At 65.7% G+C, this 55,250-nt stretch carries 54 protein-coding genes and 1 tRNA gene (1 of these 55 running past the window's edge); 34 read left to right on the top strand and 21 right to left on the bottom strand.

Features of this window, described 5'->3' with window-relative positions; all coding sequences use genetic code 11:
- A protein-coding gene (alr, locus tag CLI93_RS07250) for an alanine racemase (RefSeq protein ID WP_095541466.1) crosses the window boundary here: on the top strand, nt 1-705 show its 3' portion. Its footprint begins 423 nt before the window's first position; only the last 705 of its 1,128 coding nucleotides appear in the window; the start codon falls outside the window, past its left edge; its stop codon occupies nt 703-705.
- A gap of 316 nt (nt 706-1,021) precedes the next feature.
- On the opposite strand, the gene pbpC is transcribed toward alr, so the two are convergent.
- From pbpC to ruvA, 4 genes are all read right to left on the bottom strand, one after another.
- Nucleotides 1,022-3,355 (bottom strand): penicillin-binding protein 1C, encoded by a 2,334-nt coding sequence (gene pbpC / locus CLI93_RS07245; RefSeq protein ID WP_172424210.1) that lies wholly within the window; start codon nt 3,353-3,355, stop codon nt 1,022-1,024.
- Nucleotides 3,318-9,416, bottom strand: a complete 6,099-nt coding sequence (locus CLI93_RS07240; RefSeq protein WP_143326325.1) for an alpha-2-macroglobulin family protein — start codon at nt 9,414-9,416, stop codon at nt 3,318-3,320. Before CLI93_RS07240 ends, pbpC begins: the two co-directional genes overlap by 38 nt.
- Before the next feature lie 196 nt (nt 9,417-9,612).
- On the bottom strand, nt 9,613-11,565 hold the full coding sequence (locus tag CLI93_RS07235; protein ID WP_095541464.1) for a trypsin-like peptidase domain-containing protein: 1,953 nt from the start codon (nt 11,563-11,565) through the stop codon (nt 9,613-9,615).
- A gap of 77 nt (nt 11,566-11,642) precedes the next feature.
- Nucleotides 11,643-12,230: a Holliday junction branch migration protein RuvA gene (ruvA, locus tag CLI93_RS07230; RefSeq protein WP_095541463.1), complete on the bottom strand. Its 588-nt coding sequence runs from the start codon at nt 12,228-12,230 to the stop codon at nt 11,643-11,645.
- A gap of 196 nt (nt 12,231-12,426) precedes the next feature.
- Between ruvA and CLI93_RS07225 the strand changes: the two genes are divergently transcribed.
- The 4 genes from CLI93_RS07225 to CLI93_RS07210 are packed head-to-tail and all read left to right on the top strand — an operon-like array spanning nt 12,427 to nt 15,354.
- A complete protein-coding gene (locus CLI93_RS07225) occupies nt 12,427-13,413 on the top strand; it encodes a PhoH family protein (RefSeq protein ID WP_238946618.1) in 987 nt (328 codons plus the stop codon).
- A complete protein-coding gene (locus CLI93_RS07220; RefSeq protein ID WP_143326993.1) occupies nt 13,406-13,957 on the top strand; it encodes a lysozyme inhibitor in 552 nt (183 codons plus the stop codon). Before CLI93_RS07225 ends, CLI93_RS07220 begins: the two co-directional genes overlap by 8 nt.
- A gap of 4 nt (nt 13,958-13,961) precedes the next feature.
- A complete protein-coding gene (gene ybeY, locus CLI93_RS07215) occupies nt 13,962-14,420 on the top strand; it encodes an rRNA maturation RNase YbeY (RefSeq protein ID WP_095995733.1) in 459 nt (152 codons plus the stop codon).
- Nucleotides 14,398-15,354, top strand: a complete 957-nt coding sequence (locus CLI93_RS07210; RefSeq protein ID WP_095995732.1) for a PHP domain-containing protein — start codon at nt 14,398-14,400, stop codon at nt 15,352-15,354. The genes ybeY and CLI93_RS07210 overlap by 23 nt, the downstream gene beginning before the upstream one ends.
- 39 nt (nt 15,355-15,393) lie before the next feature.
- Here the strand turns inward: CLI93_RS07210 and CLI93_RS07205 are convergent, their stop codons facing one another.
- The 13 genes from CLI93_RS07205 to CLI93_RS07145 form a co-directional block, all read right to left on the bottom strand.
- Nucleotides 15,394-15,849, bottom strand: a complete 456-nt coding sequence (locus CLI93_RS07205; protein WP_095995731.1) for a hypothetical protein — start codon at nt 15,847-15,849, stop codon at nt 15,394-15,396.
- The gene (gene pyk / locus CLI93_RS07200) at nt 15,846-17,339 is read right to left on the bottom strand and encodes a pyruvate kinase (protein ID WP_095995730.1); all 1,494 of its coding nucleotides are present in this window, start codon (nt 17,337-17,339) and stop codon (nt 15,846-15,848) included. The genes CLI93_RS07205 and pyk overlap by 4 nt, the downstream gene beginning before the upstream one ends.
- On the bottom strand, nt 17,336-18,652 hold the full coding sequence (locus CLI93_RS07195) for a glycerate kinase type-2 family protein (RefSeq protein ID WP_095995729.1): 1,317 nt from the start codon (nt 18,650-18,652) through the stop codon (nt 17,336-17,338). The genes pyk and CLI93_RS07195 overlap by 4 nt, the downstream gene beginning before the upstream one ends.
- A 55-nt stretch (nt 18,653-18,707) precedes the next feature.
- The gene (locus CLI93_RS07190; RefSeq protein WP_095539518.1) at nt 18,708-19,001 is read right to left on the bottom strand and encodes a septum formation initiator family protein; all 294 of its coding nucleotides are present in this window, start codon (nt 18,999-19,001) and stop codon (nt 18,708-18,710) included.
- Nucleotides 19,002-19,048: 47 nt separating this feature from the next.
- The gene (gene eno / locus CLI93_RS07185) at nt 19,049-20,335 is read right to left on the bottom strand and encodes a phosphopyruvate hydratase (protein WP_095541455.1); all 1,287 of its coding nucleotides are present in this window, start codon (nt 20,333-20,335) and stop codon (nt 19,049-19,051) included.
- 86 nt (nt 20,336-20,421) lie between these two features.
- Entirely contained in the window at nt 20,422-20,709 is a 288-nt protein-coding gene (locus tag CLI93_RS07180; RefSeq protein WP_095541454.1) for a DUF1330 domain-containing protein, read from the bottom strand.
- A gap of 21 nt (nt 20,710-20,730) precedes the next feature.
- Nucleotides 20,731-21,588, bottom strand: a complete 858-nt coding sequence (gene kdsA / locus CLI93_RS07175; protein WP_095541453.1) for a 3-deoxy-8-phosphooctulonate synthase — start codon at nt 21,586-21,588, stop codon at nt 20,731-20,733.
- A complete protein-coding gene (locus CLI93_RS07170) occupies nt 21,585-22,031 on the bottom strand; it encodes a TA system VapC family ribonuclease toxin (protein WP_095541452.1) in 447 nt (148 codons plus the stop codon). The genes kdsA and CLI93_RS07170 overlap by 4 nt, the downstream gene beginning before the upstream one ends.
- Nucleotides 22,031-22,276, bottom strand: a complete 246-nt coding sequence (locus tag CLI93_RS07165) for a hypothetical protein (RefSeq protein ID WP_095541451.1) — start codon at nt 22,274-22,276, stop codon at nt 22,031-22,033. The genes CLI93_RS07170 and CLI93_RS07165 overlap by 1 nt, the downstream gene beginning before the upstream one ends.
- Before the next feature lie 83 nt (nt 22,277-22,359).
- The gene (locus CLI93_RS07160; protein WP_095995728.1) at nt 22,360-24,036 is read right to left on the bottom strand and encodes a CTP synthase; all 1,677 of its coding nucleotides are present in this window, start codon (nt 24,034-24,036) and stop codon (nt 22,360-22,362) included.
- A gap of 92 nt (nt 24,037-24,128) precedes the next feature.
- Nucleotides 24,129-25,316 carry a pyridoxal phosphate-dependent aminotransferase gene (locus CLI93_RS07155; protein ID WP_095541449.1) on the bottom strand — a complete coding sequence of 396 codons (1,188 nt, stop codon included), beginning with the start codon at nt 25,314-25,316 and terminating at the stop codon, nt 24,129-24,131.
- A gap of 223 nt (nt 25,317-25,539) precedes the next feature.
- A complete protein-coding gene (locus CLI93_RS07150; RefSeq protein WP_095541448.1) occupies nt 25,540-26,793 on the bottom strand; it encodes an ABC transporter substrate-binding protein in 1,254 nt (417 codons plus the stop codon).
- Nucleotides 26,794-26,990: 197 nt separating this feature from the next.
- Entirely contained in the window at nt 26,991-27,881 is an 891-nt protein-coding gene (locus CLI93_RS07145) for an SMP-30/gluconolactonase/LRE family protein (RefSeq protein ID WP_095541447.1), read from the bottom strand.
- Between the two features lie 172 nt (nt 27,882-28,053).
- Here CLI93_RS07145 and CLI93_RS07140 point away from each other — a divergent pair, with 172 nt between their 5' ends.
- The 25 genes from CLI93_RS07140 to CLI93_RS07025 all read left to right on the top strand — a co-directional run bounded on the left by CLI93_RS07140 (nt 28,054) and on the right by CLI93_RS07025 (nt 46,344).
- Nucleotides 28,054-29,721, top strand: a complete 1,668-nt coding sequence (locus CLI93_RS07140) for a cobyrinic acid a,c-diamide synthase CobB (protein ID WP_238945712.1) — start codon at nt 28,054-28,056, stop codon at nt 29,719-29,721.
- A complete protein-coding gene (cobU, locus tag CLI93_RS07135; RefSeq protein WP_095541623.1) occupies nt 29,711-30,397 on the top strand; it encodes a bifunctional adenosylcobinamide kinase/adenosylcobinamide-phosphate guanylyltransferase in 687 nt (228 codons plus the stop codon). Before CLI93_RS07140 ends, cobU begins: the two co-directional genes overlap by 11 nt.
- A 30-nt stretch (nt 30,398-30,427) precedes the next feature.
- On the top strand, nt 30,428-30,997 hold the full coding sequence (gene cobO / locus CLI93_RS07130) for a cob(I)yrinic acid a,c-diamide adenosyltransferase (RefSeq protein WP_420823117.1): 570 nt from the start codon (nt 30,428-30,430) through the stop codon (nt 30,995-30,997).
- Nucleotides 30,998-31,075: 78 nt separating this feature from the next.
- A complete protein-coding gene (gene cbiB / locus CLI93_RS07125) occupies nt 31,076-32,143 on the top strand; it encodes an adenosylcobinamide-phosphate synthase CbiB (protein ID WP_095541445.1) in 1,068 nt (355 codons plus the stop codon).
- Nucleotides 32,143-33,309, top strand: a complete 1,167-nt coding sequence (locus tag CLI93_RS07120) for an aminotransferase class I/II-fold pyridoxal phosphate-dependent enzyme (protein ID WP_095541444.1) — start codon at nt 32,143-32,145, stop codon at nt 33,307-33,309. The genes cbiB and CLI93_RS07120 overlap by 1 nt, the downstream gene beginning before the upstream one ends.
- An 88-nt stretch (nt 33,310-33,397) precedes the next feature.
- Nucleotides 33,398-34,960, top strand: a complete 1,563-nt coding sequence (locus CLI93_RS07115) for a cobyric acid synthase (RefSeq protein WP_095541443.1) — start codon at nt 33,398-33,400, stop codon at nt 34,958-34,960.
- 51 nt (nt 34,961-35,011) lie between these two features.
- Nucleotides 35,012-36,655, top strand: a complete 1,644-nt coding sequence (locus CLI93_RS07110) for a glycerol-3-phosphate dehydrogenase/oxidase (protein WP_095541442.1) — start codon at nt 35,012-35,014, stop codon at nt 36,653-36,655.
- Nucleotides 36,656-37,056: 401 nt separating this feature from the next.
- Entirely contained in the window at nt 37,057-37,425 is a 369-nt protein-coding gene (gene rplN, locus CLI93_RS07105; protein ID WP_095539506.1) for a 50S ribosomal protein L14, read from the top strand.
- Nucleotides 37,426-37,433: 8 nt separating this feature from the next.
- Nucleotides 37,434-37,766 carry a 50S ribosomal protein L24 gene (gene rplX, locus CLI93_RS15140; RefSeq protein WP_172424209.1) on the top strand — a complete coding sequence of 111 codons (333 nt, stop codon included), beginning with the start codon at nt 37,434-37,436 and terminating at the stop codon, nt 37,764-37,766.
- Nucleotides 37,767-38,306, top strand: a complete 540-nt coding sequence (rplE, locus tag CLI93_RS15135) for a 50S ribosomal protein L5 (RefSeq protein ID WP_172424208.1) — start codon at nt 37,767-37,769, stop codon at nt 38,304-38,306.
- Nucleotides 38,307-38,314: 8 nt separating this feature from the next.
- On the top strand, nt 38,315-38,620 hold the full coding sequence (gene rpsN / locus CLI93_RS07095) for a 30S ribosomal protein S14 (RefSeq protein WP_095539505.1): 306 nt from the start codon (nt 38,315-38,317) through the stop codon (nt 38,618-38,620).
- 20 nt (nt 38,621-38,640) lie between these two features.
- Complete coding sequence (gene rpsH / locus CLI93_RS07090) at nt 38,641-39,036, top strand: 30S ribosomal protein S8 (protein WP_095539504.1); 396 nt, start codon at nt 38,641-38,643, stop codon at nt 39,034-39,036.
- A gap of 23 nt (nt 39,037-39,059) precedes the next feature.
- Nucleotides 39,060-39,593, top strand: coding sequence for a 50S ribosomal protein L6 (gene rplF / locus CLI93_RS07085; protein ID WP_095541441.1), 534 nt, complete (start codon nt 39,060-39,062; stop codon nt 39,591-39,593).
- An 11-nt stretch (nt 39,594-39,604) separates the two neighbouring features.
- On the top strand, nt 39,605-39,958 hold the full coding sequence (gene rplR / locus CLI93_RS07080; protein WP_095541440.1) for a 50S ribosomal protein L18: 354 nt from the start codon (nt 39,605-39,607) through the stop codon (nt 39,956-39,958).
- A gap of 15 nt (nt 39,959-39,973) precedes the next feature.
- Nucleotides 39,974-40,495 (top strand): 30S ribosomal protein S5, encoded by a 522-nt coding sequence (gene rpsE, locus CLI93_RS07075; RefSeq protein ID WP_095541439.1) that lies wholly within the window; start codon nt 39,974-39,976, stop codon nt 40,493-40,495.
- 14 nt (nt 40,496-40,509) lie between these two features.
- Complete coding sequence (rpmD, locus tag CLI93_RS07070; RefSeq protein ID WP_095539500.1) at nt 40,510-40,692, top strand: 50S ribosomal protein L30; 183 nt, start codon at nt 40,510-40,512, stop codon at nt 40,690-40,692.
- Between the two features lie 10 nt (nt 40,693-40,702).
- Nucleotides 40,703-41,134, top strand: coding sequence for a 50S ribosomal protein L15 (gene rplO / locus CLI93_RS07065; protein ID WP_095541622.1), 432 nt, complete (start codon nt 40,703-40,705; stop codon nt 41,132-41,134).
- A 156-nt stretch (nt 41,135-41,290) separates the two neighbouring features.
- Nucleotides 41,291-42,616, top strand: coding sequence for a preprotein translocase subunit SecY (secY, locus tag CLI93_RS07060; protein WP_095541621.1), 1,326 nt, complete (start codon nt 41,291-41,293; stop codon nt 42,614-42,616).
- 77 nt (nt 42,617-42,693) lie between these two features.
- Nucleotides 42,694-42,807, top strand: coding sequence for a 50S ribosomal protein L36 (gene rpmJ, locus CLI93_RS07055; protein WP_084824836.1), 114 nt, complete (start codon nt 42,694-42,696; stop codon nt 42,805-42,807).
- 17 nt (nt 42,808-42,824) lie between these two features.
- Nucleotides 42,825-43,178 carry a 30S ribosomal protein S13 gene (gene rpsM, locus CLI93_RS07050; RefSeq protein WP_095539499.1) on the top strand — a complete coding sequence of 118 codons (354 nt, stop codon included), beginning with the start codon at nt 42,825-42,827 and terminating at the stop codon, nt 43,176-43,178.
- Between the two features lie 162 nt (nt 43,179-43,340).
- Nucleotides 43,341-43,739 carry a 30S ribosomal protein S11 gene (rpsK, locus tag CLI93_RS07045; protein ID WP_095539498.1) on the top strand — a complete coding sequence of 133 codons (399 nt, stop codon included), beginning with the start codon at nt 43,341-43,343 and terminating at the stop codon, nt 43,737-43,739.
- 97 nt (nt 43,740-43,836) lie between these two features.
- A complete protein-coding gene (rpsD, locus tag CLI93_RS07040) occupies nt 43,837-44,460 on the top strand; it encodes a 30S ribosomal protein S4 (RefSeq protein WP_095541438.1) in 624 nt (207 codons plus the stop codon).
- 207 nt (nt 44,461-44,667) lie between these two features.
- Complete coding sequence (locus tag CLI93_RS07035) at nt 44,668-45,654, top strand: DNA-directed RNA polymerase subunit alpha (protein WP_095541437.1); 987 nt, start codon at nt 44,668-44,670, stop codon at nt 45,652-45,654.
- Between the two features lie 187 nt (nt 45,655-45,841).
- Nucleotides 45,842-46,243 carry a 50S ribosomal protein L17 gene (gene rplQ / locus CLI93_RS07030; protein ID WP_095539495.1) on the top strand — a complete coding sequence of 134 codons (402 nt, stop codon included), beginning with the start codon at nt 45,842-45,844 and terminating at the stop codon, nt 46,241-46,243.
- A gap of 24 nt (nt 46,244-46,267) precedes the next feature.
- Nucleotides 46,268-46,344: transfer RNA gene (locus CLI93_RS07025), tRNA-Met, on the top strand.
- A gap of 303 nt (nt 46,345-46,647) precedes the next feature.
- Here CLI93_RS07025 and CLI93_RS07020 read toward each other — a convergent pair.
- Genes CLI93_RS07020 through CLI93_RS07005 form a run of 4 tightly spaced genes read right to left on the bottom strand, consistent with a single transcriptional unit; the run spans nt 46,648 to nt 52,474 of the window.
- Nucleotides 46,648-49,380 (bottom strand): DUF7657 domain-containing protein, encoded by a 2,733-nt coding sequence (locus tag CLI93_RS07020; RefSeq protein ID WP_143326323.1) that lies wholly within the window; start codon nt 49,378-49,380, stop codon nt 46,648-46,650.
- A gap of 42 nt (nt 49,381-49,422) precedes the next feature.
- Nucleotides 49,423-50,322 carry an SAM-dependent methyltransferase gene (locus tag CLI93_RS07015; RefSeq protein ID WP_238946617.1) on the bottom strand — a complete coding sequence of 300 codons (900 nt, stop codon included), beginning with the start codon at nt 50,320-50,322 and terminating at the stop codon, nt 49,423-49,425.
- 44 nt (nt 50,323-50,366) lie between these two features.
- Entirely contained in the window at nt 50,367-51,677 is a 1,311-nt protein-coding gene (locus CLI93_RS07010; protein WP_095541435.1) for an ABC transporter ATP-binding protein, read from the bottom strand.
- A complete protein-coding gene (locus CLI93_RS07005) occupies nt 51,674-52,474 on the bottom strand; it encodes an ABC transporter permease (protein ID WP_095541434.1) in 801 nt (266 codons plus the stop codon). The genes CLI93_RS07010 and CLI93_RS07005 overlap by 4 nt, the downstream gene beginning before the upstream one ends.
- A 180-nt stretch (nt 52,475-52,654) precedes the next feature.
- Between CLI93_RS07005 and CLI93_RS15130 the strand changes: the two genes are divergently transcribed.
- From CLI93_RS15130 to CLI93_RS14830, 4 genes are all read left to right on the top strand, one after another.
- Complete coding sequence (locus tag CLI93_RS15130) at nt 52,655-52,816, top strand: hypothetical protein (protein WP_172424207.1); 162 nt, start codon at nt 52,655-52,657, stop codon at nt 52,814-52,816.
- A 253-nt stretch (nt 52,817-53,069) separates the two neighbouring features.
- Nucleotides 53,070-53,921, top strand: a complete 852-nt coding sequence (locus CLI93_RS14840) for a hypothetical protein (protein WP_143326322.1) — start codon at nt 53,070-53,072, stop codon at nt 53,919-53,921.
- 63 nt (nt 53,922-53,984) lie between these two features.
- Nucleotides 53,985-54,530, top strand: coding sequence for a hypothetical protein (locus tag CLI93_RS14835; RefSeq protein WP_143326321.1), 546 nt, complete (start codon nt 53,985-53,987; stop codon nt 54,528-54,530).
- Nucleotides 54,531-54,835: 305 nt separating this feature from the next.
- On the top strand, nt 54,836-55,165 hold the full coding sequence (locus CLI93_RS14830; RefSeq protein WP_143326320.1) for a hypothetical protein: 330 nt from the start codon (nt 54,836-54,838) through the stop codon (nt 55,163-55,165).
- Nucleotides 55,166-55,250 lie beyond the last annotated feature (85 nt).

Genomic DNA, 55,250 nt, shown 5'->3' with positions numbered 1-55,250 from the left:
TGGGCGCGGCTGAATGCCTTGCCGCAGGTCGATGAAATCTCGCTGATGACGCACTTCAGCGATGCCGATGGCCCAGGCGGCATCGCTGCGCAGCAGGCGCTGTTCGAGCAGGCCGCGCAAGGCCTGCCGGGCGAGCGCACGATCAGCAACAGCGCCGCCGCGCTGCGCTTTGGCCGTGCGCCGCAAACCCATCTGGACTGGGTGCGCGCCGGCATTGCACTGTATGGCAGCGCGCCCGACTACCCGGCTGGCACGGCCGCCAGCTGGGGGCTGCAGCCGGCCATGAGCCTGCGCAGCCGCATCATCGCCACGCAGCAGCTGCAGGCTGGGGCCACGGTGGGCTATGGCTCATGCTTTACCGCGCCGCAGCCGATGACGCTGGGCATCGTGGCCTGCGGCTACGCCGATGGCTACCCGCGCCTGTGCGCCACCGGCACGCCGGTGCTGATCGACGGGGTGCGCAGCCGCACGCTGGGGCGCATCAGCATGGACATGCTGGCCGTTGATCTGAGCGCGCCGCTGGCGGCCGGGCGCGCCAGCGGCATTGGCAGCGAGGCCGTGCTCTGGGGCCAGGCCAGCGCCGAGCACGGCGGCGCGCTGCTATCCATCGACGAGGTGGCCGCCTGCGCGCAGACCGTAGGCTATGAGCTGATGTGCGCCGTGGCCCAGCGCGTGCCGTTTTCGGTGCAGCCCTTGGATGCGTGAGTGAACGGGGCGTGAGCGGACAGGCGCTTGCCGATTGGCCCGCCCTGCCAGAACCATGCGGCGCCATGCGCACGATGAACATCTCCCTGCCCGAAAGCCTGAATGCGCTACCCCTACTGTCTGGTGTTTTACGTTGCGCGATCGAATCGCATCGACGTCTGGCGCGTGCTGCATGAGCGGCGCGACATGCCGGCTGGGTTGCATCCGGATGAGCCGTCCGTTTCAGGTTTCAAGCCACAGGGCTGATGCGCGCGACAAGCGCCCCGTTGGCGTTCTCGCTGCCGGGGCTTTTCTTCTTTGGGGGCGTTTGAGGCGCTCAAGGCGCATCGGTCTTGAGGAAGGCGCCGCGCACTTCGATGTGAACCTGGTCGTACACGTTGCGGCCGTCGGCGCTGCGCAGTTCGATGTGGTGCCGGCCGGGCATGGGGGGCCAATACCAGCGGCGCGCATCGGCCAGGCCGGTGACGCGCTGGCCGTTGAACCACCATTGCGCCTGCGCGGCCTGGGTTTGCAGGCGCAGCATCTGGTTGGCCGGCGGGATGTCCGGATCCAGCGCGATGATGGTGCCCGGCTGCGGCTCGATGATGCGCGCGGCCGTGGCGTGGCCGGCGCTGTCGCTGGCGGCATGGCCTGAGGCCGTGGGCGCGGGCAGGGTGAAGATGGCCTGCTCGGTGCCGGGCAGAAACCATTCCTGGCGGCTGCTGTCGATCGGGGGCGGGGCATCGGGGCTTTCTGGCTGGTATTGCACGCCCAGGCGCACCAGGCCCGCAGGCGGCTGGGGCGCAGCGGCCGGGTGGCGGGCATGCAGGTAGGCGGCCACGCTGGCCCAGACCGGGGCCGCGCCGGAGATGCCGCTGACATCGTGCATGGGCGAGCCATCGGCATTGCCGACCCACACGCCGATGGCAAAGCGCGGCGTGTAGCCGATGGCCCAGTTGTCGCGCATGTCCTTGCTGGTGCCGGTCTTGACGGCGCTCCAAAAGCGCGTGGCCAGCGCACTGTCGGTGCCGAAGGTCAGCAGCCGGGCGTGGCGGTCCGAGAGCATGTCGCCGACGATGAAGGCCACGCGCTCGTCCCAGATGCGTGGCGCATCGTCGGCCGGGCGCGGCGTATTGGCTGGCGCGCGGGCGCTGCGCACGGCGCCGTGCAGGCCGCCATTGGCCAGGGTGCGGTAGGCGTTGGTCAGTTGCAGCAGGCTGACGTCCACCCCGCCCAGCGCCAGGCTGTGGCCGTAGAAGCCGGCGGGCTCGGGCAGGGCAAAGCCCAGCGCGCGCAGCTGCTGGGCGAAGGCATCGGGCGTGACCATGCCCAGCGTGCGCACGGCCGGGATGTTCAGCGAGCTGCCCAGCGCCTGGCGCACGGAGACCCAGCCGCGGTAGCGCAGGTCGTAGTTCTCTGGCGCGTACAGCCCGAAGGCGGTGGGGATGCGCGCGGGCGAGTCGTCCAGCAGCGAGGCGGCTGTCAGGCGGCGCTGTGCAATGGCCTGGGCGTAGAGGAAGGGTTTGAGCGTGGAGCCGGGCTGACGCAGCGCCTGCACGGCGTCCACTTCGGCGGCCTGGCTCAGCTGCGCTCCGGAGGAGCCGACCCAGGCCAGCACTTCGCCGCTGGCGTTGTCCAGCACCAGCACGGCGCCGTCGCGCACATTCTGGTGTTGCAGCTGCTGCAGTTGCCGGCGCAGCGTGTGCGCGGCGTGGCGTTGCAGCCCGGCGTCCAGCGAGCTGGGGAGCTCGGCTGGCAATGGCTGATCTTGCAGCCCTTGCTGCGTTTGCTGCTCGTGGTATTGCTGCAGCGCATAGCGGGCGAAGTGCGGCGCATCGCCTTGCTCGGGCTCGAAATGGCGGCGGCGCAGGGCCGCTTCGGTGTAGAAGGCCAGCGCCTTGCAGTCGCGCCCCCAGGGCGATTGGGCCGCTTGCAGCACCAGGCAGGCGCGCTCGGCCACGCGCGCCACGGGCGCGTTGGGCGCGCGCAGCAGCGCGGCGGCAATGGCGGCCTCGCGCTGGTCCAGGCCGTGCGGGGCCTTGTCGAACAGGCTGCGCGAGAGCGCGTCGATGCCCTGCAGCTCGCCGCGAAAGGGCACCAGGTTCAGATAGGCCTCCAGCACCTGGGCCTTGCTCCAGTCCTGCTCCAGATCGCGCGCGGACCACAGCTGGCGCCACTTCTGCCCCCAGCTGCGCCCGCCGGGGCGGCTGCGCAGCGCCTCGTTGAGCAGGCCGGCCAGCTGCATGGTGATGGTGGAGGCGCCGCGCGTGCGCTCGTTCCACAGATTGCCCCAGGCGGCCGCGCCCACGGCGGCCCAGTCCACGCCGCTGTGCTCGTAAAAGCGCTTGTCCTCGGTCAGCACGATGGCGTGCAGCAGCGCGGGGGAGACGGCCTGCAGCGCCACCCAGTCGCCCCGGCGCACGCTGAAATCGGTGCGCAGGCGCTGCAGGCGCTGGCCGTGGCGGTCCAGCAGCCAGGTTTCGGAGGAGTGAAATTCCTGCCGCACCTGCTCAAAGCTGGGCAGGCTATCGGCCAGCGCTGGCGCGCTCGCGCCCGCCAGCGCCAGGCCGGCCAGCAGCAGGCCGCTGGCCAGCAAGCGCCGCGCCGCGCCGCGCCAACTGCGCAGATAGCGCTTACTGCGCTGCGGACGCGGCCACGCTGAACTGGGCATTGGGGGTCTCGCCGAAGAACTGCGGCATGTACAGGGCTTCGGCGCGCGTGGGTGGCAGCTGGAACTGGCCGGGCTGGTTCAGGCGTACGGTGTAGCTGTAGCGGGTCTGCCCGGCGGGCAGGCCGTGGTAGTACACGCGCATGGCATCGTGCTTGCGCTCCACCCAGGCGATGCGCCACCAGCTGTCATCGTGGCCCTCGTCGCCTCCGGCCTGGCTGTCGATGGCCGAGTCGCGCCCCAGGCCGCTGCCCAGGATGGTGCTGCCGGCGGGGATGGGGTCGGTCAGCACGGTCATGTTCAGCTGCGCGGCGCTGTCGAGCAGCAGGTGCACGCGGTAGACGTCGCCGGGGCTCCAGCGCCCGGGCTGGGCCTGCACCACGGGGGTGATGCGCTTTTCCACGCGCAGGCCGCTGTGCACCGGGGCCGTCAGCGGCATGGCCGCCAGCGCCGAGATGGTCAGCCAGGGTCGGCCGGTGCCCAGCTGCGCCACTTTCAGCTGCGCGGCGGCCTGGCCATCGCCCAGGCGGGCGATGGCGTCGGGCCAGGCAAACTGCATTTGCAGGCGCGATATGCCCTTGCCTTCGCCGCGCGCTGCGCCTTGGCCTTCGCTGGTCGAGGGCGCGGGCCAGTCGCGCTGCTGCTGCTCGCCGCCCAGGCGGGCTTGCAGCGCGCCGCCCACGGGCTCGCTCTCGTGCAGGTTGGAGAAGCGCCGCAGTGCCAGCTGGCCCCACAGGTTGGCGGTGGTGGTGCGCCAGGCGCCGTTGTTCTGGCGCGCCAGCAGGGCGCTGGCCAGGGCGCCTGCGTCGTCCTTCCAGCCGGGCAAGTCGGCGGTGAGCAGCAGCAGGCGCGCGGCGTCGCTGTCGGGGTTTTGCATCAGCCACCAGCCATGGTGCGGCCCGTTTTGCTCCAGGATCAGCTGCGTGCCGGTGTGCTGCAGGCGGTTGCGCAGGGTTTGCTCGGCCTGGGCCTGCAGCTTGGCGCGCTGGGGCAGGCTGGGCAGGTTGCGCAGGATTTGCAGCCAGTCCAGCACGGCGTAGGTGGACCAGGCGCTGGGGGTGATTTCCAGGTTTTCGATCATGCTGGGCTGGGCCGCGCCGTGCATGCTGAGTGCGGCCAGGGCCATCAGGCGCTCGGCGCTGCGCTCATGCCGTGCATTCGGGTAGTAGGGCGGGGCCTTGAGATCGAGCCGGCCGACCACGAAGTCTTCCAGCGCCTTGAGCATGCGTTGGCGCGAGTCGGCGTCGATGCGCATGTGGTGCATGCCCAGCTGCTGCATGACGGAGTCCACCTGCAGCAAATGGGCCGTCAGGGGCACACTGCCCTGGTAGCGGCTGCTGGGCGGGAAGTAGCCAGCCAGGCCGTTGTCGTCCAGGAAGCTGGGCAGATCGGCCTGCACGGACTGGAACAGCTGCTCGTCCAGCAGGCCGATGGCCTTGCTGTGGCGCTGCTCCAGGCAGGCGTAGGGGTAGTGCTTCCACCAGCGCTGCAGGCCGGGCAGCAGGTCGCCGCCGAGCTGGCTCTGGGCCTGCAGCACGATGCCGCCGCGCCCCTCCAGCGCGCCCTCGGGCATGGCCACTTGCAGTTGCAAAGGCGCTTCGCTGGCCGCGCCCAGTTGGCGCAGGCTGGCCTGGCGAACCGTTACGGGCACGGCCGGCAGCAGGGTTTGCGTGATGCGCAGGCTGTCCTGAGGAGTGGTCTTGTCATTGCCCGGCGTTTGCTGGGCCTGTGCCTGCAGCTGCCAGTCCAGGCTGGCCTGGGCCAAGTCGCCCTCCAGCATGGGCGCGGTGACCTGCCATTGCACGGTTTGCGCTGCGCCGGCGGCCAGGCTGACGCTGCTGGCGGGCAGCTCCTGCTGGCCGTGGCGCGCCGAGACCTGCACGGTCAGCGGCTGGTCGGTGGTGTTGCGCAGCGTCAAGCGCGCGTCGTAGCGGTCGCCCTCGCGCACCACGGGCGGCAGGCCGCTGATGATTTGCAGATCGCGCGTGGCCAGCAGCTCGGCGCTGCCCTCGCCGAAGAACTGCACGCCCGCATCGGCCATGGCCTGGGCGTGGAAGGTGGTGACGCTGTCGTTGAGCGGCACCTGCACGCTGGCGCGGCCGTTGGCGTCCAGTGCGATGCGCGGCTGCCACAGCAGCAGGGTGTCGAACAGCTCGCGCGTGGCGTGCTGGCCTTCGCCCTCGCCGCCGCCGCCGCCTGCGGCCACGGCCTTGCGGCCGTAATGGCGCCGGCCGACCACTTCCATCTGCGCGGTGGCGGTTTGCACGCGCCAGGCGCGCTCGCCCATCATGGCTTTGAGCAGCGCCCAGCTGGGGTTGGGCGAGAGCTCCAGCAAGGCCTTGTCCACCACGGCCAGCGCCACCTCGGCATGGGCTGCGGGCTGGCCATCGGGCAGCTGGGCCTGCAGCGTCAGCGTGGCGGTCTCGCCGCTTTGATAGCGCGGCTTGTCGGGCGTGACCTGCACGCGCAGCCGGTGGCCGTCGTCGCCCACGCGCAGCATCGCCACGCCCAGGCGGTGGCTGGGCTTGCTCAAGTCCACCAGCGCAGTGGGCGGCACAGCCTCGCCAGTGTCGCTGCGCCAGGCGCGCCACCACAGGATGGGCGAGCGAAAGCCCCAGGTGAAGAAGCTGTACCAGGGCACCTCGCGCAGCCGCCCGCGCAGCGCCAGCACGCTGACGTAGACGTTGGGGCTCCAGCTCGGGTCGATGTGCAGAGAGAAGCTCGGGTCTTTGCCCGAGAGTTCGATGATCTGGCTGTGCAGCACGCCCTCGCGCTCGACGGTCAGCAGCGCCTGGGCCTGGCGGTAGGGCATGCGCACTTGGAAGCGTGCAGTCTCGCCGGGCTGGTAGCTGGGCTTTTCGGGCAGCACGTCCATGCGGTCGGAGGAGTCGGCATCGAACCACTGCTCGCCCTCGCGCGTGACCCAGATGCTGGTGGCGGCGCTGAAGGGGCGCGCTCGCGCATCCTGCACGCTGGCCACCAGTTCGATCTCGCCGGGCTGCGTCAGCTCGGCCGTGCAATCGAAGCGGCCCAGGGCATCGCTGCGGCCTTCGCAGACGGTGCCCAGATCCTGGGTTTCATGGTGGTGCTCGTACTTGTAGAAGCCGCCGACCATGCGCTTGCGCGTGCTCAGCGTGGTGTGGGCGCGGGCGCGCACGGCGATGGCCTGGCCGGCCAGCGGCTGGCCCTGGGGCGAGAGCGCGATGGCGCGCACCTTCAGCGGCTTTTTGACCGAGATCCACTCCTCGGTGGCGATGCCCACCAGCACGTCGCTGGGCCAGACGGGCTGCAGGCGGGTGATGGTCTGCGTCTCGCCGCTGGGGTCTTCGAAGTTGGCCTCGATGCGCAACTGGTGCGGCTGCGCCGCATACTGCGCGGGCGCGGCCGGCACGGTAAAGCGCCCCTGGCCCTGGGCGTCCAGCGTCAGCGGCTGCTTGTCCAGCAGCAGGCGGCGCGGCTCGCTGGGCGATGGCCCGTCCTGCTCGTGTGGGCCGTGGCCATCTGGCCGCTCGCTGGGCCGGGCCGGCGGCGTGAATTGGTAGTCGTGGTAGTCGTCGAATTGCAGCCAATGCGGCTCGAGCATGGCCGAGATCTTCACCGGCCAGTTCGAGGCATGGCCGCCGCTGAGGTAGGACAGCTGCAGGGCCATCTCCAGCGCCCCGCCCTCGGCCGTTTTGCCATCGGCCGCGGCCAGGGGCGTGATGCGCCCTTCCAGCACCGGCAGGCGGAACTCTTCGACCCGGAATTGGGCGGTGGTGGCACTCACCTGGTTCGGGCCCTGGCGTTGCAGGCTGATGCTGTAGCGGCCCAGCGGCGCCATGGCCGGCAGCTTCAGGCTGCTGGTGGCCACCATGCCGCCGCCGGCGGTGCGCTCCCATTGCAGCTTTTGCTCGAACTCGCGCTGGCTGCCGTGGTGGCGCACGAACAAGGTATCGGGCAGGGCACCGGTGGCCGGGGTGGCCAGGCCGCTGGGCACCTCGGCGCGGGCGTAGTGTTTCATGGACACGGTTTCGCCGGCGCGCAGCAGGTTGCGATCGAGCACCGTGTGCAGCTTGGTCTTGTTCTGGGGCTGGAGGTGGTCGCTGTAGCTGTGCTGGAAGCGCCAGGGCTCGATGCCGCGCTGCCAGTCGCTCCAGACCAGCGCCAGGTCCTTGCCGTCGGGCGAGCGCGCGCTGACCAGGTAGGCATTGCGGTGCCAGTAGCGGGCTTCGGCGCGTTCGCACTCGGGCATGCCGGCCACGTCGTCGAAACGCGCCAGGCCTTGCGCATCGGTGGTGGCCTGGGCGACCACGCTGCCATCGCATTGGTTGACCTGCACGCGCGCGCCGGCCACGGGCTTGCCCGTATCCAGCGAGGTGACCCAGGCCAGCGAGTTGTGCGCGCCGAGCTTGAAGTGCACGGCCAGGTTGGTCACCAGCACCGTGGTGCGCGCGTACAGCGTGCGTGGCGCATCGAACTTGGGGTCGAGCAGGGCGCCGCCCAGCAGCGGCGAGGCCACTTCAATGACCTGAAAGCCCGGCTCCAGCGGGATGCCGATGACCTCCGTGGCCTGGCGATCGGCATTGCCTGGGCTGGGGGCGATGCTGCGGCTTTGCGCCTGGGGCTGGTGCTCCAGCAGGCCGACCATGCGCGCCCGGATGAATTTGGGCTCGCGCGCATCCGGGTCGCTCGCTTTCGAGCGCGTGGGCAGGGGCGACAGGCCCAGGCTTTGTGCATAGTGGCGATGCACGTAGCCGTCCGGGCGCAGCTGCTCGGTGCGGTACATCCACTCGATGATCTCGGCATCGCTGTCCAGGCGCAGCACCCGCAGCGGCAGCTCCTGCTCGACCCTGCGCAGCGTCATGGGCAGCAGCGGTGCCTGGTGGTAGCCCTCGGCAAAGCGCTCGATGATGGCAAAGTCGCCGGTGGCGAACTTGGCCAGCGCTGGCGCGGCATCGGTGGCCACCTGCAGCGGGAAGGCGCTGGCATTGCTCAACGCGCGCTGGGAGTCGTCCTGCAGCCCGGCGGGCAGCACGAGCTCAAAGCGCGTGTTCTCAGGAAATGGCCCATCAAAGCGCAGCCAGCTCATGTGGCGGCCTTCGAGCTGCTTGGCCTGGGCCTGCCATTGCTCGGGCGTGAGCCTGCCCTCATCGAGCTCCACGCTGGGCAGCCATTGCCGATCGCCGGCGCGCAGCACGATGTGCGGCAGCCACTGCATGGGCACATCGTCATTGAATCGCAAATCCATGGGCAGCATGGGGATGCATTTCTTGCCGGCGTTCTCGCGCGCGCAGCTGAAGGTGGCGGCAAACGGCTGGCGCACGACGTAGTCGTAGTGCTCGCGTTTTTCGGTGGCGACGCCGTTGGGGGCGGCCATGCCCTTGTCCCAGACCAGCGTCAAGGTGGCGCCGGGGCTCATGCGCCGCTGGCAGGCCACGGCAAGGGTTGGGCCGGTGTGCTCATCGCGCCTGTGCCGGCTCTCGCGCAGCAACTCGCGCAGCTGCTGGTGCTCTTGATCGGGCAGCACGCGCAGCGCAACGCGCTCGCCCACGCCCTCGATCTGGCACCAGGCGTGCTTGGCCAGGCTGGCCGGATCGACGGGGCTGTTGAGCGTGAGCAGAAAGTACTGCTCCTCCTCGATCACGCCATCCCAGTGCGAGGGGTGGATGTCCACGATGCTGGGGCCACCGGTGTTGAAGTGGTGTTCGGCCAGCTCGGCCAGGGGCTGGCCGCCCAGGTCGCGGAACTGCGGGTTGCGCGCCACCTGGCAGCGCATGCCGCCGGGCAGCGGCTGCTCGAACTGGTAGGCCCATTGGCGCTCGTGCAGCCAGCGGCCCTGGCCCTTGGGCAGCGCGCCATCGCATTGCAGCGTCACCGGCGGCGTGGCCTGCGGCTGGCCGATGGGCACGACCGCCTCGCTCAGCGTCACCAGCACCTGCCTGGGGTGGTTGGCCACGTCTGCGGGGGTGATGGAGGTGATCTGCGCGGCCTGTGCGCCCAGCGCGGCCAATGCGCCCAGGGCCCCGGCCAGCCAGGCGCGGCTGCGGCGCAGGCGGGTGCGAATCGGTGAAAGCCTGTGTGCCATGTGGATTTGCCCCTCTTCGGTGTTGTTTGCAAAGGCTTGCGGCGCGCGCTGCAGCGCGCCTGAGCGCCTGTTCCAAATCATTGTAGGGCTGGGCAAGGGCCGCCATGCACAAGCTGCCAGCGCAAAAAAACAGGCCCCTTGTGGGGCCTGTGTGGGCAGTGGGGCGCTGGGCCGCACTGTCGTGCTTACTGGTCGGTCATTGGCTGGTCATGGGCCAGGCGTAGTAGGCCGCGCCATCCTTGCGGAAGTAGGGCATGATCATCTCGATGATGCGTTGCTGCTCGGGGATCATGGTGTAGAAGTAAGTGCCACGATGGGTGTTGAAGTAGCGCATCACCGGGCTGGTGCCATCGCCCGGGGTCGTGCGGGCGAACCAGGCCACGCCCTCGTAGACGTGGCTGTCGGCGAACTGGGTGCGCATGGTCTGGGCTTCGGCCTCATTGGCGGTGTAGAAGTGCGAGCCGACCACGTGGTTGTAGAAGCGGTGCACCGGCACTGTGCCTGGGGCCTGGTAGGTGTAGGCCATGAATTGCTCATGCTCGTAGGTGAAGCCGGGCATGTTGCGGATCACGATGTCGCGCTGCTCAGGGCTTTGGGTGTAGAAATGCGAATCGCTGGCGTGGTTGTAGAAGCGGTAGATCGGGCGCAGCGTGGCATAGGTGCTGTTTTTCTCGCCCAGGAAGTACTTCAGGCCATCGGCATAGGCCATGTCGAAGCGGCCATAGACGCTGGAGCCATCGCGCATGCTGCACGAGGCGCTGCCGGAGCTGAGCACGCCGATCAGGTAGTGGTTGCCGTCGGCATGGCGCGCGAACAGGCCCGAGCCGCTGCTGCCGGGCTCGGTGGTGCCGTAGCTGTAGTTGACGTTGAAGAAATCGCTGTAGTCGGCCGTGCCGGGGCGGCAGGAGGTCAGGCCGTCGGCATTGAAGGGCGTGCACACTGCGTAGCTGCTGATGCGGCCGTAGCTGACTTTTTGCAGGTCGCCCCTGGGGTGGCTGATGCCATAGACCGATTGGTTCAGCTCGCGGCTGGCCCACCAGCCGGAGAACAGCACGTTGCCGCGCGGCAGCGCGTTGAGCACCAGCAAGGTGGTGTCGAAGCGGCGCTCGGAATAGACCAGGCGCGCGCCGGCCTCAATGCCAAACAAGCGGTTGTGCTCCTTGGAGACGCCGCTGTCCGCGGTGCAGGTCTCGGTGTGGAAGCGCCAGTCGGTCTCCAGCGAGGAGGCCACGGGCTGGGTGCTGATGCAGTGCTCGGCCGTGATGAAGTAGGGCGTGCCCGAGCGCGCCTGATCGGCCACCAGAGTGCCGGTGCAGTAGCCGCTGTTGCCGTCCACGGTCATCAGCATGCGGCCTACGGATTTGCGCACTTCGCTGATTTCCGTGGCGCAGGTGGCGTCGTAGTTGCAGCCTTCGGACATGCCGATGCGTTCGAGCTTGCCCATCTCGGCCAGGGCCACTTCGGGCGACTCAAAGAAGTGCGACAGCGTGGGCATGGCCACCTGCACGCCGGCCGGATCCAGCCCGGCGGGCACTTCGATTTCAAGCACGGCCGCATCGCCAGCGACGGTGGGCAGCCAGTAGGTGTTGATTTGCTCGGGTGTCAGGCCAGCGGCGCCGACGCTGTTGCTGGCGTTCAGAGCCAGGGTTTCCTGAATGTGCGCGCCGCTGATTTCAATGGCGGCATCGGCCTGGCCGGGCGCGTAAACGCGCACGATGGCTGTGGCCGGCAGGGCATCGACCAGCAGGCCCAGGCGCAGCGCGAAGGCGTTGTCCGACTGGTATTGCAGCGCGGCGGCGTGCGCGCCGCTGGGCAGGGCCTGCCACTGCAGGTTTTGGGCCGTGGCCTTGGCGGTGCCGGTGGCGGCGCTGGCGCGGGCCGCGCCGACCTGGTGCGCGCCGGCCATGGGGGCGCTGGCCAGCTTGGTGAACAGGGCCTGCTCATCCATGGCGCCCAGCGCGATCAGCTTGGCGGCGGGGGCGATGCGGGCCTGCTTGGCAACGGCGGGCGTGAACTTGGCATTGGCCTGCGGGGCCTGCTCGTGGGCGTAATAGGACGGCGCAAACGCGGCCTCCTGGGCGCTGGCGCAGTGCGCGCCAGTCAGGCCGATGGCTGCAGCCAACGCGGCATGGATGTTCAGTTTCTTCATATGTGCCTCTCCAGTTGGAAAACGATGTATGCCTCTGCCCGCATGGCCAGAGCGGGGCGCCGTGGCCATGCGCAAACTCACTTCGAGAGCGATTTTAGGGCGAACCTGATACCTTCACTTACACTTATCGCGTTTGGTAGGTTTTTTAACGATTGTTGGGCCTCTTTGTCGGAATAACCCAACGCCAGCAGCGCTTGCAGGATGTCGGCATGTTCTGGCGAGGCCTGCTGGCCGGCCGCTGCAGGCAGGCTGGCATCGGCGGCATCGCCAATCTTGCCTTTGAGCTCCAGCAGCAGGCGCTCGGCGGTTTTCTTGCCAATGCCGGGGATGCGCGTGAGGCGGCCGAGTTCTTGCTGGGCAATGGCTGCGGCCAGCTCCTGCACCGTCAGGCCGCTGAGCACGGCCAGCGCCGTCTTGGGCCCCAGGCCGGAGACTTTGATGAGCTCGCGAAAGCAGCTGCGCTCCTGCGCGCTGCCAAAGCCGTAGAGCAGGTGGGCGTCCTCGCGCACGATCAGTTGCGTGGCCAGGCTGACGCGCTCACCCAGTGCGGGCAGGTGGTAGAAGGTGTTCATCGACACCAGCACCTCGTAGCCCACGCCTTGGCAGTCGATGAGGATGTGCGGCGGGTTTTTCTCCGCCAGGGTTCCAGTGAGTTTTCCGATCATGGCAAGCTTGTTTGAACTGGGCCGCAGCGGCTGCGGCCGCCGCGATAATGCAGGCGCAGTCTACTTTGCACGGCAGAGGGTGCCGCAGAGTCCGGCTGGAGTTTTTTTACTTTGGGAGAGTCCGCACTTGTCCACTGTCTTGCGCCATGCTTTCGTGCCGTCCAGCAATCAGCGCCTGGCCAATCTGGTGGGGCCGATGGAGTCCCACATCCGCACCATCGAGGCGGCCACGCAAACGGCCATCAGCCGCCGCGAGGGCGCCTTCAAGATCGAAGGGGCCAAGCGCAATGCCCAAAAGGCGCTGGAGGTATTGCAGGCGCTGTACGAGATGGCCGGCCGCGCCATCTCGGCCGAGCACGTGCAGCTGATGCTCGCCGGCGATGCGGCCAGCGTGCACGAGGGCGATGATGGCGTAGCCCGGCTGTCCACGCGGCGCAGCGATTTGCGCGCCCGCACGCCCAACCAGAGCGTCTATCTCAGCCACATTGCCGAGCATGACATCACCTTCGGCATTGGCCCGGCCGGCACCGGCAAGACCTATCTGGCCGTGGCCTGCGCGGTCGATGCGCTGGAACGCAATGCCGTGCAGCGCATCGTGCTCACGCGCCCGGCGGTGGAGGCCGGCGAGCGCCTGGGCTTTCTGCCCGGCGATCTGACGCAAAAGGTCGATCCCTATCTGCGCCCGTTGTACGACGCGCTGTATGAGCTGATGGGACTCGAGCGCGTGCAAAAGGCCTTCGAGCGCAACGCGCTGGAGATCGCGCCGCTGGCCTTCATGCGCGGGCGCACGCTCAACAATGCCTTCGTCATCCTCGACGAGGCGCAAAACACCACGCCAGAGCAGATGAAGATGTTCCTCACCCGCATCGGCTTTGGCGCCAAGGCGGTGATTACCGGCGACGCCAGCCAGATCGACCTGCCCAAGGGCGCGGTCAGCGGCCTGCTCGATGCGCGGCGCGTGCTCAAGAACGTCAAGGGCATTGCCTTCACGCAATTCGACAGCGGCGACGTAGTGCGCCACCCACTGGTGGCGCGCATCGTCGATGCCTACGACCGCGTGACCCCGCGTCCCGCTGTCGCTCCAACAGGAGGCAAGGCAGGGGCCAAGGCCGCCAGCCCGGCCCGCGCCGCAGCAGCGGCAGCAGGCAGTGACGACGCGCAGGAGCAGGCCGGCCATGCATGAGCCATCGCCTTCCACCCCAGCCATTGCCGCAGGCGCAACCATGCAGGCACATCGCGCTGCATGGCCTTGGGCAGGACTTTGGCTGAGCGCCGCGCTGCTGCTGGCCGCTTGCAGCGCGGCGCCGACAGGCCGGGCCGACCGCGCCTCGGCGCGCACGGCGGCTGCCGAGCTGGCCACCCCCCCCGCACGTTCGCAGCCGCAGCATCCCGCTCAGGTACGGCAAGTGCAGTACCGCTGCGACGATGGCCAGCAACTGCAGGTGCGCTATGAACACCAAGGCGGCCGCCCGGCAGGCCGCGCCATTGTGGAGTTTGCCGGGCAGCGCATCGCCATGCAGCACGTGGAGCAAGCGCTGCAACCGCACTACGTGGCCCAGGCCCAAAGCACGCAGCAGGCCAGCTACCGCTGGCACGCAGGGCAGGGCGATGGCGCTGGCGGCCTGAGCATCAGGGCTGCAGGCAGCGCCGCCATGGAAGTGCCGCTGCTGCAGGGCTGCCAGCGCGCCACAGGGGCGTCAGGCGCGCCAGGCGCGCCGCAGGAGTGACGCCATGGCCTTGCCGCAACTGTCGCTGTCATTGCAATTCGCATCCACCGAGCAGGTGCGCCAGCACCGCCAGGCCCTGCCGCGCCACCGCGTGGCACGCTGGATACGCCATGCGCTGGAGCGCGATGCCGAAATCACCGTGCGCATCGTCGATGCCGAAGAAGGGCGCGCGCTCAACCACAGCTACCGCCACAAGGACTACGCCACCAACGTGCTGACCTTTGACTACGCGCAGCAGCCGCTGGTCATGGCCGACTTGGTGCTGTGCGCCCCTGTCATCGCCCAAGAGGCGCTCCAGCAAGGCAAGACGCTGGAGGCGCACTACGCGCACATGGTGGTGCATGGTGTGCTGCACGCCCAGGGCTGGGACCACGAAACCAGCGAGGCCGATGCACAAGCCATGGAGGCGCAGGAAGTGTGCATCCTCGAGCGGCTGGGCTATGCCAACCCCTACGCAGACTGAGCGGCCGGCTGATGGGCCAGCACATTGGCCGGATCCTCGGCCAGGCGCGCCGGCGCAGGGCGCCGCCGCCGCGCTGGCGGCCGATCTGCACTGCCACTCCACCGCTTCGGACGGCACGCTGGCCCCGGCCGAGCTGGCCGCACGCGCGCATCGACAAGGTGTGGCGCTGTGGGCGCTGACCGACCACGACACCTTGGCCGGCCAGCGGCAGGCTGCGCAGGCCGCACGCGCGCTGGGCCTGGCCTGGGTCAGCGGGGTGGAAATCTCGGCGCTGTACCAGGGGCGCACCCTGCACATCGTCGGCCTGGGCATGGACATTGACCACGCCGCGCTGCAGCAGGCGCTGGCGGCCAACCAACAACTGCGCGTGCAGCGCGCCTGGCGCATGGCGCAGTGCCTGGAGCAGGCTGGCTTTCGCGGCGTCTGGCAAGGCGCGCTGGCGCAGGCCGGCGGCCAGCCCAGCCAGCTGGCGCGGCCGCACCTGGCGCGCTACCTGGTACACAGCGGCCAGGCCGGCAGCGAGCAGCAGGTCTTCCAGCGCTATCTGGGCGAGCAGGGCCGCTGCTTCGTGCCCACGCAATGGCTGCCGTTGGAGCAGGCCATCGCCGCCATCCGCGCCGCCGGCGGTCTGGCCGTGCTGGCGCATCCGCTGGCCTACGACTTGCCGCCGCCAGCCCTGCAAACCCTGTTGCAGCACTTCAAGGCCAGCGGCGGCCAGGGCATGGAAGTCATCTCCGGCCCACAGCCGGCCGAGCACATCGCCGAGCTGGCCGCCATGGCGCGCAGCCACGGCCTGCTGGCCTCGCGCGGCAGCGACTTCCACCGCCCGCCCGCCACCGCAGGCGGCGTGGAGCTGGGCCGCCTGCCGCCGCTGCCGCAGCAGCTGCAACCGGTGTGGACGCAACTGCCAATGGCCATGGCCTGCGGGGAGTGAACGGTGAACGCGCGGGGGGCGCAAAGTGCATAACACGCTCTAAACCCCTTCGAAATCCCGTGCTGCCAATTGCCGCCAGCGCCGCTGGCGGTGGCGGTAAAACAGCTGGGCAAACAGCCATACCGGCCAAGTCAGCCAACCAGCTTCGATGGCGACCTGATCGCGGTAGCAGGTGCCGGCATCGTTGGGGGTGAGTGTGATGAGGTGATCCCAGCGCCGCACCAGGCTGCCATGGCTGTTGTCGCGCAGTGCAAAGCCGCCACCGTGTTCCGGAAATGAAATCACGATGGTCTGCCGCCCCAGCGGAATCAGGCCAAACAAATACATGCGCATCTCATAGCAACCTGGCTGCCAGATGTCTGGCAGTTGCGGCGGTTGTTGGGCGCGAAACCGCACCAGCGGGTGGGCCACGTAGTGCAGCAGGCGGGGGCGCCGGGCCTGGGCGGCGGCTTGGGCCAGGCTGCAGGGCAGTTGGCAGGCCAGGTCGATCTTCATGGCGCTGCTGCGCTGCCGGCGGCGGGTGCGGCGATGCGGATGATTTTCAGCAGGTTGGTGGTGCCGGGCGTGGCAAAGGGCAGGCCGGCGGAGATCACCAAATAGTCGCCCGGGCCGGCAAAGCCGGCGTCGCAGGCGCTGCGCTCGGCCACCTCGGCCATGTGTTCGACGCTGGTGCCCACGGCCAGCTCTGGGGTGACGATGGGGTGTACGCCCCAGACCAGCGTCAGCCGCCGTGCGGTGGTCAGGTGTGGGGTCAGGCCGATGATGGGCGCGGCAGGGCGCTCGCGCGCGGTGCGCAGCGCGGCGTAGCCGGAGCTGGTGTAGGCCACGGTGGCCGAGGCCTGCAGCAGCGCGATGGCGTGGCGCATGGCCAGGCCGATGGCGTCGGCGACGGTGGCTTCGGGGGGTGATTGGCTGGCCTGCAGGCCTTCGCGCCAGGTGGGGTCGGCTTCGCTGTGCTCGATGATGCGTTGCATCATCTGCACGGCCTGCAGCGGGTAGTGGCCCGAGGCCGATTCGGCTGAGAGCATCACGGCATCGGCGCCTTCGTAGATGGCGGTGGCCACGTCCGAGGCTTCGGCGCGCGTGGGCACGGGCGAGCCGACCATGGATTCGAGCATTTGCGTGGCGACGATGACCGGGCGGCCCTGGCGGCGGCAGGCGCGGATGATCTGGCGCTGGATGGCGGGCACTTGCTCGGCGGGCATTTCCACGCCCAGGTCGCCGCGCGCGACCATCACGGCATCGGTTTCGGCGACGATGCTCTCCAGCGCGTCGATGGCGGCAGGCTTTTCCAGCTTGGCGACGATGGCCGCGCGCCCGGCGATGCGCTGGCGCAGTGCGGCGATGTCGCTGGCGCGCTGCACGAAGGACAGGGCCACCCAGTCCACGCCCAGCGAGAGGCCGAATTCCAAATCGGCGCAGTCCTTGTCGGTCAACGCGGAGATGGGCAGCAGCACGCCGGGGACGTTCACGCCCTTGCGGTTGCTGAGCACGCCGCCCACGGTCACCACGGTGTGCGCATAGTCCGCGCCGCAGTGCGCCACGCGCAGGCGCAGCCGGCCGTCGTCGAGCAGCAGCTCCGTGCCCGGGCGCAGCGCGGCGAAGATTTCCGGGTGCAGCATGGCCACGCGCTGCTCGCTGCCGGGGATGGCCGTGTCCATATCGAGCCGGAAGGGCTGGCCTGGCTCCAGTAGTGCCGAGCCCTGCGCGAAGCTGCCAATGCGCAGCTTGGGGCCTTGCAGGTCCATCAGGATGGCGATGGGGCGGCCGCTCTCGGCCTCGATCTCGCGGATCCAGGCGTGGCGGCGCTGGTGGTCGGCATGGCTGCCGTGGCTGAAGTTCAGGCGGAATACGTTGGCGCCGGCCTCGTGCAGCGCACGGATGCGCTCCTTGTCGTCGGTGGCCGGGCCGATGGTGGCCACGATCTTGGCCTGGGTATGACGGGCGTTGGGGGGGATGTGTGGGCGGCGTGCGGCGTGCGTCATAGGATCAGGATGGCGCGAAAGTCGTTGACGTTGGTGCGCGTAGGGCCGGTGACGATGGCATCGCCCAGGGCCTCGAAGAAGCTGTGCGCGTCGTGCCCGTCCAGCGCCTGCTGGGCGCCCAGCCCTTGCTGGCGCGCGCGTGCCAGTGTATCCGGGCCGATGCAGGCGCCGGCGATGGCTTCGCTGCCGTCCACGCCGTCGGTGTCGGCCGCCAGCGCGTGGATGCCTGGCGCGCCGCGCAGCGCCAAAGCCAGCGCCAGCAGGAAGTGCGCATTGCGCCCGCCCCGAGCCGTGGGGCTGTTGCTGGCCGCCAGCGTGACGGTGGTTTCACCGCCCGAGAGCAGCACGCAGGGCCGCTGCCAGGGCAGGGTGGGCTGCGGCGCATGGCGCTGGGCGTAGCGGGCCATGCCGGCCAGGGCGCGGGCCAGCTCGGCGGCTTGGCCTTCCAGCGCGTCGCCCAGGATGTAGGCGTGCAGCCCGGCCTGGCGCGCAGCGGCGGCAGCGGCCCGCAGGGCCTGCTGCGGGGTGGCGATCAGTCGCGTGGTGATGGCCGGCAGGCGGGCGTCGCCCGGGGCGATGCTTTCGCCCGCGCCCGATTGCAGCAGCTGCCGCGCCGCCTCGGGCACGGCGATGTGGTAGCGCTGAAGGATGTCCAGCGCCTGGGCGCAGCTGCTGGCATCGGGCACGCTGGGGCCGGAGGCGATGTCGGCCGGCTCGTCGCCGGGCACGTCGGAGATCAACAGGTTGAGCACTGGCGCGGGCGAGCAGGCCAGCGCCAGCCGCCCGCCCTTGATGGCCGAGAGGTGGCGGCGCACGCAGTTCATTTCCTGGATGCTGGCGCCGCTGCGCAGCAGGGCTTGGTTGAGGGCCTGCTTGTCGGCCAGCGTCAGCCCTGGCAGGGCCAGCGGCAGCAGCGCCGATCCGCCGCCGGAGAACAGGCACACTACCAGATCCTGCGCGCCGGCGCTGTGCGCCAGCGCCAGCATGCGCTGCGCGGCAGCCTGGCCGGCGGCATCGGGCACGGGGTGTGCGGCCTGCACGATCTCAATGCGTTGGCAGGGCACGGCATGGCCATAGCGCGTGACCACCAGTCCGCCCAGTGGCGCATGGGGCCAGGCCTGCTCCAGCGCTGCGGCCATGGCGGCCGAGGCCTTGCCAGCGCCCAAGACCAGCACCCGGCCTTTACCGGCGGCAACGGTTGGCGGCAGCGGTGGCAGGTGCCGCGCCAGCTGCTGCGCCGGTTGCGCGGCGGCGATGGCCGCATCCAGCAGGCGGCGCAGCAGTGCGGGGGGATTGGCGATGCTGGGTGTCATGGCAGCGGGTTTGGCCTGCCCAATCCGAACTCGCGCCGAGATGTTGAACAGACTCTCAGGGCTTGGTGTATTGCACGAAGACTTCGTTGGGGCGGATCATGCCCAGCTCCTGGCGGGCGATTTCCTCCATCATCTCGCGGCCTTCGCGCAGGTCGGCGATGTCGTTGAGCAGGCGCTCGTTGTCCTGCCGCATCAGCGCGTTGGAGTGGCGCTGCACGGCAATTTCCTCGCGCATCAGCTCGACGTTGGGGTAACTGCCGCGCCCAGTCCAGAGCTGCCACTGCAGCCAGGCCAGCAGCAGCAGCAGCGCGACGGTGGTGAGATGGCGCAGGCGCAGGGGCAGTCGCATGGCAGGGGCCGTCTTGCAGTGGGTTCAGACTGGGGGCGCGCCAGCGCTCAGCGCAGGTTGTAGAAGGCCGAGGCGCCGGGGTAGACGGCCACGTCGCCCAGGTCTTCCTCGATGCGCAGCAGCTGGTTGTATTTGGCCATGCGGTCGCTGCGGCTCAAGGAGCCGGTCTTGATCTGGCCGGCGTTGGTGCCCACGGCGATATCGGCAATGGTGGCGTCTTCGGTCTCGCCCGAGCGGTGGCTGATGACGGCGGTGTAGCGCGCGCGCTTGGCCATCTCGATGGCCTCGAAAGTCTCGGTCAGCGTGCCGATCTGGTTGATCTTGATGAGGATGGAGTTCGCAATGCCCTTGTCGATGCCTTCCTTGAGGATCTTGGTGTTGGTGACGAACAGGTCATCGCCCACCAGCTGGACTTTCTTGCCCAGGCGTGCGGTCAGCAGCTTCCAGCCGTCCCAGTCGCCTTCGGCCATGCCGTCCTCGATGCTGACGATGGGGTATTTCTCGCACCAGGTGCAGAGTTTTTCCGTCCACTCGGCCGCCGAGAGTTTGAGGCCGCCTTCGCCTTCGAGGGTGTAGATGCCGTCCTTGAAGAACTCGCTGGAGGCGCAGTCCAGGCCCAGGGCGATTTGCTCGCCGGGGCGGTAGCCGGCCGCCTCGATGGATTGCAGGATCAGGCCGATGGCCGCCTCGTGGTTTTCCACGTTGGGGGCAAAGCCGCCTTCGTCGCCCACGGCGGTGCTCATGCCCTTGTCGTGGATGATTTTCTTCAGCGCGTGGAACACCTCGGCGCCCCAGCGCAGCGCCTCGCGAAAGCTCTGCGCGCCGCTGGGGATGATCATGAACTCTTGCAGATCCAGGCTGTTGTTGGCGTGCGCGCCGCCGTTGATGACGTTCATCATCGGCACGGGCAGGGTCACGCCGCCCATGCCGCCGAAGTAGCGGTACAGCGGCAGGCCGGTTTCCTCGGCAGCGGCGCGGGCCACGGCCATGGACACGGCCAGCAGCGCATTGGCGCCCAGGCGCGATTTGTTGTCGGTGCCGTCCAGGTCGATCAGCGTGCGATCGAGGAAGGCTTGCTCGGCCGCATCCAGGCCCAGCACGGCCTCGGAGATTTCCGTATTGATGTGCTGCACGGCCTTGAGCACGCCCTTGCCCAGATAACGGCCCTTGTCGCCGTCGCGCAGCTCGATGGCCTCGCGCGCGCCGGTGGATGCGCCCGAGGGCACGGCGGCGCGGCCCATCACGCCCGACTCCAGCAGCACGTCGCACTCGACGGTGGGGTTGCCGCGGCTGTCGAGGATTTCGCGGCCGACGATGTCAACAATGGCACTCATGATGGTTTCCTTTGCGGGTTTCAGATCAAGTGAATTGGGAAATGAAAAGCGGAAAAGCGGGCGCGCCTGGGTTCAGAAAGAAGCGCTCACAGCCCTTCGACGCACAGCATATTGAACACGCCCGCGCCTTCGCGCACCTGGCGCGCCTTGCGGTATTCGGGCGAATCATAGAACGCCTGCGCCGCTGCGTAGCTGGGAAAGCGCAGCACCACGGTGCGCGCGTGGGCCTGGCCTTCGAGCACCTGCTGCTGGCCGCCGCGCACGATGAACTCGCCGCCGTGGGCCTGGGCGGCCTGGGTGCTCCATTCGCGGTACTCGGCCATTTGCTCGGGGTTGGTGACGTGGACGTTGGCGATGACGTAGCCGTAGGGCATGGCAAGGGCTCCGGGAAAGGTTCAGGGGGAAAAATGGTCTTCAAGAAAACCGTTTTGCTTGGTGACCGCATCCAGCGCCAGCAGGGTTTCCAGCAGCGCTTTCATGTGCTTGAGCGGCACGGCATTCGGCCCGTCGCTCAAGGCGTTTTTCGGATCGGGGTGGGTTTCCATGAACAGGCCGGCCACGCCCACGGCCACGGCCGCGCGCGCGAGCACGGGCACTATTTCGCGCTGGCCGCCGCTTGAGGTGCCTTGGCCGCCGGGCAGTTGCACGCTGTGGGTGGCATCAAACACCACGGGCGCGCCGGTCTCGCGCATGATGGCAAGTGCCCGCATGTCGGAAACGAGATTGTTGTAGCCAAAGCTGGCGCCGCGCTCGCAGGCCATGAAGTTGTCTTCGGGCAGGCCCGCTTCGCGCGCGGCGGCGCGGGCTTTGTCGATGACGTTTTTCATGTCGTGGGGCGCGAGGAACTGGCCTTTCTTGATGTTCACCGGCTTGCCCGACTGCGCCACGGCGCGGATGAAGTCGGTTTGGCGGCAAAGGAAGGCGGGGGTTTGCAGCACGTCCACCACGGCGGCTACGGCGGGGATTTCGGCCTCGGTGTGCACGTCGGTGAGCACGGGCAGCTGCAGTTCTTTCTTCACCTTGGCGAGGATTTCCAGCCCCTTTTCCATGCCGGGGCCGCGAAAGCTCGCGCCGCTGGAGCGGTTGGCCTTGTCGTAGCTGCTTTTGAAGATGAAGGGGATGCCCAGCTGCGCGGTGATCTCCTTGAGCTGGCCGGCCACGTCCATTTGCAGCTGTTCGGATTCGACCACGCAGGGGCCGGCGATGAGGAAGAAGGGCCGATCCAGGCCGATGGGAAAGCCGCAGAGGTTCATAGCAGGAGCAAGTGGTCAGGGGTGGCGCTGCGCACGGCCGAGAGGGCGATGCGCTGGTCGAAGCTGGCCAGGGCGCCGCCGTGGTGGACGGCCAGGGCCAGCAGGTAAGCGTCGGTGATCTGGTTGTGGCCGCTGATGCGGCTGAAGTCCAGCGCGTCGCCGCGGATGAGTGACAGGGCATCGGGCCAGAATTGGTGGTCCACGTCGCCGCAGGCGCGCTGCATGGCCGCGCGGATGGTGGCCAGGCTGGCGGGCCGCCCCCGGCCCAGGCCGGGCATGGCGCAGATGCGCAGCGCGCCGTTTTCGGTCAGCGGGCAGGTGGCGATGCGCAGGCCGGGGCGTTGCCACAGGGCGATGGCGGCCTGGTTGTGCACGTGCTGCTCGTCGAGCAGCGCGACCCAGACGTTCACGTCCAGCAGCAGGCGGCGGGAAGTGGCTGGCATTACACGCCTTCCTCGTCCAGCAGGCGATAGACATCCTGCGAGGTGATGGGCGGGCCGCTGCGCGCTGGATACACGCTGTAGGGGCTGCGCGGCTGGCTGGCCAGGGGCGCGGGGGCGTCGGCCATGTGCTGCGCGCCGCGCCGCATCCACTGCGAGACGGCCTGGCCCAGCGTGATGCGCTCGCGCTGGGCGGTTTGCTGCGCGAGGATGAGCATGTCGTCGTCCAGGTTGAAGGTGCTGCGCATGGGGTGCTCTCCTTTGCATCAAAGCATCATGTTGATGCAGTGATGTTAGTTGCCGGGCGCGGGCTTGGCAAGCCGCCCTGGGCTCAGGCCTCGCGAGCAGGGACAGCGGTCTTTTTCTGCCGCGCCAGCGCCGCCTTGATGAAGGCGTTGAACAGCGGGTGACCGTTCCAGGGCGTGCTCTTGAACTCGGGGTGGAATTGCACGCCGATGTACCAGGGGTGCACGCTTTGCGGCAGCTCGACGATTTCGGTCAAGTGCTCGCGCTGCGTCAGCGCCGAGATCACCAGGCCCGCTTCGCGCAGCTTGTCCAGGTAGTTGGTGTTGGCCTCGTAGCGGTGGCGGTGGCGCTCGGTCACCACGTCGCCGTAGATTTGGTGCGCCAGCGTGCCGGGCTGTACGTCGGAGCTTTGCGCGCCCAGGCGCATGGTGCCGCCTAAGTCGCTGCTGGCGTCGCGCTTTTGGATGCTGCCGTCCTGGTCTTCCCATTCGTCGATGAGGGCAATCACAGGCTCGGGCGTGTGCGGGTCGAACTCGGTGCTGTTGGCCTTGCTCAGGCCGGCCACATGGCGCGCGTATTCGATGGTGGCCACCTGCATCCCCAGGCAAATGCCCAGGTAGGGCACCTGGTGTTCGCGCGCGTAGCGGGCGGTGGCAATCTTGCCTTCCACCCCGCGCGCGCCAAAGCCGCCGGGCACCAGAATGGCGTCGTAGGCGGCCAGCTTCTGCGCGGCGGCGCCTGCCGGGCCTTCCAGCGTTTCGGAGTCGATGTGGTCGATGCGCACGCGCACGTGGTTTTTCATGCCGGCGTGGCGCAGCGCTTCGTTGACGGATTTGTAGCTGTCGCTCAGCTCCACGTACTTGCCCACCATGGCCACGCGCACTTCGCCCTGCGGGTGCTCGGTTTCATGCACCAGGTCGTCCCAACGCTTGAGGTTGGCCGGCGGCGTGTTCAGGCGCAGCTTGTCGCAGATCAGGCCGTCCAGGCCCTGCTCGTGCAGCAGGCGCGGCACCTTGTAGATGGTGTCCACGTCGGGCATGGAGATCACGCCCCAGGCCGGCACGTTGGTGAACAGGCTGATCTTGTCGCGCTCGTCCTGCGGAATGGCGCGGTCGGCGCGGCACAGCAGCACGTCGGGCTGGATGCCGATCTCGCGCAGCTTCTGCACCGTGTGCTGCGTGGGCTTGGTTTTCAGCTCGCCCGCGGCGGCAATCCAGGGCAAATAGGTCAGATGCACGAAGGCGCTGTTGTTGGGCCCGAGCTTCAGCGCCAGCTGGCGCACGGCCTCCAGGAAAGGCAGCGATTCGATGTCGCCCACCGTGCCGCCGACCTCGGCAATGGCCACGTCCACCGCGTCGGGCGTGCCAATGCCTGCGCCGCGCTTGATGAATTCCTGAATCTCGCCCGTGATGTGCGGAATCACCTGCACCGTCTTGCCCAGGTAGTCGCCGCGGCGCTCTTTTTCCAGCACGCTCTGGTAGATGCGGCCGGTGGTGAAGTTGTTGGCCTGCTTCATGCGCGTTTCGATGAAGCGCTCGTAATGGCCCAGGTCCAGATCGGTCTCGGCGCCGTCGTCGGTGACGAACACCTCGCCGTGCTGGAAGGGGCTCATGGTGCCCGGATCGACGTTGATGTACGGATCGAGCTTGATGAGGGTGACTTTGAGGCCGCGCGATTCCAGGATGGCAGCCAGCGAGGCGGCAGCGACGCCCTTGCCCAGGGACGACACCACACCGCCGGTGACGAAGACGAATTTGGTCATGTCTCGGGGGATGGGGGAAATGGCAATTATAGAACCGATGCCCCGCCGCCCTGGGGCGGCACCGGCGGCAGCGCCCAACGGCCTGGGCAGAGTCAACGCTCGAGCAATTGCTGCATGCGCGCCATGGCTTCGCGCAGGTTGTCGTTGGAGGTGGCGATGGAAAAGCGCACGAAATGCTCCATGCCGTGCTGGCCGAAGTCCTTGCCGGGTGCCACGGCAATGCGCGCCTGCTCCAGCAGCGCAAAGGCAAAGTCCCAACTGCCTTGCACGCCCAGGCGCTGGGCCGCCTCACGGCAGTCGGCCCAGACGTAGAACGCGCCGTCGGGCTGCACGGGCACCTGCAGGCCCAGGCCGGGCAACGGAGCGATGAAGCTTTGCAGTCGATCACGAAAGATGGCGCGGCGGCGCTCGTACTCGGCGATGCTGTCGGGGTGAAAGCAGGCCAGCGCCGCATGTTGGGCAATGGTGCTGGGGCAGATGAACAGGTTTTGCGCCAGCCGCTCGATGGGCGCTACCAGCGCCGGCGGCACCACCAGCCAGCCCAGGCGCCAGCCAGTCATGTTGAAGTACTTGCTGAAGCTGTTGATGCTGATGATGTCCTCGCTCAAGGCCAGGGCCGTCTGGCCGTACTCGCTGTCGTAGGACAGGCCCAGGTAAATCTCATCGACCAGGGTCACGCCGCCGCGGGCGCGCACAAAATCGTGGATGGCGCGCAGCTGCGCAAACGGCATCGAAGTGCCGGTAGGGTTGGAGGGCGAGGCCAGCAGCACGCCACGGGTTTTCGGCCCCCAGTGCGCCGCGACCTGTTCGGCCGTGAGCTGAAAGCGGCTGGCCGCATCGACTGGGATGCACACCGGCTGCGCGCCGGCGACCTGCACGAACTGCTGGTTGCAGGGGTAGCAGGGGTCGGGCAGCAGCACCTGGTCGCCCTCTTGCAGCAGCGCCAGGCAGGCCAGGTGCAGCGCGGCCGAGGCGCCGGCGGTGATGACGATGCGCTCGGGCGCAACCTGCACGCCAAAGCGCGTGGCATACCAGCCGCTGATGGCCTGGCGCAGTGCATCCAGCCCCAGCGCGGCGGTGTATTGGCTGTGGCCGGCCTCGATGGCCGCAATGGCGGCCTGCTGCACGCGCGGGGGGGCGGTGAAATCGGGCTCGCCAATGTTCAGATAGCGCATCGGCGGCGTGTTGCCGCGCTCGGCGATGAGGCGTTGCGCGGCCTTGGCCACCTCCATGACGTAAAACGGGCGAGTCTGGGTGGCGCGGAGGGAGAGGGTGCTCATGTGTGTTCGGCAGGCGCTGAGAGCCTGCTCAAAATCTGGGGCGAGTGGGCAAGCAGCGGCTTGGGATGGGCTGCAAGGCGCAAAGCCACGATTCTATGAAGGCACACGCCCCCGCCGGGCCTGTTGGGCAAGCCGGCGGGGGCGTGTGTGCAAGAGAAGATCTGCAACTGGCCTGCGCGTGCAGCGCAGGCCAGCTGCAGGCTACTTGCGGGCGAGCTGGCGCTTACTTCTTCACCAGCGGGCAGCTGGATGTGGCCAGCGGCTGGAAGGCCTTGTCGGCCGGGATGGTGCTGACCAGCTTGTAGTAATCCCAGGCGCCTTTGGATTCCTCGGGCGTCTTGACCTGGAACACATACATGTCGTGGATCACGCGGCCATCGTCGCGGATCGAGGCATTGCGCATCACCGCGTCCTCGATGGGCAGCTCGCGCATTTTCTCGGCCACGACCTTCCAGTCGTCGGTGCCGGCGGCGGCCACCGATTTCAGATAGTGCAGCGTGCTCGAATACACGCCGGCGTGCACCATGGTTGGCTTGTTGCCGCGGTGCTGCTGCTCGAAGCGGCTGGAGAACTCGCGCGTCTTGTCGTCCAGATCCCAGTAAAAGCCTTCAGAGAACTTCAGGCCCTTGGCTGTCTCCAGCCCCATGGCGTGCACGTCCGAGAGGAATACCAGCAGCGCCGTGACCTGTTGCTTGCCGCTCGAAAGACCGAACTCATGCACGCCCTTCATGGCGTTGACCGTGTCCTGCGAGCCATTGGCCAGCGCGATGGCATCGGCGCCCGAGGCCTGGGCCTGCAGCAAGAAGGAGGAGAAGTCGCTGGCATTGAGCGGGTGGCGCACCGAGCCGGCCACCTCGCCGCCGTTGGCCTTGAGTACCTCGGTGGCGTCTTTTTCCAGCGAGTGGCCGAAGGCGTAGTCCACCGTCACGAAAAACCACTTCTTCGCGCCGGCCTGGGTCATGGCTGCCACGGGCGCGGCCGAGAGCGAATAGGTGTCGAACATCCAGTGAAAGCCATTGCGCGCGCAGTCGGCATTGGTCAGGCGCGTGGTGGCCGGGCCGGAGTACATGGCGATGCCGCCGCGCTCCTTGATGATCTGCTGCACGGCCAGCGCGCCAGCGGAATTGGTCAAATCCACCAGCGCATCGACCTGCTGCACATCCAGCCACTCACGCGCGCGCGAGGCGGCGATGTCGGCCTTGTTCTGGTTGTCGGCGCTGACCACCTCGATCTTCATGCCCTTGCACTCGGCCTTGAGGCAGTCCTCCACGGCCATGCGCGCGGCCACCACCGAGCCTGGCCCGCCCATGCTGGAGTAAGGGCCGGCCATGTCGGTCAGCACGCCGATCTTGACCAGGCCATCGGTCAGCTTGGGCTCGGCGGCCTGGGCCCCGCCAGCGGCCAGGGCCAGCATGCTGGCGCAGGCAATGCCGCGCAGGGCCAGGCCACGGCTGGGGCGGGAAGAGTTCTGTGTCATGGAAAAAGTCTCCTTTCGGTTGCAATGGGATGAGGGTCGCGCCACGAAGCCCGATCGGGTTCGATTCATCAAGGCGCGCGCAGGCAGCGCCAACGCTGCGGGCCGCGCAGCATAGCGGCGAGCATGCCCGAATGCAATGCGGGAAAGCGCTTGCCGCGACAGCGGTGCAGGCGTGTGCCGCTGGCATGCAGGGGGTTTCAGCCTGGCAGTCCTGGCACATCGACCTGCAGCATCCAAACCTGGGCCTCGCGCGCGGCCCGGCGTTGGTGCTCCAGGAAGTCGGGCGCCACGCACAGAAACAGCGTGCGCCCGTCTGGGCCGCCCAGCGCGCAGGCAAAGCAGCCCATGGCGCCGGTGGAGACCTCCTGCAGGATGCGCCCGCCCTGGGCGACGCGCAGCACGCGTTGCCCGATGGCGTCGGCCACCCAGACGGCGCCTTCGGCGTCCAGCGCTGCGCCGTCGGCCGCCACCTTGCCGCCGGCGATGAAATCGTCCAGCGCGGCGCTTTGCACCAGCGGGCCGAACACGGCCCAGTCGCGCCGCGGCCCCAGGCTGCCGTCGGCGGCGATGTCGAACACCGACAAGCGATTGCCCAGGGTCTCGTTGACGATCAGCGAGCGGCCGTCGGGCGTGGGCAGAATGGCGTTGGGAAAGTACAGCCCGCTGGCAGCCTGATGTGCCTGTCCATCGGGATCGACGCGCGCCAGCGCCGCAGTGCGCACCTCTGCGCCGCCCATCAGATCGAAGCCGAAATTGCCTACCCAGGCGCGCCCCTGGTCATCCACAGCCATGTCGTTGCAATGGCCGGTGGCCATGTGCGAGAGGTCGGCGTGTTCCACCAATTGGCCGTCCGGCTCGCGCCGCAGAATCTTGCGATCGCGCATGGAGACGATGAGCAGGCGGCCGTCGGGCAGCCAGCCCAGGCCGGAGGGCTGGCCCGGCACGTGGGCCATCTGCTCGACCTGACCCTGCATGTCGCAGGCCAGCACTTGGTGGGTGTAGAAGTCCGACAGCCACAGGCGGCCCTCGCGCCAGCGCGGGCCCTCAAGAAAGCTGTAGCCAGACAGCAGCGTGCGAAATTCAGGCATCTTTCATCTCCTTTGGGCAGGTTGCCAGGCTTTGTGGTCATGCCAGGCCGGGCTGGCCCGGTCCGGCCATTGCAGCGCAATCGGCCAACTCTGGCAAGCACCGGCAGCGCAGGGCACGGCAGGCCGGCCTGTGCGCCCTACAATCGCCGCCGCATCAGAGCCCCTAAAGGAGATGACCAAGACCATGCCAGCGCAGCAGCAGCCCGCAGCGGGCGTTCAGGCCGCCGGGTCGCAGAAGGCCCAGCCCGCCGCCGTGGCCCATTGCCCGGCCTTGTTGGTGGCGGCTGCGGCCTCGGGCCAGGGCAAGACCCTGGTGACGGCGGCGCTGGCGCGCCTGCACAGCCGTCAGGGGCGTCGGGTGCGGGTGTTCAAGTGCGGGCCGGATTTTCTCGATCCGCACTGGCACGAGCTGGCCAGTGGCGCGCCGGTGCAGAACCTGGATTTGTGGATGACCGGTCCGCAGGACGTGGCTGCGCGTCTGCACGCGGCCGCCTGCCAGGCCGATCTGATCCTCATCGAAGGCGTGATGGGGCTGTTCGATGGCACGCCCAGCGCCGCCGATCTGGCGCAGCAATGGGGCATTGCCGTGATGCCGGTGCTGCAGGTCGGTGCCATGGCGCAGACTTGCGCGGCATTGGTGTATGGCCTCAAGCATTACCGCAGCGACCTGCGCTGGGCCGGCGTGCTGTGCAATGGCGTGGCCAGCGCCCACCATGCGCAATTGCTGCAGGCGGCGCTGGAGCCCAGCGGCGATTGGCTCGGGGCCTTGCCGTCCTTGCAGCTGCAGGATGTGCCGCAGCCGCCGCAGGGCGCATCGGGCGCCAAGCCGCTGTCGCTGCTGCCCGAGCGCCACCTGGGCCTGGTGCCCAGCGGTGAGCTGCGTGATGCGCTGGCGCGTCTGGATCTGGCCGCCGATGCGCTGGCCCAGACGCCGCTGGGCCAGATGGATGGCGCCGCCCTGCAGCGTTGGCAGACAGCCTTTGCACTTGCTGAGCCTGCGCCAGCGCAAGAGCCGCGCACAGCCGCGCCCGCGTCAGACGCTGGCGCTGCGGGCCTGAGCAGCGGCCCGCAGGGTCATGTCCTGCCGCCCGAACACGCTCTGGCGCTGGCCGCCGCCCCGGCGCTGCTGCAGCGCCAGCCGCTGCGCGGGCAGACCGTGGCAATCGCCCGCGATGAGGCCTTCGCATTCATCTACGCGGCCAATCTGGAGCTGCTGCAGGCGCTGGGCGCACGGTTGGCGTGGTTCTCGCCGTTGGCCGGCGATGGCTTGCCGGCCTGCGATGCGCTGTGGCTGCCCGGCGGTTACCCCGAGCTGCATGCCGCGCGCCTGCATGCCAATGCCGGGCTGCGCCAGGCCCTGCACGATCACTGGGCGCAGGGCAAGCCCATCTGGGCCGAATGCGGCGGCATGGTGGCGCTGTGTACCGAGCTGCAGCAGGTCGATGGGGTTTTGCAACCGCTGTGGGGCCTGCTGCCGGCCCAGGCCGTGATGCAGCCGCGCCTGGCCGGCCTGGGGCCGCAGCAGTGGCTGCCGCCCAATGCCGCTGCGGGAGAGCCCGCGCTGCGCGGCCACACCTTCCACTACAGCCGCCTGCAGACCGAGCTGCCGGCCTGGGGCCGCACACAACGCCCAGCACACCGCCGCGCCACGGCCGCAGCGCGCGCCGATGCGGGCGAGGCCGTCTATCGCCTGGGCAGCCTCACGGCCAGCTACTTTCATGCCTGGTTCCCCTCCAGCCCGCAGGCCGTGCTGCGCCTTCTCAGGCCAGCAGAAGCCGCAGATGCGGCAGGCGCGGCGCAAGCGGCGGCAACGCATGCAGGAGCCGGCCATGTCGCATGAACCCGTGCCGCAGCGGTCGCCCGGCCCGGCCCATGTGCTGCTGCTGGGCGGCCAGAAAAGCGGCAAGAGCGGCCATGCCGAGCAACTGGCCGCCGCCTGGCTGGCCGAGCAGCCCGGGCGCGAGGTGTTGGTGATCGCCACGGCCCAGGCGCTGGACGATGAAATGCGCACACGCATCGCGCGCCACCGTCAGCAGCGCCGCCAGCGCCTGCCGGCGGCGCAGACGCTGGAAGAGCCGCTGCAGCTGGCCGCCAGCATTGCCGCGCACAGCGCGCCGCAGCGCCTGTTGCTGGTGGACTGCCTGACGCTGTGGTTGACCAACTGGCTGATGCCTGCCGAGCCCGCCGCGCCCACCCCGGCGCAGGGTGCGACGCAGGGCGGATTGCTGGACGCACCGCCGGACGAGGCCGCGCTGCTGCGCCAGCGCCGCGCCGCATTGGCCGCTGCCAAGGCCGCGCTGCTGCAGGCCCTGGCCCAGGCGCGCGGGCCGGTGGTGCTGGTGAGCAATGAAATGGGCTGGGGCGTGATGCCGCTGGGGCGGGCCGTGCGCGCCTATGCCGATGAGCTGGGCCTGCTCAATCAGGCCCTGGCGCAGCACTGCCGCCATGTGCTGCTGGTGGCAGCCGGCCAGGCCATCGACATCAAGGCCCTGGCCCAGCCCTTGCCGCGGCTTTGAACCCTCAAGACAAGGAGCAATGCAATGGACATCCAGATCGAGCAACCCCCGGTAGATCGGGTGCGGCAAAAGCCCCAGGGCGAGCGCCGCGGGCTGATCCTGATCAACACCGGCAATGGCAAGGGCAAGAGCACCGCGGCCTTCGGGCTGGCGCTGCGCGCGCATGGGCGCGGCAAGGCGGTGCAAATCTATCAGTTCGTCAAAGTGCCTTCGGCGCGCTTTGGCGAGCACCGCAGTTTCGAGCAGCTGGGCGTGCCCATCGAAGGGCTGGGCGATGGCTTCAGTTGGAAGAGCCGCGATCTGGAACACTCGGCCGAGCTGGCGCGCGCGGGCTGGGCCAAGGCGCGCCAGGCCATTCTCGGCGGCGAATACTTCATGGTCGTGCTCGATGAAATCACCTACCCGCTGATCTACGGCTGGTTGCCGCTGGAGGAGGTGCTGCAAACCCTGCGCGAGCGCCCGCCGCAGGTGCACGTGGTGCTCACCGGCCGGCGCTGCCCGCAGGCCCTGATCGATCTGGCCGACACCGTCACGGAAATGCAGCTGGTCAAGCACGCCTACCAGGCTGGCGTGCCCGCGCAGCGCGGTATTGAAGACTGAGCGCCCGCTCATGGTCTTTGCGCGATGGGCAAGAGCAGTGGTTGGGGCAAATAACGAATCCACCAACGGGCGGCATTGATGACGGACGCATGGCATTGGCCCCCAGGCGCCTGGCCGCTGATGCTGGCGCTGGGCATGAGCGTGGCGCTGCTCGTGGATCGCTGGCTGGGCGAGCCGCCCGTGCGCTGGCACCCAGTGGTCTGGATGGGGCGCAGCCTGCAGCGGCTGCAGCCTTGGCTGTTTGGCGGCCGGGCGCAGGGCGCGGCCCAGGAGCGTCAGCGGCTGCGGCGCGGCGCGCTGGCCTGGCTGGCGCTGGCGCTGCTGTGGACGGCGCTGGCCTGGGCGCTGCAAGCCGCCTTGGTGCAGGCAGCCTGGCAGGCCCAGGGCCGCATGCCGCCGCTGCTGGTCGGCCTGGGGCTGGCGCTGCTGCTGGGCGCGCTGCTCAAGCCCTTGCTGGCCTGGCGCATGCTGCGCCAGGAGGTGCAGGCCGTGGAGCAGGCGCTGGGCCAATCGCTGCCCGACGGGCGGACGCAGCTGGCGCGGCTGGTCAGCCGCGAGACAGCCCGGCTCGACGCGGCCCAGGTGCGCGAGAGCGCCATCGAAACCCTGGCGGAAAACCTCAGCGATTCGGTGATTGCGCCGCTGTTCTGGTTCGCCCTGCTGGGCCTGCCCGGCGCGGCGCTGTACCGCTTTGCCAATACCGCCGATGCCATGTGGGGCTACCCAGGCCAGCGCGGCGGGCGCGATTGGCAATGGGCCGGCAAATGGGCCGCGCGGGCTGATGACGTGCTGTCCTGGCTGCCGGCGCGCCTGACGGCGCTGCTGCTGCTGTTGGCCAACCCGGCTCAGGGCGGCTGGCGCAGTCGCACCTGGCAGCAGCTGGGCGCGCAGGCGCGCAAGACCCCTTCGCCCAACGGCGGCTGGCCCATGGCCGCCACGGCCTTGCTGCTGGGCTGCCGGCTGGGCAAGCCCGGGGCCTATGTGCTGCACCCGCAAGCGCCCGCGCCCCAGCCGGCGCAAGCGGCGCAGGCCCAGGCCCTGGCTGGCCGTGCGCTGGGCCTGTGGCTGCTGGCTGCCTGGCTGTTGACCGCGTTGTGTGGGCTGTGGGCGCTGGCGGCCAGCGCCAGCGTTAAAGGAGCGTTGTGATGCCGCCGACCGGAAAGAGCCTAGGGCTGGGCCGCCAGCATGGCGGGGCCGATGCGCAGGGCCTGGCGCCGTTGGACTTTTCCACCAACAGCAATGCCTGCGGCCCTTGCCCGCAGGCCTTGCAGGCAGTGCAGCAGGCCGATGCGCGCCACTACCCGGACCCGCACTACACCGAGCTGCGCTCCGCGCTGGCCGCCTGGCATGGCGTGCCGGTGCAGCGGCTGCTGCTGGGCGCCAGCGGCAGCGAGTTGATTCATCGCATCCACGTCTGGGCGCGGCTGCATGGCTTACGCACGGTGGCAGTGCCCAGCCCTGCTTACGGCGACTACGCCCAGCAGGCCCAGGCCTTGGGGCTGAATGTTCGGCATGTGCCGCACCGGCCCGTGCAGGATGGCCCAGGGCCGCAGCAGGCCGCCAGCCTGGCCGACTTGGAATGGTTGTGCGTGCCCTCCAGCCCGCTGGGCGCAGCCGATGCACGGCTGGCCCACTGGATGGCCCAGGTCGGCTCGCCGCAGGCGGCGCGACGCTTTCTGGATGCGGCCTATGCCCCCCTGGCGCTGCTGTCCGATGAATGGCCCGATGACGAGCCTGAGGACGGCGCGCCCGACGCGCCTGGTTCCGATTGGCCCGATTGGTTGACCGGCGTGCGGCTGCGCCAGAAGGCCTGCTGGCAGCTGTTCTCGCCCAACAAGGCCCTGGGCCTGACGGGCGTGCGCGCGGCCTATGCGATTGCGCCGCAGCTGGCCAATGCGGCGGCGCGCCAGGAATTGCAGGCCATGCTGGCGCAGCTCGATGCGCTGGCGCCTTCCTGGCCATTGGGCGCGCACGGCGTGGCCTTGCTGCAGGCCTGGATGCAGGCGCCAGTTCAGCAGTGGCTGGCTGGCAGCCGCGCGCAGCTGCGTGACTGGAAGCGCGCGCAGCTGGCGCTGTGCCGCTCCCTGGGGTGGCAGGTGCTGCCGGGCAGCCTGGCCAATTACTTCGTGGTGCGACCCGGCCCGCCGCAGGCGCTGGGTGCGTGGCAGCAGGCGCTGCGGGCGCAAGGCATCAAGGTGCGCGACACCAGCTCCATGGGGCTGCCTGGGCATTGGCGCCTGAGCGTGCAGCCGCCGGCCAGCCAGCAGGCCCTGGCGCGCGCCTGGCAGGCTCTGGGTGTGGGTGGGGGCTGATGCGCGGATGCGCTGGGTGCGGGCCGCAGCCTGCAACAATGCGCGCTGGCTGCGCCTCGGCTGCTTTCTTGCTTGTCCATTGAATTCCATGTCCGCTTCCGAACTTCCCAACCTGCCTGTGCCGCAACCGGGCCAGCGCAGCGCGCTGTGCGTGATGGTGCTGGGCACCAGCAGTGGCGCAGGCAAGAGCTGGCTGGCCACGGCGCTGTGCGCCTGGTACCGCCGCCAGGGCTTTCGCGTTGCGCCATTCAAGGCGCAGAACATGAGCAACAACGCCCGCGTGGTGGCCAGGCCTGACGGCGGCTACGGCGAGATCGGCAGCGCGCAGTATTTCCAGGCACTGGCCGCGGGCGTGGTGCCGCAGGTGGACATGAACCCGGTGCTGCTCAAGCCCGAGGCCGATACGCACAGCCAGTTGGTGCTGTTGGGGCAGGTCGATCCCGAGCTGACGGCCTTGCCCTGGCGTGAGCGCGGCCCGCGCGTCTGGCCGGTGATCGCGCAGGCGCTGGACGGGCTGCGCGCCGCCTACGACGTCGTGGTGATCGAAGGCGCGGGCTCGCCAGCGGAAATCAACCTGGCACGCAGCGATGTGGTGAACATGCGCGTGGCGCGCCATTGCCAGGCGCACTGCCTATTAGTGGCGGACATCGACCGAGGCGGCGCATTCGCGCACCTGTATGGCACCTGGGCCTTGCTGGAGGAGGTCGACCGGGCGCTGATCAAGGGCTTTGTGCTCAACAAGTTTCGCGGCGATGCCCGCCTGCTGGCGCCTGCGCCGCAGCAATTGCAGCAGCGCACTGGCGTGCCGGTGGTGGCCACCATCCCGATGTGGCCGCGCCACGGCCTGCCTGAGGAAGACGGGGTGTTCGACGCCAGCGCCAGCAGTACGCCAGGCGGCGTGGGCGAAACGTTGCGCACCGTGGCCATCGTGGCCTATCCGCGCAGCAGCAACCTCGATGAATTCCAGCCGCTCAAGCAGGCCCCTGGCGTGCGCCTGGTGTGGGCGCGCAGCGCGGCAGAGCTGGCCGGGGCGGATTGGATCGTGCTGCCGGGCTCCAAGGCCACGGTGGCCGATTTGCTCTGGCTGCGCCAGCACGGGGTGGATGCGGTCATCGCCCGCCACGCCCAGGCTGGAAAGCCGGTGCTGGGCATTTGCGGCGGCCTGCAGATGTTGGGCGAGAGTCTGATCGACCCGCAGCATACGCAGGGTAACCAGCCCGGCCTGGGCCTGCTGCCGCTGGTGACGCAGTTCGCGCCGCACAAGCAGGTGCGTCACGGGCGCTATCGCCTGGGCGCGCTGCAAGGCCATTGGCAGGCCCTGGCTGGGCTGGAGCTGACGGCCTATGAAATCCACCAGGGCCAGACCCAGCCATACGCGGCCATGCTGGCTGGCGGCCACGACCTGCAAACGCTGCTGCCTGGCTTGGCCTGGGCCAATGGCCCAGGCAACGTACTGGGCTGCTATCTGCATGGCCTGTTCGAAAACCGCACAGCGCTACAGGCCCTGCTGGGCGCCGATGCGCTGGATGTGCAGACCGTGTTCGCGTGCATGGCTGATGCCGTGCCCCAGTGGTTTGCCACGCCTGGGTCTGCGGTGCCTGTGGCAGAGGCTGCGGCAGGGCAGGGCGCGGCCCATCCCGGGGCACAATAAGCGGCTTTGCCATCGCTTCGTCCCGCCGCCTGGTGCGGGGCTGCTTGATCCATGAACGAGTCCGCTTCTTCCGCCGCTTCCGCCCCCCACAACCCCGCCGCCCCGGCCGTGACCGACCGGGCGCAAATCCTGCAATCTCTGGCCGCGGCCGGGCGCTTTGACGTGCTGGTCATCGGCGGCGGCGCCACCGGCCTGGGCGTGGCGCTGGATGCGGCCGCGCGCGGCCTTTCGGTGGCGCTGCTGGAGGCGCACGATTTCGCCAAGGGCACCTCTTCTCGCGCCACCAAGCTGGTACACGGCGGCGTGCGTTACTTGGCGCAGGGCAACATCGCGCTGGTGCGCGAGGCCTTGCAGGAGCGGGCCATCTTGTTGCGCAACGCGCCACATCTGGCGCGGCCGCTGCCCTTTGTCATGCCCTCGTACCGTCTGTGGGAGACGCCGTTTTACGGCGCCGGTCTGCGCGTGTACGACATGTTGGCCGCAGGCCAGGGGCTTGGGGCAACGCAGTTCCTGTCGCGCGGGCAGGTGCAGGCACTGCTGGGCAACGTCAACCCACAGCAGCTGCGCGGCGGCGTGCAGTATTGGGATGGCCAGTTCGACGACGCGCGCCTGGCGCTGGCGCTGGCGCGTACGGCGGCGCTGCATGGCGCGCTGCTGCTCAATTACTGCCGCGTCACCGGGCTGCTCAAGGACGGCGCTGGACGCGTGTGCGGCGCGCAGGCGCAGGATGAGGAAACGGGCGCGCAGTTGCGCCTCGAAGCAGGCTGCGTGATCAACGCCACGGGCGTTTGGGTTGATACCGTGCGCAACCTCGATGAAGCCCAGGGCAGCCAGCCGGCCCAGCCCATGGTCAGCCCCAGCCAGGGGACACACGTGGTGGTTGATCGTCGCTTCTGGCCCGGCGAGCACGCCCTGCTGGTGCCCAAGACGCGCGACGGCCGCGTGCTGTTTGCCGTGCCCTGGCTGGGCAAGGTCATCCTGGGCACGACCGACTCGGCCAGGCCTGACACCCCGCTGGAGCCGCGCCCCTTGCAGCAGGAGGTGGGCTTCATCCTGGACGAAGCGCGCCGTTATCTGGCCCAGGCCCCGGGCCCCGGTGACGTGTTGAGCATGTGGGCCGGGCTGCGGCCGCTGGTCAAGCCGCTGGGCGATGCTGGCGGCACCAAAAGCATTAGCCGCGAGCACACAGTGCACGTGGCCGGCAGCGGCCTGGTGACGGTCACGGGCGGCAAATGGACGACCTATCGCGCCATGGCCGAGGACGTGCTGCGCCATTGCCAGCTGGCACAGCTGCTGCCGGCCAAGCTGTCCCCTTGCGCAACGCGCCAGCTGCCGTTGGTGGGCCACCGCAGCCAGACACAGGCCGCGGCGACAGCCGCTGGGCTAGGCGATGTGCAAGGACTGGCCACCTATGGCGATGAGGCCGCTTGGGTGCAGGCCCTGTCCGGCGCTGATGTCATGCTCGCGCCACAAAGCGGCCTAACCGAAGCCATGGTGCGCTTTGCCGCACGGCACGAATACGCCCGCACCGTGGAAGACGTGCTGGCGCGGCGTAGCCGCCTGCTGTTTCTGCACGCCAGCGCGGCGCATCAGGTCAGTGCGCGGGTAGCGCAAATCCTCAGCGAAGAGCTGGGTCAGCCAGTCTCGGCTGCGGAGTTCGAGCCGCTGTGCCAGCAATACCAGGGCCTGGCCTGATGCGTACTGCGCGTTGCTTAGAAGCAACGTTTGCGGCTTTGCTGGTGCTGCGCCGAGATATTTTTTTGAGGGCAGGCCATCGTGATAGGGGCGTATCTGGGCCCGATTGCATAAAAAGTCTTGACGTGTAAAAGGATTGCGCGCGATAATCGCCAGCTTCGCCTTTTGACTGCTTGGTATAGGGCGCTGTGGAAAGCATGGCGGTCTCTGTTGGCGGTTCTTAGGTGGGTATCTGCCCAAACGACGTGGGCGATGCTTTCTGGTGTGGGTTATGTGCTCTGCGCTGAGAGGGTGTCGATTGCGGCGACGGGTCCAAGACTGACTGTGTGGCGCATGGCGCATGACGGCTTTCCGTATGCGGCTGCGTTCATGAGCGCAGGTTAAGTTGGGAATTAAATCAAATGATCCAGACAGAATCTCGTTTAGAGGTTGCCGACAACACGGGCGCCAAGTCCGTGCTGTGCATCAAGGTGTTGGGTGGTTCCAAGCGCCGCTATGCCAGCGTTGGCGACATTATCAAGGTGAGCGTCAAAGAGGCTGCGCCGCGCGGTCGCGTCAAGAAGGGCGAAATCTACAACGCCGTCGTGGTGCGCACTGCCAAGGGTATTCGCCGCCAGGATGGCTCGCTGATCAAGTTTGATGGCAATGCGGCTGTGCTGCTCAATGCCAAGCTTGAGCCCATTGGTACCCGTATTTTTGGCCCGGTCACGCGTGAGCTGCGCAGCGAGCGCTTCATGAAGATCGTGTCTCTGGCTCCCGAAGTGATTTGAGGTGTGGCATGAACAAGATTCGCAAGGGCGATGAAGTCATCGTGTTGACCGGTCGCGACAAGGGTAAGCGCGGTGTGGTGCTGTCCCGCAAGGATGAGAGCTATCTGATCGTCGAGGGTGTCAACGTGGTCAAGAAGCACGTGCGACCCAATCCGATGAAGGGTGAGATGGGTGGCATCGTTGACAAGACCATGCCCATCCATCAGTCCAATGTGGCGATCTACAACCCCGCGACCGGCAAGGCCGATCGCGTGGCGATCAAGGTGGATTTGTCGGCGGGCAAGGGTGCGCGCCGTGTGCGCGTGTTCCGCTCCAGCGGTGAAGCGATCAAGGTGGCATAAATGGCGCGTCTGCAACAGTTCTATCGTGAAAAAGTCGTCGGCGACCTGACCAAGCAATTTGGCTACAAGTCGGTCATGGAAGTGCCGCGTATCACCAAAATCACCCTGAACATGGGGGTGGGTGAAGCGGTGGCCGACAAGAAGATCATGGAAAACGCCTTGGCCGATCTGACCAAGATCGCCGGCCAGAAGCCTGTGGTGACCAAGGCGCGCAAGGCTATTGCGGGTTTCAAGATCCGCGAAGGCCAGCCCATCGGCTGCATGGTGACGCTGCGCGGTGTGCGCATGTACGAATTCCTTGATCGCTTTGTGACCATTGCGCTGCCGCGCGTGCGCGACTTCCGTGGTATTTCGGGTAAGTCCTTCGACGGCCGTGGCAACTACAACGTGGGCGTCAAAGAGCAGATCATCTTCCCCGAGATCGAGTACGACAAGGTGGATGCGCTGCGTGGCCTGAATATCAGCATCACGACCACAGCCAAGACGGACGAGGAAGCCAAGGCGCTGTTGGCTGCGTTCCGTTTCCCGTTCAAGAATTGAGGTGCAGTGTGGCTAAAAAAGCATTGATTGAAAGAGAGCTCAAGCGCACGAAGCTGGTGGCTAAGTACGCTGCCAAGCGCGCCGAACTGAAGGCCATCGTCGATGACGCCAAGCGCAGCGACGAAGAGCGTTACCAGGCTCGCCTGGCGCTGCAGAAGCTGCCGCGCAACGCCAATCCGACGCGCCAACGCAATCGTTGCGAAATGACGGGGCGTCCGCGTGGCACCTTCCGCCAGTTCGGTTTGGCACGTGCCAAGGTGCGCGAGCTGGCCATGTCGGGCGATATCCCCGGTGTCATCAAGGCAAGCTGGTAAGCAGACGGGAGTAATGAATCATGAGCATGAGTGATCCTATCGCCGACTTGTTGACCCGCATCCGCAATGCGCAAATGGTCTCCAAGCCTTCCGTGACGGTTCCTTCCTCCAAGCTCAAGCAGGCCATCCTGCAGGTGCTCAAGGACGAAGGCTATATCGACGGTTTCGAAGTTGTGCGCGATGGCGCCAAGGCCGACATCCGCGTCGATCTCAAATACTACGCAGGCCGTCCGGTGATCGAGCGCATCGAGCGCGTGAGCAAGCCTGGTCTGCGTGTTTACAAGCCCAGCAAGTCCATCCCGCAGGTGATGAATGGCCTGGGTGTGGCCATCGTGACCACGCCCAAGGGCGTGATGACCGATCGCAAAGCCCGTGCTGCCGGTGTCGGCGGCGAGGTGCTGTGCTTCGTGGCCTGATGCGCAATTGGAGGAATATTGAAATGTCTCGAGTTGCAAAAACACCTGTGGTGATCCCTTCCGGCGTTGAAGTGACGATCAAGGACGGCCAGATTGCCGTTAAGGGCTCTGGCGGCCAACTGTCCGTGGCCGATAACGCACAGGTCAAGATCAGCCAGGATGGTGGCGTGCTGACGTTCGCCCCCGCCAACGAGTCGCGCGAGGCCGATGCCCTGGCAGGTACGCTGCGTCAGCTGGTCAACAACATGGTGGTCGGTGTCTCCAAGGGTTTTGAGCGCAAGCTCAACCTGGTGGGCGTGGGCTTCAAGGCTGCTGTCAGCGGCAACAAGCTCAATCTGGCCGTGGGTTTCTCGCATCCGGTCGAATTCGATCTGCCCGAAGGTGTGACGGCGGCAACGCCCACGCCCACCGAGATTGTGCTCAAGAGCGCGAACAAGCAGGTGCTGGGTCAGTTCGCTGCCGTTGTGCGTGAAGTGCGCCCCCCCGAGCCTTACAAGGGCAAGGGCATCCGCTATTCGGATGAGGTGGTCACGATCAAGGAAACCAAGAAGAAATAAGGGGCTGCAAGATGTTGAACAAAAAAGAACAGCGTTTGCGCCGTGCCCGTCAAACCCGCGTACGCATTGCCAAGCAAGGCGTCGCGCGCCTGACGGTGCATCGTACCAACCAGCATATCTATGCCACTGTGATTTCCGAGGATGGTGCCAAGGTCGTGGCCACGGCATCCTCGCTCGAAGGCGAGCTGCGCGGCTCCGTCAAGGGTGGTAGCGCCGAAGGCGCCACTGCCGTGGGCAAGCGTATTGCTGAGAAGGCCAAGGCCGCCGGTATCGAGAAAGTGGCGTTCGATCGCGCTGGCTTTGCATACCATGGCCGTGTGAAGGCGCTGGCGGAAGCCGCGCGCGAAGCAGGCTTGCAGTTCTGATTGAGGCGAATGGCAATGGCAACCAAAAACCAAGCAAAAACGCAAGACGACAGCCGCGATGACGGCATGAAGGAGAAAATGATCTCCGTCAACCGCACCACCAAGGTGGTCAAGGGAGGTCGTATTCTGGGCTTTGCTGCGCTGTCCGTCGTAGGCGACGGCGATGGCCGCATTGGCATGGGTAAGGGCAAGTCCAAGGAAGTGCCCTCCGCTGTGCAGAAGTCCATGGAAGAAGCACGCCGCAACATGATTAAAGTCTCGCTGAAGAACGGCACGCTGCACCATGGCGTGCATGGTCAGCACGGTGCTGCGCGTGTCATGCTCGCGCCGGCTCCAAAGGGGACAGGCATCATCGCTGGTGGCCCAATGCGTGCCGTGTTCGAAGTGGTTGGTATCACCGACATCGTGGCCAAGAGCCATGGTTCGAGCAACCCGTACAACATGGTTCGCGCCACCCTGGATGCGCTCAAGCGCTCCACGACGCCTGCGGAAATCGCCGCCAAGCGTGGCCTGTCGGTCGAAGACCTGCTGGCCTGAGAGAGGTGCAAACGATGTCTACAAATCAAACCATCAAGGTTCAACTGGTTCGCAGCCCGATTGGTACGAATCAATCGCACCGTGCTACCGTGCGCGGTCTGGGGCTGCGCAGGCTCAACAGCGTCAGCGAACTCAAGGACACGCCCGAAGTGCGTGGAATGATTAACAAGATCAGCTATCTGGTCCGAGTCCTCTAAGGGGTAGATGATGCAACTCAATACCATCAAGCCCGCAGCGGGAGCCAAGCACGCCAAGCGCCGTGTCGGTCGCGGCATTGGCTCCGGCCTGGGCAAGACAGCAGGCCGCGGTCACAAGGGGCAGAAATCCCGCGCCGGCGGCTATCACAAGGTCGGTTTTGAAGGCGGCCAGATGCCGCTGCAACGCCGCCTGCCCAAGCGCGGTTTTAAGTCCACGACGCTGAAGTTCAATGCCGAGGTCACGCTCGCCGAACTGGAGCGCCTGGGTGTTGACGAAGTCGATATTCTGGTGCTCAAGCAGGCCGGCCTGGTACGCTCCATCGCCAAAGTGGTCAAAGTGGTCAAGTCCGGTGAATTGACCCGGGCTGTCAAGCTCACAGGCATTGGCGCCACGGCAGGGGCAAAGGCTGCGATCGAAGCCGCCGGTGGCTCCCTGGGCTGAATTGACACATCTTGCGCGACAAGGGTGCAGTGACAAAGCCGGCCAGCGGTCGGCTCTGTCTGTGAGGTGTGGTACTGGTGTTTTCACAAGAAAACAAGGCAGAAGCTGCACAGCACGGCTCGCACTGCATTGACCTACTATGAATGGGGCTTGATCTTGGCAACGAATTCCGCTCAATTGGCAAAACCTGGCAAATTTGCCGACCTGCGCCGCAGGTTGGTGTTTTTGCTGCTGGCGCTGGTGGTCTACCGCATCGGCACGCATGTGCCGGTGCCTGGGATCAATCCTGCGCGGCTTGAGGAGATGTTCTCGGGCTCGCAGGGCATCCTCGACCTCTTCAACATGTTCTCCGGTGGTGCATTGGAGCGTTTCTCGGTGCTTGCGCTGGGGATCATGCCCTACATCTCCGCATCGATCATCATTCAGTTGATGACCTATGTGGTGCCCGCACTGGTGTCTTTGAAGAAAGAAGGTGAGGCAGGTCGCCGCAAGATCACGCAGTACACACGCTATTTCACGCTCGTGCTGGCCTTGTTCCAATCCATGGGCATCGCTGTCATGCTGGAGAGTCAGCCTGGTCTGGTGTTCAATCCGGGTCTGGGTTTCAAGGTTACGACGATGGTGTCGTTGACGGCCGGTACGTTGTTCATGATGTGGCTGGGTGAGCAAATCACCGAGCGAGGCATCGGCAACGGGATCTCGATCCTGATCTTCGCAGGCATTGCCGCTGGTTTGCCCAGCGCCATTTCGGGCACGCTGGAGTTGGTGCGCACAGGTGCAATGCACATTGTCACGCTGCTGTTCATCATAGCCCTGGTGGTGTTGGTGACCTATTTTGTGGTCTTTGTCGAGCGGGCTCAGCGCAAGATCTTGGTGAACTATGCGCGCCGCCAGGTCGGCAACAAGATGTATGCCAGCCCGGCATCGCATCTGCCGCTCAAGCTGAATATGGCAGGGGTGATCCCACCGATTTTCGCCTCCTCGATCATTCTGCTGCCTGCCACTTTGGTGAGCTGGCTCAGCAGTGGCGAGTCGTCGAATTGGTTCATGCGCAGTTTGCGCGATGCGGCGGCCAAGCTCACACCGGGTCAGCCTATCTACGTGCTGCTGTTGGCATCGGCGATCATCTTCTTCTGCTTCTTCTATACGGCGCTGGTGTTCAACAGCCGTGAGACTGCAGACAACCTGAAGAAAAGTGGTGCTTTCGTGCCAGGTATTCGACCGGGCGAGCAAACGGCCAAATATATTGATAAAATCCTTGCCCGCTTGACGTTGGCAGGTGCCATCTATATCACTGCCGTCTGTCTCTTCCCCGAGTTCCTGACACTGAAGTACAACGTGCCGTTCTACTTTGGCGGTACCTCTTTGTTGATTCTGGTCGTTGTGACCATGGATTTCATGGCTCAGGTGCAGAACTATGTGGTGTCGCAGCAGTATGAATCTCTGCTGAAGAAAGGCAATTTCAAGCTCACAGCCCGTTGAGGCGCTGCTGTGTTGGATGCCTGCATGCTCGGATTGTTTTTTGAGAATCTTGGCTTTTTGGATTTTGGGAGTTCGCAATGAAAGTTTCTGCTTCTGTGAAGAAGATGTGTAGAAATTGCAAGATCATTCGCCGCAATGGTGTGGTGCGTGTGATCTGCACAGACCTGCGCCACAAGCAGCGTCAGGGTTGAGGAATTAGAGGACGGTTATGGCACGTATTGCTGGTATCAACGTACCGCCGCACAAGCACACAGAAATCGGCTTGACGGCAATTTATGGCATCGGTCGCTCGCGCGCGCGCAAGATCTGCGAGGCCGCAGGCATCGAGTACTCCAAGAAGGTCAAGGACCTGACGGATGCCGACCTTGAAAAAATCCGCGACCAGATCGCCCAGTTCACGATCGAGGGTGACCTGCGCCGTGAAACCACGATGAACATCAAGCGCCTGATGGATATCGGCTGCTATCGTGGCTTCCGTCATCGCCGTGGCCTGCCCATGCGTGGCCAGCGTACCCGTACCAATGCCCGCACCCGCAAGGGTCCGCGCAAGGGCGTCAAGTAATTACCTCGACCATCCATCCTTGGCTCTTGTTGCCGTCGTATGAGCAAACGCGGTGTGGTATGTGCTGCACTGCTCAATGAGTGCGGTATGTCCATCTTCAAATTTCATGGGCGGGCAATAGGAATGGGTCGTGATTCATCCAGTTGGCATTGAAGGAACACAATGGCTAAAGGCTCTTCTGCGTCGCAGCGTGTGCGCAAAAAAGTCCGCAAGAACATTGCGGATGGTGTTGCACACATCCATGCATCGTTCAACAACACCATCATCACCATCACCGATCGTCAGGGCAACGCTCTGTCGTGGGCTTCCTCTGGTGGCCAGGGCTTCAAGGGCTCGCGTAAGTCGACCCCGTTTGCTGCCCAGGTTGCTTCCGAGGTGGCTGGCCGCGCTGCTATCGAGCACGGCATCAAAAACCTGGATGTGGAAATCAAGGGTCCTGGCCCTGGTCGCGAATCTTCGGTGCGCGCCTTGGGTGCCCTGGGTATTCGTATCACATCGATCTCCGATGTGACCCCGATTCCGCACAACGGCTGCCGTCCGCAAAAGCGCCGTCGCATCTAATCTCTTCGTCAAGACCACCGCCACCGTTGCCGCGATAAGGTACGTGTGGCTCCTGCATGGCTTTGTGCCATGCAGAAGTTGAATCAAAGGAAATCAAGTGGCACGTTATATTGGGCCCAAGGCCAAGCTGTCCCGCCGTGAAGGCACGGATTTGTTCCTCAAGAGCGCTCGTCGCTCTATCGCCGACAAGGCCAAGTTCGATACCAAACCCGGTCAACATGGCCGTATTTCTGGTGCGCGCACTTCCGACTATGGCCTGCAGCTGCGTGAAAAGCAAAAGGTTCGCCGCATGTATGGCGTGCTGGAGAAGCAGTTCCGCCGCTACTTTGCCGAAGCCGATCGCCGTCGTGGCAACACTGGCTCCAACCTGCTGTCGCTGCTGGAATCGCGTCTGGACAATGTCGTTTACCGCATGGGCTTTGGCTCGACCCGTGCCGAAGCGCGCCAGCTGGTTTCGCACAAGGCGATCCTGGTCAATGGTCAGCCGGTGAACATCCCCTCCTACCAGGTCAAAGCCGGTGATGTGGTGGCCGTGCGCGAAAAGTCGCGCAACCAGGCTCGTGTGCAGGAAGCGCTGCAATTGGCACAGCAACTAGGCTTCCCAGGCTGGGTGGAAGTGGCTGTCGACAAGGCAGAGGGCACTTTCAAGAAAGCCCCCGATCGCGATGAGTTCGGTGCAGACATCAACGAATCGCTGATCGTCGAACTGTATTCGCGTTGATCCGGCCTGATTCATTCCATTTTTCGATGCAAGCATTGCTGCTGGATCATCTGCTGGCCTTGGTCTGCCAATGTCTGCAGCGACACTTCATGTGCAGCCATCATCGGGAAATGGAATTACTCATTTGAACCGCGACTCCGTTCGCGGTTTATTCGCTTCACCAGCCTTACCGGTGTAACGAGCCGGGGGTATTGACAGGAAGTAAATATGCAGACCAATTTGCTAAAGCCCAAGACCATCAGCGTGGAACAAATCGGCAATAACCGAGCCAAGGTCGAGCTCGAGCCGTTCGAGCGCGGCTATGGCCACACCTTGGGCAATGCGCTGCGCCGGGTTCTCTTGTCTTCGATGATTGGCTATGCGCCCACCGAGGTCACGATTGCGGGCGTACTGCACGAGTTTTCCAGCATCGATGGCATCCAAGAGGATGTGGTCGGTATCTTGCTGAACCTCAAGGGCGTGGTCTTCAAGCTGCACAACCGCGATGAAGTAACGCTGAGCCTGCGCAAGGATGGCGAAGGGGTGGTCACGGCGGCGGACATCCAAACGCCGCACGATGTGGAGATCGTGAATCCTGAGCACGTCATTGCCCACATGTCGCAAGGCGCCAAGCTGGATATGCAGATCAAGGTTGAGAAAGGCCGTGGTTACGTGCCGGGTACGGTACGCCGCTTTGGCGACGAGTCGAGCAAGTCGATTGGTCGCATCGTGCTCGACGCTTCGTTCTCGCCGGTGCTGCGCGTCAACTACACGGTGGAAAATGCCCGTGTGGAACAGCGTACCGATCTGGACAAGCTGGTCATGGAAATCGAGACCAATGGCGCCATCACTGCCGAAGATGCCGTGCGCACTTCGGCCAAGATTCTGGTGGAGCAGCTGGCTGTGTTTGCACAGCTCGACGATGGCGACCTGGCGGCCTTTGACGCGCCTGCCGCCTCTCGCAGTGCCGCAACCTTCGATCCAATTCTGCTGCGTCCGGTGGACGAGCTGGAGCTGACGGTGCGTTCGGCCAACTGTCTGAAGGCAGAGAATATCTATTACATCGGTGATCTGATCCAACGCACCGACAACGAGCTGCTCAAGACCCCGAACCTGGGGCGCAAATCGCTCAATGAGATCAAGGAAGTGTTGGCTTCGCGTGGCCTGACCCTGGGCATGAAGCTGGAGAACTGGCCGCCTGCGGGTCTCGAGTGATGCCTTGGGCAGCGGGCGAATGCTTGGGTGTGAAGGGCGCCGCGCCTGGCCCCCTTCTCTATGCCTGCCGCTCAGCTAGGCCCAAAGGGCCTTTGGCCTTCCAGACAAATCTTTTTGACCTATCCCTGTTTTTGTTGCACCTGCGGGTACCTGATCCGGCCCGCAGCCATTTTGATAAGGAAACACTATGCGACACCGCAACGGACTTCGTAAATTGAATCGTACCAGCGCACATCGCCAAGCCATGCTGCGCAACATGAGCAATTCGCTCATTCATCATGAACTGATCAAGACCACCTTGCCCAAGGCCAAGGAACTGCGCCGTGTGGTCGAGCCCCTGATCACCCTGGCCAAGAACGACTCGGTGGCCAACCGCCGCCTGGCATTCAGCCGCTTGCGCGATCGTGAGGCCGTCACCAAGCTGTTTACCGAGCTGGGCCCGCGTTACAAGGCCCGTCCCGGTGGCTACACGCGCATCCTGAAAATGGGCTTCCGTGTGGGCGACAACGCCCCCATGGCGCTGATGGAGCTGGTCGACCGCCCCGAAGAGCAGGAAGAAATTTCTGCTGAAAAGCAAGCGGCAGAATAAAACGGTGCTATACTAGCGGCTTACCGCGCGATGGAGCAGCCTGGTAGCTCGTTGGGCTCATAACCCAAAGGTCGGAGGTTCAAATCCTCCTCGCGCAACCAAATGCAAGCAAGCCACACAAGAGTGTGGCTTGCTTTTTTTATGCATTGTTTGTCTGGCTGTCGCTTATTGGCCTGAATCGCAAGGAGCGCAAGTGATATGCGATGCGCTCGGGTATGGCGTATTTGGAATCAGCTCAATGTGACCTGGGAGGCAGCCTGTGGTGCCGCACAAAGCCTGCTAGCGCTATAAGGAGATCGCAAGAAGATCGCGCTGCTCAAAGGGGGATAGGCGATGGCTTTGCCCATTCCAAGCGCTTTTGTCCTCTCCGCTGGGATTTTGCGCATGTGGTTCTACAGGCGGTTTCACTCAGCGCGCTGCACGGCAAACAGTACCCAGCCGTCTTGTGCACCATCCCTGGCCTGGCTGGGGCCGGCTTGCTTGGCCTGTTCCTGCAAGCTGGGGTTGGCCTGCAGCTGCTGTGCATCGCGCCAGTTGGCCAATACGGCGTCGATGGGCAGCAGGCGGAAATCGAAGCGCTGCGGATCCAGGCGCAGCTCGACCCGATCCATGTTCGGGGCTGCGGCGCTCCAGCCGTCAGCCGCTGTGGGCTGGGGCTGCAACACGATGTGCAGGTGCTGGTAGCGGTTGTATTGCTCGCGCAGCTGTTGCTGTGGATCGAGTCTGTGCCAGAAGGCCAGCGGCGGCTCATAGAAGGTGGTGTTGAGCACGGCCACACCGCTGGCAGCCAGCGCGTTGGCCCAGGCGGGCTGACCCACCACGGCCAGCCGTGGCCCTGTGGCGGCTGGTGCAGAAGATGGCGCAGTCGTCGTCGCTGGCCAATGATTTAGGGCCTGCTGCAAAGCGGGCGCTGGGCGCAGCTGGCTGGGTGCCAGGCCCAGCGGATTGAAGGGCAAGGCCGTGGCCAGCCCCCACAGGCAAAGCAAGGTCACGGCCTGCATGGTCTGGCCGCGCACCAGCCAGGCTGCGATCAGGCCTGCCAGGGCGCAGATCAGCCACCAGCTGCCGGGCAGCAGCCAATCCTGGCTGGGTAGGGGTTGCATGCGCAGCAGCTGGTGCGTGTGCCAGGCAAAACCCAGGCCAGCCAGCAGCGCCAACCAGCGCGGAGCTTGTTGCCAGGCTTGGCCGGTCGTGGCCTGATTGGCTGGTGCCAGTAGCCAGGCCAACACCAGGGCCTGGGCCAGGCCCAGTGCGATGTCGGTGCGGAATGCAGGCGCCAGGCTCCACAGCGAGACCTTGCTCAACCAGCCGGGCAGGCCGATGAACATATAGGCGAGCAGCCAGGCGATGAACAGCCACAACGCCAATGCAATGGCATCCACACGCCGCAAGGCCCAGCAGCGCAGCGCCGTGGCCAGGGCCAGCGGCGGCAACACATAGATATAGCCACCCGAGTCACTGGGGATGGACCACAGCGATGAAGTGTGCAGCGTCACCAGATTGGTCATGCCCTTGAGCAAGTGCCAGGGATCGACATAGCCGCCCAGGTCGGTGGAGCGCGCGCCGGGGTAGATGGTCTGACGCAAGGCCTCGATGGCCGGGCGGCCTTCGCTCAGCCAGGCCAGCAGCAAGGCGGTGGCCGTCAGTGCGGCCAGCGCGGCGGCCAGGACCAGGCCCCGCCATTGCGGCGCTTGCAGCATGGGCAATTGGCGGCGTTGTTGCCAAGCCCAGGCCAAGCCCAACATCCCCATCAGATAGCCCAGCGGCACCTGCCAGGCGGGGTAAAGCAGCAGCACCAGCGCCGCGCCGGCCCAGCCCAGGGCAATGGCGGCCAGCCCGGCCTGCACGGAGTTGTGGCTGCGCAGCAGCTGCTGGGCCGCCAGAGTGACGGCCGCAGCCAGGCCAATGGCATAGGCAGGCCAGCCCGACCAACTTACCGCATAGCCTGAGGCGCTGACGCTGGCGGCCAGCAGCGCCGCCTGCCGCCAGGGCAGGGCAAATGTGCGCCGCAGCAGCCACCACAGCGTGGCAAAGCACAGAAAGAATGGCAGCCACCAGGCCCAGGCCAAGGCCTGGCGCAGCGGCAGCAGGAAAAAGCCCCAGCTGGCAGGGCGCGCCAGGGCAGCCCAGTTGGCAATGGGCACGCCCGTCATGCCCACCACGTTCATGTTCTGGCCCGGCCAACCGTGCAAGGGGTTGATGCTCGGCCAGCGTGGCGTGGCGTGCGCCTGGCTGATGGCCAGTGGCGTGACCACCAGCCACTCATCCGAGCGCACGGCCTGCGCTTGGCCGTAGAGCAGCTGGGCGTCGTGCGCTACCAGCGGTGCAGTGCGGTTGGCTTGCTCCAGCAACAGCGGCAGTGAGGAGCCCGTCCAGCCGGCGCCAACCAGCAGCGCCAGCGATGCCAGCAAGGCCAGGCCGAAGCGGCGTGCGCCTGCTGTATCGGCAGCCTGCGCGGCGCCAGCTTGGGTGGGCGGCGCTGCCAAGGGCTGGTCGGTGGCGCGGCGCGGGCGCTCCAGGCCCAGGCACCAGACCAGCAGGGGCAGAGCCAAAGCCAGCCACAGCATCCAGCGCGCAGCGAGCGAGGCCTGCGCTGCGGGGGGGATGTCGATCTGTTCGCTGCCGTGCAGCGGCACCACATCGATGCGGCTGCCATCGGTGGCCAGCACCTGCATGCGCAGGCGTGCCGGGCCGGCAGCGATGTGCGCCGGGATGCGCACTGGCAAGGCAAAGCCGCTGCTTTGCCACAGGGGGCGGCCGGTGTGCTGGGCCACGCCGGGCCGGTCGATGGCGTAGCCCAGGCGGCCGGTGTAGATGGCGGTGTCGCCAACCCAGACGGTGGCCTGCGTGATGAAGGCGTTGCCGTGGTAAAGCCCAGCCCAGCCAGAGAGCGTCAGGCGCCGCTGGGCATCGAGCTGCACGCTCTCCAGAAAAGCCTGGCCGGCCTGTTGTGGCTGTTGCTGTGCGCTGGGCGGGGTGGCCTGGCTGGTGGCTTCGGGGGCAGGGTCTGTGGCTGCACGGGCCTGGCCCAGCCCGGCCAGCAAGGCCAGCGCCAGCAGCCAGGCCATGAGCCAGCGCGCCGGCAGCAACGGCCCGGCAGGCCGGCGGCTGTGGTGGCGGCCAGTGGCGGCGGGCATGGTCGGGCTGGCACTGCGCATGTGGCACATGGCTGTCAGCCGTTAGCCTGCCGGCTGCGGCTTTTGCAGCACGAAGGCGTCTTGATGGCTCCAGAAGCAGGCCTCCTGGTGGCACAGCAGACGGCTGCCGGGAAGGTGCTGCGCGATCTGTTGGCGGACGAAGTCGCTGGAGGTAAAGGTCGTGCCGTACTCCTGGGCGTCGATGGCGTGCGATTCGCTGGAAGCAAAGAAGCGAAAGCCGCTCTCGTCGAGCTGGACGTTTTGCTTGCGCAGCGCCTCGGCGCCGTGGGTTGTGAAAATCAGCAGCCCGCCGGGTTGCACGGCAGCGTACAAATGCGCCAGCCAGGGGCTCCAGCGCGAAGCGGGCAAATGGCTGAACAGCGACAGCACGAACACCACATCCCACTGGCGCGGCCAGGCCAGGGCCTGCGGGTCGTTGCTGGAGACGAAACCGGCCACGCCAAAGGTCTGGCGGGCGAAGGCCACGGCATCGGGCACCACGTCCGAGACCGTCACGCGCGGCGCGCCCAGGGCCTTGACCAGATGCCGCGTAAAGCGCCCGTGGCCGCTGGCGAACTCCAGAAAGTGCTGCGTGCTTAGAAGCGGCTTGCCTGCGGCCTCCATCAACAGCATCAACTCCGCCAGCGTGCGCCAACCATCGGCGAAGTAGTCGCGCAGCGGGTTGATGGAGGTGGGGTGGCCGGCGAAGAAATGGAAGATATCGTCGGCGGGCGAGATCGTGCAGTCCAGCCCGGTCCAGGCGCCAAAGGCGCCGTCGAGCCGGTGCTGCTCGATCAGATTGTGGGCCGCAAGCCGCGTGTCGGCGTGGCCGCGGGCGGCGCCCAGGGCCTGGGCAGCGGCGGGCAGATCGCCGCGCTGCAGCGCGGCCTGGCCTTGCGCCAGCAGCTGCTGCGCGGCGCCGGGGTCAGTGATGGGCATCATGGCAATGAAGTGGTGGGCAAAGGGAAAACCGCAGGCGCTGAGCTTTAGGACCAGTGGTGCGGCAGCTTGACCAGCCCGGGCATCAGCGTGGGCGTGACAAAGCGAAAGTGTTTGAAGCGCAGCCACTCGTCGTAGACAACCAGGCCGCTGGCATCGAACAAGAAGGCGCTGATGACGTACTGGCCGCTGTGCAGGGGCAGATCGGGAAAGGTCAGCACCGATTGCCAGCTGCCATCGGCGAGCTGGCGCGGCGCGGCGCCCTCCTCGTGCGTGGCCAGCGAGGTAATGCCCACGCCCTTGGATTGCTCCAGCATGAAGCCGATGTTGGGGCGCTCATCGCCCTGGCCGCGCGCCGTGATGGTGACCACCAGATCACGGCTTTGCAGCAGCGGGATCTCTTCGTTCGGATCGGTGTGGGCCATCACCACCGACAGCAGATGAGCAGCATTGGGCTCGGGCGCAGCCGCTGGTGTGGGCGCTGCACTGGGGGCCGTGGTGCCGACCATGGCGGGTGTGGCATCGGTGGCATCGGCAGGCGCAGCGGGTGCGGGTGCGGGTGGTGGCTCGGCCTGTTCTTGTTCGGCCTGCTGGCGCAGGCGGGTGTGCATTTCGTATGCGCCCAGCACGGGCTCGGTCGGGCCGAACTCCTTGATGCGCCCGCCGTCGAGCCACATGGCCTGGTCGCACAGCGTGCGGATGTGGTAGGGGCTGTGCGAGCAGAACAGGATGGTGCAGCCTTGCTCCTTGAAGGCCATGATGCGCTCGACGCATTTTTTCTGGAACACCTGATCTCCTACGGCCAGGGCCTCGTCGACGATCAGCACGTCCGGCGGCACGGCCGTCATCAGCGCAAAGGCCAGTCGCACCACCATGCCCGAGGAATAGGTCTTGACCGGGCGCTGCAGCGCATCTCCAAGCCCGGCAAAGGCGATGATTTCGGGCTCCAGCGCGCGCATTTGCTCATGGCTGATGCCAATCATGCTACCGCCGAAATACAGGTTGTCGCGCCCGGTGAACTCCGGATGGAAGCCAGCGCCCAGCTCCAGGATGGCGGTGATGCGGCCCAGGCGCTCGATCTTCCCGGTCGAGGGCTGTAGCGTGCCAGCCAGCAGCTTGAGCAACGAGCTCTTGCCCGCCCCGTTATCGCCGATGATGCCAATGCACTGGCCGCGGCGCAGCTCGAACGAGACATCGCGCAGCGCCCAGTGGCTGCGGTGGTAGGCGCGCCCGGTGAGCAAGGCCTTGAGGCGCTGGCGCGGCGAATCGTAGAGCTTGTACTCCTTGCCGATACCGCTGGCGCGCAGCACGATGGCGCTGCTGCCGGGTTGGGCCTGGGCGGCGGCGCTGCTGTTCATAGCCAGTCCACCAATTGATCGCGGCTGCGGCGCAGCACGGTATCGAGCAGCCAGGCCGCCAACAGCAGCCCCGCAGCCACGGCCGCCCAAATGCTGGCGGGTGGCCATTGCCCGCCCAGCAAAATATGCTGATAGCCCAGCACAAAAGGCGTCATCGGATTGAGCCAGAGCAGCCAGCGCCAGCGCTCGGGGAACATCGTCAGCGGAAACAGGATGGGCGCCGCGAATACGCCGATTGAAAACGCAAAGGCCACGATTTGCGCCACGTCGCGCAGCGCCGCCATCAGCATGGCCAGCAAAAAGCCCAGCATCCAGGCCAGCAGCACCTGCAGCCCCACCAGCACGGGCAGCGCCAGCAGCGCGCTGCTGCCGTGGTGCTGCGGCCAGTAGGCCAGTGCCAGCAGCAGGAACAAGGGGATATAGACCAGGGCGCTGGTGAGTACCGATCGGGTCGGGAACAGCACTGGCGGCAGCGGGTTCTTCTGCAGCAGTCCGCCCACGTCCACCAGGCTGTGCATGGCGCGCTGGGTCATCTCGGCAAAAGCCATCCAGCCGACCATGCCCACGATCAGAAACGTGCCCACGCGCTCGGCCGGGGCGTGCTCGCCCAGGCGCATGGCAAACACCAGATCGAAGACGATGAAATAGCAGGCGATCGTCAAAATCGGCTGCACCCAGGCCCAGACGATGCCGCCGGCCGAGCCGGCAAAGCGCGCGGCCAATTCGCGCCGTGTGAGCACGCGCAGCAGCGAGCGCATGCGCCAGAGCACGGCCAGATCCGAGAGCAGCGATTTCATGAGCAACAACAAGCGCCCGGGCAGGCCGCAACAGAGATACCGCCTGCATGCCGACCAGGACGCGCAAAAAGCGCGAAAGTGTAGAGCAAGCGCCAAATAATTCAAGCGAAGGCCTGCACGAACCCAGCGGCAAAGTGAGCGCTGCGGTTCGGGATGGGCTGCAAGGCACGAGCCGCAGCAATGGCCCCTGCCATTGCGAGGACGAGCAATGCCGCAGACCGCCCGAATCCGCAGATGCACACGGCGCTGCGATTCGTGCAGGCCTTCCCACAGTTTGCCAACCCGGCGGCCCTGGAGCTGGAGCTTGCCGGCGAATATGTCGGTGCGCAGGTGGGGAGGTGAAATGGCGCAGTGCGCCCGCCTGGTGCGCCAATTCAAGCCAATTGCGCGGCGATCAATGCATTCTGCATTGCGCTTTGACAATGTTTGACATTAACCCGCTGTACCTGCTTGCAGCGGTGGGCTATAAAGCGTAACGAATCGCAGCATGGTGGTATTTCCTGCCAGTGAATCGCACAAGAGGCGACCCTCAACACAAGGGCCTCATGCCTGTCCTTCGTCGTGATCAAAAATCTTATCCCGAAACCTGAGCAGCATGCATTACATCTTTGGAAACCGTAGGCGCATTGCAATTGCCGTCATTCTTGGCGTAGGCATTGTCATCGCCTTGCTGGGCGCAGTCGATCGCGCCAGAAAAGCCCTGTCAGGCCAGCAAAGGCCGGTCGCAGTCAACCAAAGCCAGGTCATGAAGGAAATACGGGATTTGCAAAAAATCCTGAAAGAAAGTACGCCATTCGGTGAGGAAAATCACTCCGTGTCCATCAAGCTGTCCCAGAAAGGAGCGAACTACCGTGGCGACTTGGGTGGGGTCACCGTGGAAGTGCCTAAGAGATGGGCTTTCTTGTTGTCTTACGACGATGCCAAGAATCCAAAAACGCAGGAGCACATCATCAATGGATTTATATTGAGAACCAATTTTGAATATCTGATCAGTGGGCAGGGCGATAGGATGAAGATTGGGGAATTCGAGGATGGGACAACAATTTATGTATTTTCCGGAAGCCATTATCCAGATCGTCACCGCAAGATGAAGCGACTTTCTTCTCCTTGTTTTACAGGGTTGGCTGAAAAAAAATTTCATTACAAGAAAAGCCCGAGTCGATTGTTTGACTTAGAGTGGTGCTTCCCGGAGCAAGATCTTGGTGATAACTTATCGTATTATTATAATAATAATTATTATTATAAGATGGAGGCGGATGGGGAAATTTCTGATGTTATGGAGTGTTTTAATGGCAACACAAGGCTTTCCTATTGTTATCATCATTTGTATATGCCATCATCAGCGGCGGCTATTGAGGTTAGGTATCATAAGATGCATTTGAAAGACTGGAGGCGAATCAAGGATAGAGTCCAAAGCATAATTTCTGATTTCTATGTTTTGAATTGATTTTATCTTCGGTTTGATCGCTGAGAATTGCAATCAGTTCATGGTTCGGTTATTGAGGTATGCTTGAAAGATTGCGAATGCCGGAATGGCAAAAAAAAATTGCTGGTGACCTTGATGGTGTTTGGGGTAGGCTGCATGGCATATTTTATTACCTCGTATAAGCTGCGCATGGATGCCAGATTGGAGGCTCGGCTGGCAGCGGCGAGAAATCCTTGCAAGATTCGCGTTTTTCAGCACAATGGCCAAGATGTGGTGGAAACCGTCTCCGGCTTATTGATTAGGGCAGATGAAGGTGAATTTTGGCGCTGCAAAGACAGCAAGGCCTTAAGCGCTTATCCGAGATTGTTTAAAGTAAAGATTCATCATTTTGATGAAAATCAAGAAAAATTATTCAACGTTCTTGTTAATGGAATCTCGGTCAATTTGTATAAAGATCCGTCCCAGTCATTTCGCAACAATATTAAAAAATTTAATGAGGACTGGAGATGGGTTTCAAAAATTCCCCATTCTCGATATCCTATTGATTTATATCCAAATTTTGGTGTGGATTCTTTGGCTGATTTGAAGCATTCTGATGGGGTTGCTCAGGGTTTTGTTTTTTGGGGGTAAGAGGAACTGAGCATCCAAGGTGGAAGAGGCCTGCTATCTTCAAGTGTTGGTTTGAGATGCCAGAATCAACTTCTGTAAGCGAAAGAATAAAGTATTCAAAAGACATAGACTGGTTGATCAATGCAAGAATTTCGCAGGCTCCTGGCAGCTTTCAGGGGTGTGAAGGGGTGGTGTGGGATAGTCGGAGCGGTCAAACTGGAGCGACAATTAGGCTGCAAGGCAATCAGGTTCCGTATATTCATCTCATTAGTACTCAGATCAGTGATTTTTTGTCAACTATCTTGATAGAGGAAGAGGAGTGAGTCATGAGTCAAAAATATCAGAAGTACGTTTTTTCAGATTCTGAAAGAAATGCTTTGAAAATGGCGCGTGAAAGTGCCCCGCCTGACTTTGATGAACCCACCTCGCATGGAAATTGGGTTGCTTTTTATACCAAGCTATCTGAAATCTTGGGAGCACACATTGATGCAGGTACAGTCACAGGTCCGGACTTGCAAGACTTCAAAAGTGTCAAATTGTGGACGGATGTGGCCATTAGTGCTAATGGTGGTGCTGGCTTGCACAGCACTTTTATTAGAGCTTTTACTGACTATCGGGAACCTCTCAAAACCTCACCTGTACTTTTGATCGAGTAAATTGCTCAGCATGATCACTCCTGGCAGCGCCCTGAAGTTCGACCTGTTTGCCCAAGCCTGTCGAGAGCGCAAGCTTGAAGACTTG

Source organism: Vandammella animalimorsus, from assembly GCF_002288875.1.
Classification (GTDB): Bacteria; Pseudomonadota; Gammaproteobacteria; order Burkholderiales; family Burkholderiaceae_C; genus Lampropedia; species Lampropedia animalimorsus.
This window is presented reverse-complemented; position numbering and strand designations above follow the sequence as displayed.

What these genes read in the sequence shown, in the direction of transcription:
- pyk (WP_095995730.1), bottom strand. Translation starts at nt 17,339, where the DNA reads ATGACGCACGCCGCACGCCGCCCACACATCCCCCCCAACGCCCGTCAT.
- rplN (WP_095539506.1), top strand. Translation starts at nt 37,057, where the DNA reads ATGATCCAGACAGAATCTCGTTTAGAGGTTGCCGACAACACGGGCGCC.
- rplE (WP_172424208.1), top strand. Translation starts at nt 37,767, where the DNA reads ATGGCGCGTCTGCAACAGTTCTATCGTGAAAAAGTCGTCGGCGACCTG.
- eno (WP_095541455.1), bottom strand. Translation starts at nt 20,335, where the DNA reads ATGAGTGCCATTGTTGACATCGTCGGCCGCGAAATCCTCGACAGCCGC.
- CLI93_RS07240 (WP_143326325.1), bottom strand. Translation starts at nt 9,416, where the DNA reads ATGGCACACAGGCTTTCACCGATTCGCACCCGCCTGCGCCGCAGCCGC.
- CLI93_RS14830 (WP_143326320.1), top strand. Translation starts at nt 54,836, where the DNA reads ATGAGTCAAAAATATCAGAAGTACGTTTTTTCAGATTCTGAAAGAAAT.
- CLI93_RS07145 (WP_095541447.1), bottom strand. Translation starts at nt 27,881, where the DNA reads ATGCCTGAATTTCGCACGCTGCTGTCTGGCTACAGCTTTCTTGAGGGC.
- CLI93_RS07165 (WP_095541451.1), bottom strand. Translation starts at nt 22,276, where the DNA reads ATGCGCAGCACCTTCAACCTGGACGACGACATGCTCATCCTCGCGCAG.
- CLI93_RS07220 (WP_143326993.1), top strand. Translation starts at nt 13,406, where the DNA reads ATGCATGAGCCATCGCCTTCCACCCCAGCCATTGCCGCAGGCGCAACC.
- cbiB (WP_095541445.1), top strand. Translation starts at nt 31,076, where the DNA reads ATGACGGACGCATGGCATTGGCCCCCAGGCGCCTGGCCGCTGATGCTG.
- CLI93_RS07110 (WP_095541442.1), top strand. Translation starts at nt 35,012, where the DNA reads ATGAACGAGTCCGCTTCTTCCGCCGCTTCCGCCCCCCACAACCCCGCC.
- CLI93_RS07020 (WP_143326323.1), bottom strand. Translation starts at nt 49,380, where the DNA reads ATGCCCGCCGCCACTGGCCGCCACCACAGCCGCCGGCCTGCCGGGCCG.
- CLI93_RS07195 (WP_095995729.1), bottom strand. Translation starts at nt 18,652, where the DNA reads ATGACACCCAGCATCGCCAATCCCCCCGCACTGCTGCGCCGCCTGCTG.
- CLI93_RS07140 (WP_238945712.1), top strand. Translation starts at nt 28,054, where the DNA reads ATGACCAAGACCATGCCAGCGCAGCAGCAGCCCGCAGCGGGCGTTCAG.
- rplR (WP_095541440.1), top strand. Translation starts at nt 39,605, where the DNA reads ATGTTGAACAAAAAAGAACAGCGTTTGCGCCGTGCCCGTCAAACCCGC.
- CLI93_RS07210 (WP_095995732.1), top strand. Translation starts at nt 14,398, where the DNA reads ATGCCAACCCCTACGCAGACTGAGCGGCCGGCTGATGGGCCAGCACAT.
- CLI93_RS07235 (WP_095541464.1), bottom strand. Translation starts at nt 11,565, where the DNA reads ATGAAGAAACTGAACATCCATGCCGCGTTGGCTGCAGCCATCGGCCTG.
- rplQ (WP_095539495.1), top strand. Translation starts at nt 45,842, where the DNA reads ATGCGACACCGCAACGGACTTCGTAAATTGAATCGTACCAGCGCACAT.
- pbpC (WP_172424210.1), bottom strand. Translation starts at nt 3,355, where the DNA reads ATGCCCAGTTCAGCGTGGCCGCGTCCGCAGCGCAGTAAGCGCTATCTG.
- CLI93_RS07010 (WP_095541435.1), bottom strand. Translation starts at nt 51,677, where the DNA reads ATGAACAGCAGCGCCGCCGCCCAGGCCCAACCCGGCAGCAGCGCCATC.
- rpsK (WP_095539498.1), top strand. Translation starts at nt 43,341, where the DNA reads ATGGCTAAAGGCTCTTCTGCGTCGCAGCGTGTGCGCAAAAAAGTCCGC.
- rplX (WP_172424209.1), top strand. Translation starts at nt 37,434, where the DNA reads ATGAACAAGATTCGCAAGGGCGATGAAGTCATCGTGTTGACCGGTCGC.
- ybeY (WP_095995733.1), top strand. Translation starts at nt 13,962, where the DNA reads ATGGCCTTGCCGCAACTGTCGCTGTCATTGCAATTCGCATCCACCGAG.
- CLI93_RS07190 (WP_095539518.1), bottom strand. Translation starts at nt 19,001, where the DNA reads ATGCGACTGCCCCTGCGCCTGCGCCATCTCACCACCGTCGCGCTGCTG.
- CLI93_RS07035 (WP_095541437.1), top strand. Translation starts at nt 44,668, where the DNA reads ATGCAGACCAATTTGCTAAAGCCCAAGACCATCAGCGTGGAACAAATC.
- CLI93_RS07170 (WP_095541452.1), bottom strand. Translation starts at nt 22,031, where the DNA reads ATGCCAGCCACTTCCCGCCGCCTGCTGCTGGACGTGAACGTCTGGGTC.
- CLI93_RS07205 (WP_095995731.1), bottom strand. Translation starts at nt 15,849, where the DNA reads ATGAAGATCGACCTGGCCTGCCAACTGCCCTGCAGCCTGGCCCAAGCC.
- CLI93_RS07150 (WP_095541448.1), bottom strand. Translation starts at nt 26,793, where the DNA reads ATGACACAGAACTCTTCCCGCCCCAGCCGTGGCCTGGCCCTGCGCGGC.
- CLI93_RS07115 (WP_095541443.1), top strand. Translation starts at nt 33,398, where the DNA reads ATGTCCGCTTCCGAACTTCCCAACCTGCCTGTGCCGCAACCGGGCCAG.
- CLI93_RS07015 (WP_238946617.1), bottom strand. Translation starts at nt 50,322, where the DNA reads ATGATGCCCATCACTGACCCCGGCGCCGCGCAGCAGCTGCTGGCGCAA.
- CLI93_RS07180 (WP_095541454.1), bottom strand. Translation starts at nt 20,709, where the DNA reads ATGCCCTACGGCTACGTCATCGCCAACGTCCACGTCACCAACCCCGAG.
- rplF (WP_095541441.1), top strand. Translation starts at nt 39,060, where the DNA reads ATGTCTCGAGTTGCAAAAACACCTGTGGTGATCCCTTCCGGCGTTGAA.
- CLI93_RS07225 (WP_238946618.1), top strand. Translation starts at nt 12,427, where the DNA reads ATGGAGTCCCACATCCGCACCATCGAGGCGGCCACGCAAACGGCCATC.
- CLI93_RS07120 (WP_095541444.1), top strand. Translation starts at nt 32,143, where the DNA reads ATGCCGCCGACCGGAAAGAGCCTAGGGCTGGGCCGCCAGCATGGCGGG.
- cobU (WP_095541623.1), top strand. Translation starts at nt 29,711, where the DNA reads ATGTCGCATGAACCCGTGCCGCAGCGGTCGCCCGGCCCGGCCCATGTG.
- CLI93_RS07160 (WP_095995728.1), bottom strand. Translation starts at nt 24,036, where the DNA reads ATGACCAAATTCGTCTTCGTCACCGGCGGTGTGGTGTCGTCCCTGGGC.
- rpmD (WP_095539500.1), top strand. Translation starts at nt 40,510, where the DNA reads ATGTCTACAAATCAAACCATCAAGGTTCAACTGGTTCGCAGCCCGATT.
- CLI93_RS15130 (WP_172424207.1), top strand. Translation starts at nt 52,655, where the DNA reads ATGGCCCCTGCCATTGCGAGGACGAGCAATGCCGCAGACCGCCCGAAT.
- ruvA (WP_095541463.1), bottom strand. Translation starts at nt 12,230, where the DNA reads ATGATCGGAAAACTCACTGGAACCCTGGCGGAGAAAAACCCGCCGCAC.
- rpsM (WP_095539499.1), top strand. Translation starts at nt 42,825, where the DNA reads ATGGCACGTATTGCTGGTATCAACGTACCGCCGCACAAGCACACAGAA.
- kdsA (WP_095541453.1), bottom strand. Translation starts at nt 21,588, where the DNA reads ATGAACCTCTGCGGCTTTCCCATCGGCCTGGATCGGCCCTTCTTCCTC.
- rpsH (WP_095539504.1), top strand. Translation starts at nt 38,641, where the DNA reads ATGAGCATGAGTGATCCTATCGCCGACTTGTTGACCCGCATCCGCAAT.
- rpmJ (WP_084824836.1), top strand. Translation starts at nt 42,694, where the DNA reads ATGAAAGTTTCTGCTTCTGTGAAGAAGATGTGTAGAAATTGCAAGATC.
- rplO (WP_095541622.1), top strand. Translation starts at nt 40,703, where the DNA reads ATGCAACTCAATACCATCAAGCCCGCAGCGGGAGCCAAGCACGCCAAG.
- CLI93_RS14840 (WP_143326322.1), top strand. Translation starts at nt 53,070, where the DNA reads ATGCATTACATCTTTGGAAACCGTAGGCGCATTGCAATTGCCGTCATT.
- rpsE (WP_095541439.1), top strand. Translation starts at nt 39,974, where the DNA reads ATGGCAACCAAAAACCAAGCAAAAACGCAAGACGACAGCCGCGATGAC.
- CLI93_RS07155 (WP_095541449.1), bottom strand. Translation starts at nt 25,316, where the DNA reads ATGAGCACCCTCTCCCTCCGCGCCACCCAGACTCGCCCGTTTTACGTC.
- CLI93_RS07005 (WP_095541434.1), bottom strand. Translation starts at nt 52,474, where the DNA reads ATGAAATCGCTGCTCTCGGATCTGGCCGTGCTCTGGCGCATGCGCTCG.